Origin of the sequence: Variovorax sp. OV084, assembly GCF_900111625.1 — a bacterium.
Taxonomy (GTDB): domain Bacteria; phylum Pseudomonadota; class Gammaproteobacteria; order Burkholderiales; family Burkholderiaceae_C; genus Variovorax.
In genome coordinates this window covers 276589-332638 of the sequence record NZ_FOII01000003.1, presented here as the reverse complement: position 1 = coordinate 332638, position 56050 = coordinate 276589, and the positions used below count along the sequence as shown (strand labels likewise).

The 56050-nt window shown below is 67.8% G+C and carries 53 protein-coding genes (2 of these 53 running past the window's edge); 34 read left to right on the top strand and 19 right to left on the bottom strand.

Annotated features, from left to right (window positions below):
- The 5 genes from pbpC to BMW87_RS11625 all read left to right on the top strand — a co-directional run.
- On the top strand, positions 1-141 hold the 3' portion of the coding sequence (pbpC, locus tag BMW87_RS11645; protein WP_177192759.1) for a penicillin-binding protein 1C. The gene continues 2190 nt to the left of window position 1, outside the view; the window shows 141 of its 2331 coding nt (coding positions 2191-2331); its start codon lies off the left edge, out of view; the stop codon is at positions 139-141.
- A 70-nt stretch (positions 142-211) separates the two neighbouring features.
- Positions 212-1564: an esterase-like activity of phytase family protein gene (locus tag BMW87_RS11640; protein ID WP_093076407.1), complete on the top strand. Its 1353-nt coding sequence runs from the start codon at positions 212-214 to the stop codon at positions 1562-1564.
- A 146-nt stretch (positions 1565-1710) separates the two neighbouring features.
- Complete coding sequence (locus tag BMW87_RS11635; RefSeq protein ID WP_093076406.1) at positions 1711-2019, top strand: DUF3649 domain-containing protein; 309 nt, start codon at positions 1711-1713, stop codon at positions 2017-2019.
- The gene (locus BMW87_RS11630) at positions 2016-3689 is read left to right on the top strand and encodes a PepSY-associated TM helix domain-containing protein (RefSeq protein WP_093076404.1); all 1674 of its coding nucleotides are present in this window, start codon (positions 2016-2018) and stop codon (positions 3687-3689) included. Before BMW87_RS11635 ends, BMW87_RS11630 begins: the two co-directional genes overlap by 4 nt.
- Positions 3686-4045, top strand: coding sequence for a DUF3325 domain-containing protein (locus BMW87_RS11625; protein WP_093076403.1), 360 nt, complete (start codon positions 3686-3688; stop codon positions 4043-4045). Before BMW87_RS11630 ends, BMW87_RS11625 begins: the two co-directional genes overlap by 4 nt.
- An 84-nt stretch (positions 4046-4129) precedes the next feature.
- Here the strand turns inward: BMW87_RS11625 and BMW87_RS11620 are convergent, their stop codons facing one another.
- Positions 4130-5197 (bottom strand): aldo/keto reductase, encoded by a 1068-nt coding sequence (locus BMW87_RS11620; RefSeq protein ID WP_093076401.1) that lies wholly within the window; start codon positions 5195-5197, stop codon positions 4130-4132.
- 115 nt (positions 5198-5312) lie between these two features.
- Here BMW87_RS11620 and BMW87_RS35460 point away from each other — a divergent pair, with 115 nt between their 5' ends.
- Together BMW87_RS35460 and BMW87_RS11615 are read left to right on the top strand one after the other, a co-directional pair.
- Entirely contained in the window at positions 5313-5447 is a 135-nt protein-coding gene (locus BMW87_RS35460; RefSeq protein ID WP_256216733.1) for a hypothetical protein, read from the top strand.
- Positions 5441-5689: an ATP-binding protein gene (locus BMW87_RS11615; protein WP_093076400.1), complete on the top strand. Its 249-nt coding sequence runs from the start codon at positions 5441-5443 to the stop codon at positions 5687-5689. The genes BMW87_RS35460 and BMW87_RS11615 overlap by 7 nt, the downstream gene beginning before the upstream one ends.
- Here the strand turns inward: BMW87_RS11615 and BMW87_RS11610 are convergent, their stop codons facing one another.
- Both BMW87_RS11610 and BMW87_RS11605 read right to left on the bottom strand, forming a co-directional pair.
- Positions 5690-6727: a hypothetical protein gene (locus tag BMW87_RS11610; RefSeq protein WP_143062575.1), complete on the bottom strand. Its 1038-nt coding sequence runs from the start codon at positions 6725-6727 to the stop codon at positions 5690-5692. It lies immediately after the preceding gene.
- A 197-nt stretch (positions 6728-6924) separates the two neighbouring features.
- Positions 6925-7125, bottom strand: a complete 201-nt coding sequence (locus BMW87_RS11605; RefSeq protein WP_093076397.1) for a response regulator transcription factor — start codon at positions 7123-7125, stop codon at positions 6925-6927.
- A 171-nt stretch (positions 7126-7296) separates the two neighbouring features.
- On the opposite strand from BMW87_RS11605, the gene BMW87_RS11600 reads away from it, so the two are divergent.
- Positions 7297-9294, top strand: a complete 1998-nt coding sequence (locus BMW87_RS11600; RefSeq protein WP_093076395.1) for a phosphatase PAP2 family protein — start codon at positions 7297-7299, stop codon at positions 9292-9294.
- Between the two features lie 56 nt (positions 9295-9350).
- Positions 9351-10349 carry a LysR family transcriptional regulator gene (locus BMW87_RS11595; RefSeq protein ID WP_093076653.1) on the top strand — a complete coding sequence of 333 codons (999 nt, stop codon included), beginning with the start codon at positions 9351-9353 and terminating at the stop codon, positions 10347-10349.
- Here BMW87_RS11595 and BMW87_RS11590 read toward each other — a convergent pair.
- From BMW87_RS11590 to speD, 4 genes are read right to left on the bottom strand one after another with little or no spacing between them, the layout of a single operon-like run.
- Positions 10303-10878 carry a hypothetical protein gene (locus tag BMW87_RS11590; RefSeq protein WP_093076394.1) on the bottom strand — a complete coding sequence of 192 codons (576 nt, stop codon included), beginning with the start codon at positions 10876-10878 and terminating at the stop codon, positions 10303-10305. The genes BMW87_RS11595 and BMW87_RS11590 overlap by 47 nt on opposite strands.
- Positions 10879-10890: 12 nt before the next feature.
- A complete protein-coding gene (locus tag BMW87_RS11585; protein WP_093076392.1) occupies positions 10891-12294 on the bottom strand; it encodes an aminopeptidase P N-terminal domain-containing protein in 1404 nt (467 codons plus the stop codon).
- On the bottom strand, positions 12291-13004 hold the full coding sequence (locus BMW87_RS11580; RefSeq protein ID WP_093076651.1) for a nucleotidyltransferase family protein: 714 nt from the start codon (positions 13002-13004) through the stop codon (positions 12291-12293). The genes BMW87_RS11585 and BMW87_RS11580 overlap by 4 nt, the downstream gene beginning before the upstream one ends.
- Before the next feature lie 14 nt (positions 13005-13018).
- Complete coding sequence (speD, locus tag BMW87_RS11575; RefSeq protein ID WP_093076391.1) at positions 13019-13399, bottom strand: adenosylmethionine decarboxylase; 381 nt, start codon at positions 13397-13399, stop codon at positions 13019-13021.
- A 145-nt stretch (positions 13400-13544) separates the two neighbouring features.
- Between speD and tkt the strand changes: the two genes are divergently transcribed.
- Both tkt and gap read left to right on the top strand, forming a co-directional pair.
- Positions 13545-15599, top strand: a complete 2055-nt coding sequence (gene tkt, locus BMW87_RS11570; protein WP_093076389.1) for a transketolase — start codon at positions 13545-13547, stop codon at positions 15597-15599.
- 49 nt (positions 15600-15648) lie between these two features.
- A complete protein-coding gene (gene gap / locus BMW87_RS11565; protein WP_093076388.1) occupies positions 15649-16650 on the top strand; it encodes a type I glyceraldehyde-3-phosphate dehydrogenase in 1002 nt (333 codons plus the stop codon).
- A 64-nt stretch (positions 16651-16714) separates the two neighbouring features.
- Here the strand turns inward: gap and BMW87_RS11560 are convergent, their stop codons facing one another.
- From BMW87_RS11560 to BMW87_RS11550, 3 genes are all read right to left on the bottom strand, one after another.
- Positions 16715-17308, bottom strand: coding sequence for a hypothetical protein (locus tag BMW87_RS11560; RefSeq protein ID WP_256216732.1), 594 nt, complete (start codon positions 17306-17308; stop codon positions 16715-16717).
- A 48-nt stretch (positions 17309-17356) separates the two neighbouring features.
- A complete protein-coding gene (locus tag BMW87_RS11555) occupies positions 17357-17950 on the bottom strand; it encodes a YajG family lipoprotein (RefSeq protein ID WP_093076386.1) in 594 nt (197 codons plus the stop codon).
- 123 nt (positions 17951-18073) lie between these two features.
- Positions 18074-18382 (bottom strand): putative quinol monooxygenase, encoded by a 309-nt coding sequence (locus BMW87_RS11550; RefSeq protein WP_093055072.1) that lies wholly within the window; start codon positions 18380-18382, stop codon positions 18074-18076.
- A 113-nt stretch (positions 18383-18495) separates the two neighbouring features.
- Here BMW87_RS11550 and BMW87_RS11545 point away from each other — a divergent pair, with 113 nt between their 5' ends.
- Positions 18496-19821 (top strand): Nramp family divalent metal transporter, encoded by a 1326-nt coding sequence (locus BMW87_RS11545; protein WP_093076384.1) that lies wholly within the window; start codon positions 18496-18498, stop codon positions 19819-19821.
- Here the strand turns inward: BMW87_RS11545 and BMW87_RS11540 are convergent.
- The 3 genes from BMW87_RS11540 to BMW87_RS11530 form a co-directional block, all read right to left on the bottom strand.
- A complete protein-coding gene (locus tag BMW87_RS11540; protein ID WP_093055076.1) occupies positions 19818-20156 on the bottom strand; it encodes a protealysin inhibitor emfourin in 339 nt (112 codons plus the stop codon). The two genes, BMW87_RS11545 and BMW87_RS11540, sit on opposite strands and share 4 nt — an antisense overlap.
- On the bottom strand, positions 20153-21238 hold the full coding sequence (locus tag BMW87_RS11535; RefSeq protein ID WP_093076382.1) for a M4 family metallopeptidase: 1086 nt from the start codon (positions 21236-21238) through the stop codon (positions 20153-20155). The genes BMW87_RS11540 and BMW87_RS11535 overlap by 4 nt, the downstream gene beginning before the upstream one ends.
- Positions 21239-21316: 78 nt before the next feature.
- Positions 21317-22246, bottom strand: coding sequence for a LysR family transcriptional regulator (locus tag BMW87_RS11530; protein ID WP_093055080.1), 930 nt, complete (start codon positions 22244-22246; stop codon positions 21317-21319).
- A gap of 114 nt (positions 22247-22360) precedes the next feature.
- Between BMW87_RS11530 and BMW87_RS11525 the strand changes: the two genes are divergently transcribed.
- The 3 genes from BMW87_RS11525 (at position 22361) to BMW87_RS11515 (ending at position 24920) form a co-directional block, all read left to right on the top strand.
- Positions 22361-23452, top strand: coding sequence for a tartrate dehydrogenase (locus BMW87_RS11525; protein ID WP_093055082.1), 1092 nt, complete (start codon positions 22361-22363; stop codon positions 23450-23452).
- A gap of 72 nt (positions 23453-23524) precedes the next feature.
- Positions 23525-24535 (top strand): tripartite tricarboxylate transporter substrate binding protein, encoded by a 1011-nt coding sequence (locus tag BMW87_RS11520; RefSeq protein WP_093076380.1) that lies wholly within the window; start codon positions 23525-23527, stop codon positions 24533-24535.
- Positions 24536-24629: 94 nt separating this feature from the next.
- Complete coding sequence (locus BMW87_RS11515) at positions 24630-24920, top strand: YciI family protein (protein ID WP_093055086.1); 291 nt, start codon at positions 24630-24632, stop codon at positions 24918-24920.
- A 20-nt stretch (positions 24921-24940) separates the two neighbouring features.
- Here BMW87_RS11515 and BMW87_RS11510 read toward each other — a convergent pair whose 3' ends face one another.
- The 4 genes from BMW87_RS11510 to BMW87_RS11495 form a co-directional block, all read right to left on the bottom strand.
- A complete protein-coding gene (locus BMW87_RS11510; RefSeq protein ID WP_218132224.1) occupies positions 24941-25999 on the bottom strand; it encodes a pirin family protein in 1059 nt (352 codons plus the stop codon).
- A gap of 160 nt (positions 26000-26159) precedes the next feature.
- A complete protein-coding gene (locus BMW87_RS11505) occupies positions 26160-26582 on the bottom strand; it encodes a VOC family protein (RefSeq protein ID WP_093055090.1) in 423 nt (140 codons plus the stop codon).
- Positions 26583-26704: 122 nt separating this feature from the next.
- Positions 26705-28372: a ShlB/FhaC/HecB family hemolysin secretion/activation protein gene (locus BMW87_RS11500; RefSeq protein ID WP_093076378.1), complete on the bottom strand. Its 1668-nt coding sequence runs from the start codon at positions 28370-28372 to the stop codon at positions 26705-26707.
- Positions 28345-33792, bottom strand: coding sequence for a beta strand repeat-containing protein (locus BMW87_RS11495; RefSeq protein ID WP_177192758.1), 5448 nt, complete (start codon positions 33790-33792; stop codon positions 28345-28347). The genes BMW87_RS11500 and BMW87_RS11495 overlap by 28 nt, the downstream gene beginning before the upstream one ends.
- A gap of 127 nt (positions 33793-33919) precedes the next feature.
- Between BMW87_RS11495 and BMW87_RS11490 the strand changes: the two genes are divergently transcribed.
- From BMW87_RS11490 to BMW87_RS11480, 3 genes are all read left to right on the top strand, one after another.
- Positions 33920-34519: a response regulator transcription factor gene (locus tag BMW87_RS11490; RefSeq protein WP_256216731.1), complete on the top strand. Its 600-nt coding sequence runs from the start codon at positions 33920-33922 to the stop codon at positions 34517-34519.
- 111 nt (positions 34520-34630) lie between these two features.
- On the top strand, positions 34631-36394 hold the full coding sequence (locus tag BMW87_RS11485) for an ATP-binding response regulator (RefSeq protein ID WP_256216728.1): 1764 nt from the start codon (positions 34631-34633) through the stop codon (positions 36392-36394).
- Positions 36395-36506: 112 nt separating this feature from the next.
- Positions 36507-38087: a CYTH and CHAD domain-containing protein gene (locus tag BMW87_RS11480; RefSeq protein ID WP_093076372.1), complete on the top strand. Its 1581-nt coding sequence runs from the start codon at positions 36507-36509 to the stop codon at positions 38085-38087.
- Positions 38088-38115: 28 nt separating this feature from the next.
- Here the strand turns inward: BMW87_RS11480 and BMW87_RS11475 are convergent, their stop codons facing one another.
- Both BMW87_RS11475 and BMW87_RS11470 read right to left on the bottom strand, forming a co-directional pair.
- A complete protein-coding gene (locus BMW87_RS11475) occupies positions 38116-38592 on the bottom strand; it encodes an FKBP-type peptidyl-prolyl cis-trans isomerase (RefSeq protein WP_093055094.1) in 477 nt (158 codons plus the stop codon).
- Positions 38589-39551 (bottom strand): LysR family transcriptional regulator, encoded by a 963-nt coding sequence (locus tag BMW87_RS11470; protein ID WP_093076370.1) that lies wholly within the window; start codon positions 39549-39551, stop codon positions 38589-38591. The genes BMW87_RS11475 and BMW87_RS11470 overlap by 4 nt, the downstream gene beginning before the upstream one ends.
- A gap of 87 nt (positions 39552-39638) precedes the next feature.
- Between BMW87_RS11470 and BMW87_RS11465 the strand changes: the two genes are divergently transcribed.
- From BMW87_RS11465 to BMW87_RS11390, 16 genes are all read left to right on the top strand, one after another.
- The gene (locus BMW87_RS11465; protein ID WP_093055498.1) at positions 39639-40025 is read left to right on the top strand and encodes a DoxX family protein; all 387 of its coding nucleotides are present in this window, start codon (positions 39639-39641) and stop codon (positions 40023-40025) included.
- A gap of 31 nt (positions 40026-40056) precedes the next feature.
- Positions 40057-40641, top strand: a complete 585-nt coding sequence (locus tag BMW87_RS11460; RefSeq protein WP_093076368.1) for an NADPH-dependent FMN reductase — start codon at positions 40057-40059, stop codon at positions 40639-40641.
- The gene (locus BMW87_RS11455; RefSeq protein WP_093076367.1) at positions 40638-41495 is read left to right on the top strand and encodes a pirin family protein; all 858 of its coding nucleotides are present in this window, start codon (positions 40638-40640) and stop codon (positions 41493-41495) included. Before BMW87_RS11460 ends, BMW87_RS11455 begins: the two co-directional genes overlap by 4 nt.
- Before the next feature lie 266 nt (positions 41496-41761).
- A complete protein-coding gene (locus BMW87_RS11450; RefSeq protein ID WP_093076365.1) occupies positions 41762-42553 on the top strand; it encodes a class II aldolase/adducin family protein in 792 nt (263 codons plus the stop codon).
- Positions 42554-42631: 78 nt separating this feature from the next.
- Positions 42632-44200 carry an ABC transporter substrate-binding protein gene (locus tag BMW87_RS11445; RefSeq protein ID WP_093076363.1) on the top strand — a complete coding sequence of 523 codons (1569 nt, stop codon included), beginning with the start codon at positions 42632-42634 and terminating at the stop codon, positions 44198-44200.
- Positions 44201-44219: 19 nt separating this feature from the next.
- Positions 44220-45194, top strand: a complete 975-nt coding sequence (locus BMW87_RS11440) for an ABC transporter permease (protein WP_093076361.1) — start codon at positions 44220-44222, stop codon at positions 45192-45194.
- A complete protein-coding gene (locus BMW87_RS11435; RefSeq protein WP_093076359.1) occupies positions 45191-46045 on the top strand; it encodes an ABC transporter permease in 855 nt (284 codons plus the stop codon). The genes BMW87_RS11440 and BMW87_RS11435 overlap by 4 nt, the downstream gene beginning before the upstream one ends.
- A 3-nt stretch (positions 46046-46048) precedes the next feature.
- Entirely contained in the window at positions 46049-47701 is a 1653-nt protein-coding gene (locus BMW87_RS11430) for an ABC transporter ATP-binding protein (protein ID WP_093076357.1), read from the top strand.
- A complete protein-coding gene (locus tag BMW87_RS11425; protein ID WP_093076355.1) occupies positions 47701-48639 on the top strand; it encodes a 2-hydroxyacid dehydrogenase in 939 nt (312 codons plus the stop codon). Before BMW87_RS11430 ends, BMW87_RS11425 begins: the two co-directional genes overlap by 1 nt.
- Positions 48640-48694: 55 nt before the next feature.
- Entirely contained in the window at positions 48695-50089 is a 1395-nt protein-coding gene (locus BMW87_RS11420) for an aspartate aminotransferase family protein (protein ID WP_093076353.1), read from the top strand.
- Positions 50086-51000, top strand: coding sequence for a DMT family transporter (locus tag BMW87_RS11415; RefSeq protein ID WP_093076351.1), 915 nt, complete (start codon positions 50086-50088; stop codon positions 50998-51000). Before BMW87_RS11420 ends, BMW87_RS11415 begins: the two co-directional genes overlap by 4 nt.
- Before the next feature lie 13 nt (positions 51001-51013).
- On the top strand, positions 51014-51754 hold the full coding sequence (locus tag BMW87_RS11410) for a GntR family transcriptional regulator (RefSeq protein ID WP_093076349.1): 741 nt from the start codon (positions 51014-51016) through the stop codon (positions 51752-51754).
- Entirely contained in the window at positions 51751-52779 is a 1029-nt protein-coding gene (locus tag BMW87_RS11405; RefSeq protein WP_093076348.1) for a histone deacetylase family protein, read from the top strand. The genes BMW87_RS11410 and BMW87_RS11405 overlap by 4 nt, the downstream gene beginning before the upstream one ends.
- Positions 52776-53855: a phosphotransferase gene (locus tag BMW87_RS11400; RefSeq protein WP_093076347.1), complete on the top strand. Its 1080-nt coding sequence runs from the start codon at positions 52776-52778 to the stop codon at positions 53853-53855. The genes BMW87_RS11405 and BMW87_RS11400 overlap by 4 nt, the downstream gene beginning before the upstream one ends.
- The gene (locus BMW87_RS11395; RefSeq protein ID WP_093076346.1) at positions 53848-55119 is read left to right on the top strand and encodes an aspartate aminotransferase family protein; all 1272 of its coding nucleotides are present in this window, start codon (positions 53848-53850) and stop codon (positions 55117-55119) included. Before BMW87_RS11400 ends, BMW87_RS11395 begins: the two co-directional genes overlap by 8 nt.
- Positions 55120-55190: 71 nt before the next feature.
- A protein-coding gene (locus tag BMW87_RS11390) for a M20 aminoacylase family protein (protein ID WP_093076344.1) crosses the window boundary here: on the top strand, positions 55191-56050 show its 5' portion. Its footprint extends 346 nt past the window's final position; 860 of the gene's 1206 nt are visible here — the first part of the coding sequence; its start codon is at positions 55191-55193; its stop codon lies off the right edge, out of view.

The window sequence follows — 56050 nt, the reverse complement described above, 5'->3', positions numbered from 1 at the left end:
CTCATCGGCCGCGCCGCGCCCGGCGAAGGCATCACGTGGATGCCTGACCTCGCGGCGTCGGGTCGGCGTTATGTGCTGCGTGCGGTCGACGACCAGGGGCGCGCCGAGTCGCGCGAAGTGACGGTCGACATCGCTCCCTGAAGGGATGTCATGGCGGCGTCACGCCCCCTCGGCATGGTCACGCGTTTTCGACTTGAACACTTTCCCGCTCATGACACGTCTTGCCTCCCTGTCCTTCGTTGCCCTTGCCGCTGCACTCGCATGCGGCGCCGCGGCTGCACAGACCGCCTTCCCCGCCACGCTCTCCGGCCACGCCGTGCTGCCTGCGCAAAGCTTTGTGGCCGCGCCCAAGGACGCGCCGGCCGACCTGCAGGTCAGCGGCAAGTTCACGACCGGCAAGCGCGTCGAGGCGGTCGGCACGGTCGAAGGCCTGTCGGGCGGCCGCGGCACGGGCGTGTCGGTACCCTTCAAGGGCCAGCCCCTGCAGGGCCACTCGGGCATCAAGAAGATGGACGACGGCAGCTTCTGGATCCTCACTGACAACGGTGCGGGCGCCAAGGCCAACTCGCCCGACTTCATGCTCTACCTGAACCACTACAAGGTGGACTTCAAGGGCGGCAAGCTCAATCGCATCAACACCATCTTCCTGCACGACCCCGACAAGAAGGTGCCCTTCCGCATCGTCCACGAAGGCACCAAGCAGCGCTACCTGACCGGTTCCGACTTCGACCCCGAGAGCTTTCAGTTCGCCGGTGGCGCGCTGTGGATCGGCGAAGAATTCGGCCCCTTCCTCATCAAGGCCGACCTGAAGGGCAAGGTGCTCGCGGTGTTCGACACGCAGGTCGACGGCAAGGCCGTGCGCTCGCCCGACCATCCGGCCGTGACCACGCCGGGCGCCCCGGGTGGCGCGGTCGACTTCCAGATCAAACGCTCCAAGGGTTTCGAAGGCATGGCCTCGTCGAAAGATGGCAGCAAGCTCTATGCGCTGCTCGAAGGCCCGGTGTGGAACGCCGAGGCCAAGGACTACGAAAAGGTCGAAGGCAAGGAAGCGCTGCGCGTGCTGGAGTTCGACGTGGCCACCGAGAAGTGGACCGGCCGTCACTGGAAGTACGTGCTCGAAGCCAATGGCAACGCCATCGGCGACTTCAACATGATCGACGGCACCATGGGCCTCATCATCGAGCGCGACAACGGCGAAGGCACGAGCGACAAGGCCTGCCCCGAAGGCCAGAAGCGCACCGACTGCTTCCACGACATCGCCAAGTTCAAGCGCGTCTACAAGGTCGAGCTGAACGACGCGAACGTGGGCGGCCCGGTGCGCAAGATCGGCTACATCGACCTGCTGAACATCGCCGACCCCGACAAGCTCGCGCGCAAGCCGCTGAACGACGGCGTGCTCAAGTTCCCGTTCTTCACGATCGAGAACGTCGACGTGGTCGATGCCACGCACATCGTGGTCGGCAACGACAACAACCTGCCCTTCTCGAGCAGCCGCGAGCCGAACAAGGCGGATGACAACGAGCTGGTGCTGCTGGAAGTCGGGGCGCTGCTGCAGGCGAAGTAAGTTGCCATAGCCGGAGCGAAAGCCCCGGCTCGCAGGTTGGGTGGCAGGGGAAAGTTTTCTTCAGATGAGTATCATTCTCATCTTCGCCAGTCCTTTTCCCTCTTCATGAATCTCCGAACGACCCCGCCCGCCGTCCGGCGCGCGCCGTGACCATCGGCGTTCGTTATCGCCTAGGCGTGGCCTCTCGCGCAGTAGCAGCCATCTTCGGCGGCTATGGCATCGCCGCCCTGTCCGCCGCCGTGCTCGCGCTCTGCCTGCCCGCCGCCTTCGGCATGGCCCGCAGCGAAGCCGCGATGACCGGCACGCTCGCTTCCTTCGCCATCTTCGCGTTCGCAGTGATGTGGGTTTTTGCCGCGCGCACTGCGCTGCGGGCCTGGTCCGGCCTCGTCATCGTCGCGGCGCCGCTGGCCGCGCTGTTGCTGCTGCTCATGCGCACCACCGGAGGCGCCGCATGAAAGAGGGCTTCCGCCAGTCGATGGCATGGCTGCACACCTGGTCGGGCCTGCTGGTCGGCTGGGTGCTGTTCATGGTGTTCGCGGCCGGCACGGCTTCGTATTTCAAGGACGAGATCACGTTCTGGATGAAGCCGGAGCTGCATGCAGTCGCTCAGAACGCAGTGCCGCCGGTCAAGGCCGTCGAGAGCGCCGTGGCCTATCTGCAGCAACGCGCCGCGGACAGCCCGCGCTGGTTCATCAACCTGCCGAATGAGCGCCAGCCGTCGACCGACGTGCTGTACCTCGCGCCGCCCGCACCGGCCGGCGCAGCAGCAGCTACTGGTGCCAAGCCCGGCGAGAAGCCCCGCCGACGCTTCGACCGCGCCTCGCTCGACCCCGCCACCGGCGAAGCCGTCAGCGCACCGCGCGTCACGCGCGGCGGCGAATTCTTCTACCGGCTGCACTTCGACCTGCACTACATGCCCGCGCTGTGGGCACGCTGGATCGTCGGCTTCTGCGCGATGTTCATGCTGGTGGCGATCTTCAGCGGCATCGTCACGCACAAGCGCATCTTCAAGGATTTCTTCACCTTCCGCCCGAAGAAGGGCCAGCGCTCGTGGCTCGATGCGCACAACGTGACAGCGGTGCTCGCGTTGCCCTATCACCTGATGATCACGTACACGGGCCTCGTCACACTGATGTTCATGTACATGCCTTGGGGCCCGCAGGTGGCCTACAAGGACCGCGGCGGCGAGCAGGCCTTTTTCTCCGAGGCCTTCCCGGGCGGTGGCCGCGACCAGATCAAGGCCTCGGGCAACAGGGTGCCGCTCGCGCCCATCGCGCCGATGATGGCGCAGGCCTCCGCGCACTGGGGCGGCGCGGCGGTGGGCCGTGTCACGGTGCATCAGCCCAACGACGCCAACGCGGTGGTCTCGCTCACGCGCGCCGAGGGGCCGCAGCTGTCGTACGACCAGCCGTCGATGCAGTTCAACGGCGCGACCGGCGCGCTGATCGGCGCGTTCGGCGACGTGCCCAAGCCGGCGGCCGAGACGCGCGGCGTGCTCTACGGCCTGCACATCGGCCGCTTTGGCGATCCGCTGCTGCGCGCGCTGTTCTTCCTCTCGGGGCTTGCGGGCTGCCTGATGGTTGCGACGGGGCTTCTGATGTGGGCCGTGAAGGAGCGGCAGAAGTTCGCGAAGACGCTCAAGCAGGGCGGGCGCATCAGCTTCGGGCTGCGGCTGGTCGACGGACTGAATCTCGGCGCCATCGCCGGCCTGCCCGTCGCGATGGCCGCCTTCTTCTGGGCCAACCGCCTGCTGCCGGTCGACGTGGCCGAGCGTGGCGAGGCGGAGATCCGCTGGTTCTTCATCGTCTGGGGCGCGACTGCCGTGCTGGGCCTGCTGCGTCCCACCTTGCGCATGTGGCAGGCGCAGCTTGCGCTGGGCGCGCTGCTGTTCGCGGGGCTGCCGGTGCTCAATGCGTTCACCGGCCCCGCGCCGCTGACCGTGAGCCTGCGCAGCGGCCCGACCTCGGTGGCGGGCTTCGACCTGGTCGTGATCGCGCTGGGCCTGGGGCTCGCGGGCGCGGCATGGATCGTGGAGCGCAAGCGGCGCAAGTCGATTGCGAAGCAGGCGGCAGCGAAGACGCAACCACCACCATCGACGCTCGCCACTTCGGGCCAAGGCTCATGACGACGGACTCGCTGCTCCTCGGCCTCGTGTTCGCCGCATCGCTCGCGGGCTTCTGCGCGCTGAGCCTCGCGATGGACCGCCACAGCGAAGACGTCTTCGGCCGCGGCAGCACGCCGGGCCCGTGGCGGCGCTGGCTGCAACTGGGTGGCGCCGCGCTGCTGTGCCTGTCGCTGGTCGCAAGCCTGCGGGCGGCGGGCAGCACGATCGGCTGGGTGCTCTGGCTGGGCGCGCTCACGGCAGCCGCGCTGGCCACGGTGGGGCTGCTCAGCTATGCGCCGCGGCGCTTTCACTGGATCGCATTTGCCGCTGCGTCGGTCACGCTGTGCAGCTTGCTGCTGGCGGCGTCGGTCACGTGATGCGCAGCGCGCCGTGGCGCGAGGCCGGGATCACCTCATGCCGACCGCCCGGCGTCGCCACCACCGCGACCTTCAGCCGCTGCTTCATGCTGCGCGCCGCATCGAGCTGCCGCCCGAGAGCACGCCCTGCGTCATCGGCAACGCCATGAAGTCGTGCGGGAAGCCCATCGCCACGGCGCTGGCCGCATCGAGGCGCTGCAGCACGGAGCCGTCGAGCTCCACATCGAGGGCGCCGAGGTTGTCTTCGAACTGCGCGAAGGTGCGCGCGCCGATGATCGGCATCACCGTCGGCGCGCTACGGTGCAGCAGCCACGCCAGCGCGATCTGCGCGGGCGAGCGGCCCTGCTCCTTCGCAATCTGCGCGACCACGCCGGCGATATCGAGCGAGCGGGCGTTCAGCGCGCCGTTGCCAGCGGCCACGTCCTTGCGCGAGCCCGTCACGCCTGAATCGGGGTCCTTGCGATAGTCCAGGTCGGCGCGCGTGTACTTGCCCGACAGCACACCGCTGCCCAGCGGCGACCACGCCATCACGCCCAGCCCGAGTTCGTGTGCCATCGGCAGCAGTTCGCGCTCCACGGTGCGCTCGATCAGGCTGTATTCGATCTGCAGCGCCACCAGCGGCGCCCAGCCGCGCAGCTCGGCCAGCGTCTGCATGCGCGCGACCTGCCAGGCCGGCGTGTCGGAGATGCCCGCGTACAGCACCTTGCCCGAGCGCACGAGGTCGTCGAAGGCGCGCATCACTTCGTCGAAGGGCGTCAGGTTGTCCCAGATGTGCAGGTACAGCAGGTCGATGTAGTCGGTGCCCAGGCGCTTCAGGCTGGCCTCCACCGAGCGGACCATGTTGCGGCGATGGTTGCCACCCGCGTTCGGGTTGCCCGGCTGCATGTTGAGCGAGTATTTGGTGGCCACGACCACCGACTCGCGCCTGTCGGCGATGAACTGGCCCAGCAGCCGTTCCGAGCTGCCGTTGGTATAGAAGTTGGCGGTGTCGATGAAGTTGCCGCCGCGGTCCACGTACGCATCGAACATGCGGCGCGATTCGCCCGCGTCCGCCCCCCAGCCCCATTCCTGGCCGAAGGTCATCGTGCCCAGCGACATGGGGCTGACGCGCAGGCCGGAGCGGCCGAGGGTGAGGTAGTTGTCGAGCTTCATGGCGAATGTCCTTTCGAGGTGAGATGGCAGCGTTGGCCTGGCGACAAAGTTACCTGCCGGGCGTCGTGTAACAAAGCCGTGCCACCTTCAAGCTTTATGAAGCGCTGCTTCAAGAATGGCCGCACTGCGGCGCAATCTGCCCTTTGCATTGCTCGGCGTCATGCTCACAGTGGCGCTGGTCATCGCAGCGCTGTACCGCGTTGTGCCGCATGCGCAGCTGGCCGCTAGGCCGCAGCCAACGCAGTGCTGACTGCCGCTCGTGGCTGGGGTGCGTGGCGCTACCGCGTCGCAGAAGACGGCGCGGCCCTGCATCGCTGGCGCCGCTGCACGCTGGCAGGCACGGTGCTGCTCGACCGCATCCTGCGCAACCTGGTCGACAACGCCATCCGTCACACGAAGCACGGTGGCGTGCTGGTCGGCTGCCGGCGCGCGGGGAATGCCCTTCGCGTCGAGGTGTGGGACACCGGCCCCGGCATTCCTCCCGAGGCCTGATCAGCGGACCCAGGGCCGCGGTGGCACCGGTGGCGGGATGCGCGGCGGCTGCCCGCCGATGGGCGCCACGGCATTGCCGAGTGAACGGCCGACAGGCACGGCGGGATTGGAAGAAGACACCAGCGTGGGCGTCGAAATTTCGAAGGCGTCGTAGTTGCCCAGCGCCAGCGCATAGGCGACCAGGTTGGCCAGCTGCGTGGCGCCGCCCTCGTTCGCCGACGGCGGCTTGAGCACCGGCTTGCTGACGGGCTGGTACGGCTTGCCCTTGGGGTTCATGCCTGTCAGCACCTGTCGCGCATCCGCGCGGGCCGTGTGATACGCATTGAACACCACGTCCTTGGCGATATCGACCATGCGTTCCGAGATCTGGTCGGTGTCCTTGTGCATCAGCTCGGCAACGCGCTCGGCACGCACCTGCATGCCTTCCACGTAGGCGTTGATCTTGATGAGCTGCTGGCGCAGGTCGGACGCGGCCATGCGCACCTTGGCCGCCACGCCCGGATAGAGCACGGCGTCGTTCAGGCCGGTGATCTGGTCCGGCATGGAATTGATCAGATTGGCGATGTGCTTGTACTGCGACATGGCCGCTTCCGCGGCGGCCATCGCATCACGGTCGTCGCGAAAGAGCGCTGCGGCGTCCTCATTGCCGCGCTTTGCGATCACGCCGTCGGCCTCACGGATGCTCTTGCCGTGCAGGTAGCGGTCGAGGCCGCCTTCGGCCTCGCCGACGATCAGGCCACCGAGCTTGACGGTGCCAGTCACCACCTGCTTGAGGTACTTGGCGCCGGGCACCGGAATGGCGCCCAGCCCCGCCTTGGCCACGGCGGCAACGCCCTTGAGCACCAGCTTCTGCATGTCGGCGGTGTTGCCGCAGTACTCGCCCAGCAGCATGGTGAGCTTCTTCTTGAACGGCACGCTGAAGCTGTCGTTCGACTTGGCGCGGAAGGCATCCCAGGTCCGCTCGACCAGGTCGGTCTTCTGGACGACGGCCGCGCTCACCACGCCCCAGTCCTTGGTGCGCATCCGGTCAAGGAGCATGCGCACACCTGCCGACATTTCTTTCTCGTAGTACTCGGAGAGGCTCTTTCCGAGCTCATCGAATCTGGTTTGCGGAATATCAAGCATGTAGAAATCTGGGTGTGTGTTGTGGTGGTGGAACGATCGGCCTCGATGCTAGGCCGGGCTCTTGTGCGGCGCATTGGACCAAAGGCCAATGGCAAGCGCCATAACACAAACTAGCGAGGGCGGCCCAGGAGCCCGGCACGGCGGGCCACGATCACGGCCTGGGTGCGGCTGTTCACCTCGAGCCCGGCGAAGATGGCCGAGATATGCGCCTTCGCGGTTCGCTCGGTGGTGCTCAGCCGCTGCGCGATGTCGGCGTTGCGCAGGCCCTCGCGGAACATGGCGTGATCGTCGATCAGCAGGATGGTGGGCATGGGCTGGGAAATGACCCGGGCGGGCTCTTGTTAACTGGCTCAGGACCCTACCTGTGCCCTCGGCCAGATGATTATTAATAAAAACGACTTGTTGCGTGGATAGATTGCGCGGGCTGCATCGGACGACCGGTCCGGTTCGCTTGCGTTTTCAATCTTTCCATCCATTTCGCCATGTCGCCCCTTTCGTCTTTCAGCCGGCCCTTCGCCATCACCCTCGTCGCGGCCCTGTGCCTCTCGGCATGCGGAGGAGGCAGCGACGGCGGCGCCTCGTTCCCCATCACCGGCACACCGCCGGCAACCACGAATCCGCCCGCCGTCGTGGTGGCTGGCCCGCCAAAGGACCTGGGCTTCACCGACACCGCGCCCGTGCCCGATGCGGTCGCCATACCGCCCTTCGTCGACAACGTCGCGACCAACCAGCGCGGCGATGCGCGCTACGCGACCAAGGAAACCAATGCCGGCGTGCGCGTGGTGGCCGGCTTCCTCGACTTCTGGCAGCCCAGCACACTGCTGGTCGATGCAGGCGTGTCGGCCCCTGCGCAGGGCAGCTTTCCGGCAGTCGTTGCATCCACGTGGAGCGGCATTCCGGGCGACGCCACCGACGGCAAGATCCTCAACAGCGGGGTGCTGAACAGCAATATCCAGTACGTCGTCGACGTCACCAATGCGCGCACCAGCGCGCAGGAGCTGGCCGCCTACCTGGACGACCGCCGCGGCAAGGGCTACAGCATCAGTGACGGCATGGGCCCGCTCACGAACGCCTGGCGCGCGGCCACGCAGCAGGTCACCACCATCACCGGCATCGCACCGGACGCCACCACGGTGCTCTATAACGACGGCGGCAACGATGTGGGCGTGGCCGGTGCCGCGAACCCGGCCTTCGGCACGGTGGTCGACCTGCTCAAGAACATCGGCGAGAACGGCTCCACCGAGCCTGCCAAGCGCTTCTACAAATACGCGCGTCCCTGGCGCTGGAGCAGCAGCGTGAAGGTGGTGCCCGCGCTGGAGCCCGCCAAGAGCGGCACGCCCGCCACCGACGGCGGCTTCGTGAGCGGCCACACGGCCGAGGCGGTGCGCGATGCCGTCGCCTCCGCCTACGTCGTGCCGCAGCGCTTCCAGGAAATGGTGGCGCGCGGCCTCGAACTCGGAGAGAACCGGATTCTTGCGGGCATGCATTCGCCGCTGGACGTGGTCGGTGGGCGACTGCACGGGCAGGCCGTGGCGACAGCGAGTCTTTCCACCGGCGCCAACGCCGCGCGCAAGAGCGCGGCCTACACGCAGGCGCAGTCCGTGCTGATGGCCGCCGTGGGCGCGAGCGATGCAACCGCCTTCAACAGCTTTGCCCATTCGCAAGGCACCGCGGCCGATCGCTTTGCCGACCATGCCGCGAGCAAGGCCGATTACCTGCGCCGCCTGACCTTCGGTTTCAAGCAGGTGGCCGATGCGACCAAGCCGGCCGTGGTGCCCAAGGGCGCCGAAGTGCTGCTCGAAACGCGCCTGCCCTACCTCGACGCCACCCAGCGCCGCGTGGTGCTCAAGACCACGGCGGTGGCTTCGGGCTACCCGGTGATGGACGACCCCGAAGGCTGGGGCCGCCTCAACCTGTTCGACGCAGCCGACGGCTATGGCGTCTTCAACGGCGACGTGGTCGTGACCATGGACGCCAGCCTCGGCGGCTTCAATGCGCTGGACAGCTGGCGCAACAACATCTCCGGCGCCGGCAAGCTCACCAAGAAGGGCAGCGGCACGCTCGCGCTCGGCGGCAGCAACAGCTACACGGGCGGCACGCAACTCGCAGAAGGCACGCTGCAGGCGGATGCCGCAGCGGCCTTCGGCAAGGGCAATGTCTACGTCGGTGGCGGCACGCTGGTCTGCAATGCGCCTTCGGCGGTCACGATGGCGGGCGCCTACACGCAGCTGGCAGGCACGACGCTGCAGCTGAATCTCGGCGGCAATGGTGCCGGCCGCCTGAGCGTGGCCGGCGTGGCCGCGCTGGACGGAACGCTGACCCTGAGCTTCAAGCCCGGCTTTGCGCCCAGCGCAGGCGACACGCTCACGGTCATCAGCAGCGGCGCGCTGACCGGCCGCTTTTCAGCCATCAACGCGCCGGGCTTCAAGGTCACGCCGACCTATACGGGAACGCAGCTCGTCGTGCGCTTCGACGCATGAGCTAGCAGCGCGGCGGCCATGGCTTCTTTGTGAAGCCCGTCTTCATAATGGCCGCCATGTCCCCCGAGCTCCTGCCCGCCATTGCCGCCTTCGCCCGCGTGGCGCACCACGCCAGCTTCACGCGCGCCGCGCAGGAGCTGGGCGTGTCGCCCTCGGCCCTCTCGCAGACCATGCGCACGCTCGAACAGAAGCTCGGCGTGCGCCTGCTCGACCGCACCACGCGCCGCGTCGGCGTGACCGAGCTGGGCCAGCAGTTTCTCGAAGGTGCACAGCCCGCGCTGGCCGCGCTCGCGCAGGCGGTCGAAGGCATCGACGAGGCGCGCGACAAGCCGGCCGGCCTGCTGCGCCTGAATGTCTCGCGCGTGGCGGCCGAGCTGCTCTTCTTTCCGCACTTCGGCGCGTTCGCCGCCGCCTACCCGGACATCACGCTCGAGTTCGTCTGCGACAACCGCATGGTCGATCTCGTGGAAGGTGGCTTCGATGCCGGCATCCGCCTCGGCGAAAGCCTGGCGCAGGACGTGATCGCCGTGCCGGTGGGCGGGCCGGTGCGCATGGTCACCTACGCGGCGCCCAGCTACCTGAAGGGACGCAAGCTGCCGCGCACGCCCGAAGACCTGCGCGAGCACCAGTGCCTGAACTACCGCCTGACCACGGGCGGCATCTATCGCTGGGAATACGCGCAGGACGGGCGCGTGCTGGACGTCGAACTCGCCGGCCCGCTGGTCAGCAACGACAGCGACCTGCTGCTGGCGGCCGCGCGCTCGGGCGCGGGCATTGCAACGTCTTTCGAGGGCGCGGTGCGCGACGACTTTGCAAGCGGCAAGCTGGTGCCGCTGCTGGAGCCCTGGTGGCCGACCTTTCCGGGCTTCTACCTTTACTACCCCAGCCGTGCGCAGATGCCGCGCAAGCTGCGGGTGTTCATCGACTTCCTGCAGGCGCGGCATGCGCCGCCGCCGGTGTCGCAGCGGGCCGTCAAGAACGCGTCGGCACCGCGATCGCGCCGGCCCGCTACAGCTCGCGCACAGCGCGCGGCAACCGCTCGGCCAAAATCGTGACCAGCGAACGGGCTTCGGCCTCGTCGAGCGAAGGCGCGATCCTGAAGGTGCGCTGTCCGTAGTCGAACGCGATCGGTCCCATGCCCGCGCCGAACAGCGGCGGCATCGCGGCGCGTTGATTGCGGAAGATATCGAACGAGAACTCGACGACCCGCAGGCGCGAAATCGCATGGACCGCATAGGCGCGCGTGCGCCCCAGGCCCCAGATTTCGACGCGATGAACCAGCGACCCTTCTTCGACCGAAATCAGTTCGCGGCCGAAGACCTGCCACAGCACGCAGAAGAATGCCCATGCACCACCGAGGGTCCAACCCGTGAGCCAGAGCGTGAGGAACCACCGGTCGGTGTCGTGGCGGCTCGGGTGCAGCAGCTGGTTCGCGGCCGTGAACTCGCCGAAGCACCAGCCAGTCAGCCACACGCACATGAAGAGCAGAAGCAGCCAGTGCTTGCGCGCGGGCACCACGGCCCGAAGCCCGCCGCCGGGCGTCGTTTCGATGGCGTAGCGGGCGGCCAGCGGCTGGACGTTCATGGCGTCCGGGCGTCAGGCCCGCATCAGCGCCTCGATCTCGTCCGCCTTCACGGGCACGCCGCGCGAAATGAGCTCGCAGCCGGTGGCCGTGACGATCGCGTCGTCCTCGATGCGGATGCCGATGTTGTGGAACTGCTCCGGCACGCCGTCGGCGGGCCGCACGTAGATGCCGGGTTCCAGCGTCAGCACCATGCCGGGATGCAGGATGCGGCTGGGCCGGTTCTTGATGACCTCGTTCGACAGCGGATCTTTCCGCTCGCTTACCTCGCCGACCTGGGTGGGCTCGACGTAGCTGCCGCAGTCGTGCACGTCCATGCCGAGCCAGTGGCCGGTGCGGTGCATGTAGAACTGGAAGTAGGCGCGCGAGTCGATCACGTCCTGCACGCCGCCGACCTTGTTGGCATCGAGCAGGCCGAAGTCGAGCATGCCCTGCGCCAGCACCTTCACCGCGGCGTCATGCGGGTCGGTGAAGCGGTTGCCGGCCTTGGTGGCGGCGGCCGCGGCGTCCTGGCTGGCCAGCACCAGGTCGTACAGCGCGCGCTGCGGGCCGCTGAACTTGCCGTCGCCCGGAAAGGTGCGCGTGATGTCGCTGGCGTAGCCGTCGAGTTCGCAGCCCGCGTCGATCAGCACCAGCTCGCCCTTGCGCACCGGCGCCGCGTCGGCGCGGTAGTGCAGCACGCAGGCATTGGCGCCGGCCGCGACGATGGAGTAGTAGGCCGGGTACTGCGAGCCTCCGAGGCGAAATTCATGCAGCAGCTCGGCGTCGAGGTGGTACTCGCGCGCATCCTTGCCCTCGCGCAGCATGCGGGCCGACAGCTGCATCGCGCGGACGTGCGCGCGGGCGCTGATCTGCGCGGCGCGGCGCATGATGTCCTGCTCGTGCGCGTCCTTGATCAGGCGCATTTCGTCGAGCGGGCCGCACAGGTCGCGCTGTTCCTCGGGGCACAGCGCGCCGTAGCGCACGCGGGCGCGCACCGACTGAAGCCAGCCGTCGATGCGGGTCTCCAGGCCCTTGTGGATTGCGAACGGGAACCACACGGTCGAGCGGTTCTCGAGCAGCTTGGGCAGCTTCGCGTCGAGGTCGCTAACCGAGAAGGCCTCGTCGACGCCGAGTGCCGCGGGCGCCGCGTCGGGGCCGAGGCGGTAGCCGTCCCAGATCTCGCGCTCCAGGTCCTTCGGCGCGCAGAACAGCGTGGCGCGGCCGTCGCCCGCCAGCACCAGCCAGGCGTTGGGCTCGGTGAAGCCGGTCAGGTAATAGAAGTAGCTGTCGTGGCGATACAGGAAGTCGGTGTCGCGGTTGCGCGGACGCTCGGGCGCGGTCGGGATGATCGCGATGCCGTCCTTGCCCAGTTGCGAGGCGAGGCGCGCGCGGCGCTCTGCGTAGATCGTCGTCGTGGAGGCTGCTGCTGAAGTCATCTTGGCGTGGTGTTCAGTTGGGCGAGTCGTTCGGGGGTGCCCACATCGGTCCAGGGGCCGGTGTAGAGCTCGGCGCTCACGAGTTCATTGTCCATCGCGGCGCGCAGGATCGGCGCCAATGGGGCTTTGCGGCCGGCCGGGTTGCCGGGGGGGATGTCGCAGTACGGCGGTGCGAAGAGTGCGGCGCGGTAGAGGCCGATGGTCGAGAAGGTGAACTTCTGGTCGGCCGTGTTGAGCGCGAGGCCGTCCGCCGAGAGGCCGAAATCGCCCTTCAGGTTGTGCACCGGGTTCGGCACCAGCCACAGGTGCGCGAGCTTGCCGCTGGCGATGAAACGGTCGACCGAGGCCTGCGAGAAGGCGAAATCCGGCGCGAACACGTCGCCGGCCGCGACCCAGAACACGTCGCCGAGCAGAGGCAGCGCACGGATGATGCCGCCGGCCGTTTCGAGTGCGCCGCCGAAGTCGCGGCCCTCGTCGGAGTATGAAATTGATAGCGCAACACGCCCATCCAGCAAGGGAGTCAGGCCGAATCGGTCAGAAATCTGCGCGCCGAGCCAGTCGGTGTTGACCACCAGCTCGGTGAAGCCGCCGGTGGCCAGCGCCTCCATCGGCCACTGCATCAGGGGCTTGCCGCGCACTTCGAGCAGGGGCTTGGGCGTGGCGTCGGTCAGCGGCCGCATCCGCTCGCCGCGCCCGGCGGCCAGGATCATGGCTCGCACGGCGCTCACGCTGCGATCTGCCCGCGCCGCAGTTCGTTGCGCTCGCTATGACGGGGCTGGAACACCGAAATCAGGCACTCCATCAGCGCATGTGCCTTGGCCGAATGGTCGCCGCCGAAGTTGCAGACGTACACGTCGAGCGTCACGCCGCGCTGCTCGGGCCAGGTATGGATGCACAGGTGCGATTCGGCCAGCAGCACTGTGGCCGTGACCCCGCCCGGCCCCTGCGGCGTGGCGGGAAAGGAGTGAACTATCTTGCCCACCGCCTGCAGCCCCGCGGCCGATACCGCCTTGATGCAGACCGCCCCCAAGGCGGGGCCGTCGATGAGCCATTGGGGACCGCATTGGCAGTCGTGAAGGTCGGCGGTGAGGTGCAGCCCATGCATGGGTGGCAACTCTAGCAGTCCGCCCGCCGCACAAGAACATCGGAAGGGTGTTCAGGCTGTATCGGGGGCGGTTGGGGCTCGCCCGGTAAAATCACGGGTTCTCCCGACCCCAATCCTCCCTTTTCCCTCCGAAAGTCCACCGCACATGGCAAACCACGCCCTGATGGCCAACGCAATCCGCGCTCTGGCTATGGATGCCGTCCAACAAGCAAATTCCGGACATCCGGGCGCACCGATGGGCATGGCCGACATGGCCGTCGCACTCTGGGGCGAACACCTGCGCTACAACCCCGCCAACCCGCACTGGTTCGACCGCGACCGCTTCGTGCTCTCGAACGGCCACGCCTCGATGCTGCTGTACTCGGTGCTGCATCTCACCGGCTACGACCTGCCCATCGGCGAGCTCAAGAACTTCCGCCAGCTGCACAGCAAGACCGCCGGCCACCCCGAAGTCGATGTGACCCCGGGCGTGGAAACCACCACCGGCCCGCTGGGCCAGGGCATCACCAACGCCGTGGGCTTCGCGCTGGCCGAGAAGCTGCTCGCCGCCGAGTTCAATCGCAAGGACCACGACGTGGTCGACCATCACACCTACGCCTTCCTGGGCGACGGCTGCATGATGGAAGGCATCAGCCATGAAGCCTGCGCGCTCGCCGGCGCCTGGCACCTGAACAAGCTGATCGCGCTGTACGACGACAACGGCATCAGCATCGACGGCCAGGTCAAGCCCTGGTACATCGACAATGTCGCCGAACGCTTCCACGCCTATGGCTGGCACGTGATCGGCCCGATCGACGGCAACGACGCCGCCGAAGTGTCCAAGGCCATCGCCAAGGCCAAGCAGTCGACCGACAAGCCCACGCTGATCAACTGCAAGACCGTCATCGGCAAGGGCAGCCCGAACCGCGCCGGCACCGCCAAGGCGCACGGCGAGGCGCTCGGCGCCGAAGAAATCAAGCTCACGCGCGACGCCATCGACTGGCACTACCCGGCCTTCGAGATCCCGGCCGAGGTGTACGCCGACTGGGACCACAAGGAAGCCGGCGCCAAGACCGAAGCTGCGTGGAATGACAAGTTCGCCGCCTACGCCGCCGCGTTCCCCGAATTGGCCGCCGAGTTCACCCGCCGCATGAAGGGCGAGCTGCCCAAGGACTTCCACCAGGTCGCCTTCGACACCGTGGTCGCCGCCCACACCAAGGCAGAGACCGTGGCCAGCCGCAAGGCCAGCCAGCTCGCGCTCGAAGCCTTCACGGCCGCGCTGCCCGAAATGCTCGGCGGCAGCGCCGACCTGACCGGCTCGAACCTCACCAACACCAAGAGCACCGCCGCTCTGCGCTTCGATTCGAAGACCGGCGCCGTGGTCCGCACCGAGCCCACCGAACAGCACCCCGAAGGCCAGATCGGCCGCCACATCAACTACGGCGTGCGCGAATTCGGCATGGCCGCCATCATGAACGGCGTGTCGCTGCACGGCGGCTACATCCCCTACGGCGGCACCTTCCTCACCTTCAGCGACTACAGCCGCAACGCCATCCGCATGGCCGCGCTGATGAAGCGCCGCGTGGTGCACGTGTTCACGCACGACTCCATCGGCCTGGGCGAAGACGGCCCGACGCACCAGTCGATCGAGCACGCCGCCTCGCTGCGCCTCATTCCGAACCTCGACGTCTGGCGTCCGGGCGACACGGCGGAAACGGCCGTGGCCTGGGCCGTGGCGCTGCAGAACCAGTCGCGCCCCACGGCGCTGCTGCTGAGCCGCCAGAACATCGCCTACGCGGCGAAGTCGGAGCTGGGCGACATCAGCCGTGGCGCCTACGTGCTGTCCGAGCCGGAAGCCGTCGGCCTGAAGAACAAGAAGACCGTGGCCGTGATCATCGCCACCGGTTCGGAAGTGCAGCTCGCGATTGCCGCGCAGAAGCTGCTGGCCGACAAGAAGATCGCCGTGCGCGTGGTGTCGATGCCCTCGACCACCACCTTCGACCGCCAGGACCTCGCCTACAAGAAGGCCGTGCTGCCGAAGAAGTTGCCGCGCATCGCCGTCGAAATGGGCTGCACCGGCGGCTGGTGGAAGTACGGCTGCGCCGCTGTCGTCGGCATCGACACGTACGGTGAATCGGCGCCCGCGCCGGAGCTGTTCAAGCACTTCGGATTCACGGCGGAGAACGTGGCCGCTACGGTGGAAGCCGCATTGCGCGACTGATCGCGCCGGTTCACGACAAACAAGTTTTTCAACCTTAGGAGCAAGTCAGATGGCTATCAAACTCGGTATCAACGGCTTCGGCCGCATCGGTCGCAACGTGCTGCGCGCAGCAGTGCAGAACTTCAAGAACGACATCGAGATCGTTGCCATCAACGACTTGCTCGAGCCCGACTACCTCGCCTACATGCTCCAGTACGACTCGGTGCATGGCCGCTTCAAGGGCGAAGTCACGGTTGAAGGCAACACGCTGATCGTGAACGGCAAGAAGATCCGCCTGACGCAGGAGCGCGACCCTGCGCAACTGAAGTGGAACGAAGTCGGCGCCGACGTCGTGCTCGAATCGACTGGCCTCTTCCTCACCAAGGAAACGGCGCAGAAGCACATCGATGCGGGCGCGAAGAAGGTCATTCTGTCGGCACCGTCGAAGGACGACACCCCCATGTTCGTCTACGGCGTGAACGACAAGAAGTACGCCGGCGAAGCCATCGTCAGCAACGCCAGCTGCACCACCAACTGCCTGGCCCCGCTGGCCAAGGTGCTGAACGACAAGTGGGGCATCAAGCGCGGCCTGATGACCACCGTGCACGCAGCCACCGCCACGCAGAAGACCGTGGACGGCCCGAGCAACAAGGACTGGCGCGGCGGCCGCGGCATCCTGGAAAACATCATTCCTTCGAGCACCGGCGCAGCCAAGGCCGTGGGCGTGGTGATCCCCGAGCTCAACAAGAAGCTCACGGGCATGAGCTTCCGCGTGCCGACCTCCGACGTGTCGGTGGTCGACCTCACGGTCGAGCTGGTGAAGGAAGCCACGTACAAGGAAATCTGCGCCGAGATGAAGGCACAGAGCGAAGGCGCGCTCAAGGGCGTGCTGGGCTACACCGAAGACAAGGTGGTGGCCACCGACTTCCGCGGCGACCCGCGCACCTCGATCTTCGACGCCGAAGCCGGCATCGCGCTCGACGGCACCTTCGTGAAGCTCGTGAGCTGGTACGACAACGAATGGGGCTACTCGAACAAGTGCCTGGAGATGGTGAAGGTCGTTTCGAAGTAAGGCTTCGCGGCTTCAGCAAAAAACGCGCCTTCGGGCGCGTTTTTTATTGGGCTCTTGCCCACCGTTATCGCAGCTTCTCGTTCCTGCGAATTTCGCTGCTCAGCTGCGAGGTCAATCGCGTTGCAGCCCTTCGAGCCGCCAATCCGAAGTCGCCCTTGAACTCGCCGAACTCCGCAGTGCCGTTGCCCGTCGCACGCACGTGCGTGACCTCGGCGCCGGCAGCGTCGGTCACCACGCACGACACCTCGGCCGTGAACGAGGTCGGCGGCCAGCTGATGAAGGACGATGAACTGGAGTCGGTCTTGATGCGCGGCGCGAACACCAGCGACACGCCGGCCGCCTCGTTCGCCTTCGCGTCACCGGCGGTGCGCAGCACCACCACGTCGCGGTACACCGCGCGCAGCGCATCGCGGATCGACTTCTCCAGGTCGCGGTACGGGTAGTAGCTCACGCGGTCGCCGCTGCCGCCGGGGGTGATGACTTCCAGGTCGCGATCGGCATCGGTCATCACGTAGGCGACCTTCTTTTGAATCAGGTGCGCCTGCGAACGCTGCGGCGCGGTCTCGGTGATCATCGTGATCGGATGCACGCAGCCAGCGAGCATGGATGACACCAGGGCCACGAGTGCCGCGCCCGCGACACGTCGAATCGCGGTCATCGGAAGTAAGAAGAACATCATCATCGAAGCGCCTCCAGGCCTGTGACGTCAGCGGCCGATGGCGGCCACGAACTGCGGATCGGCATACACCTGCCGCAGCAAGGCGCGCACGAGGCGCGGGTACGCGGCCTGTCCGGCCGGCACGGCGACGATGCTCGCGTAGCTCGAATCGAAGGCGGTCTCTGCGCGGTAGGTCTTGCGCAGGCGTTGCGCGCCCTCGCGCGTGACGGTGACTTCGACGTCCATGCGGCCGGTGCCGTTGATCACGCCGAGGTCGATCTCGTTGACCAGGATGCGTGCCGCGATGCGCGTGGGCGCCTTCGGGTCGTAGACGGAGATTTCGCTGAGGTCGCGCATCAGCGCGTCCTGCAGGTACTGCGCGAAGCTGCCGCTGGGCGACAGCAGCCTGGCGCTGCGAAGGCGCACGGTGTTGACCTTTTCTTCCGGCTCGGTCGGTTGCGCTTTCACGAGCGCCACGGGGCCGGGGCGCGTGGCCTCGAGGCGGTCGAGCGTCTCGTAGTCGGCCGCGTAGGGCGGCGCCAGCAACGGCGCGCAGCCGGTCGTCAGAACCAGGGCGGCCAGTAGTGTGCCGGGCGCGAGCCAGGCGCGCAAGCGGAAACCTCGCGAACGAAAGATCGCCATGCCTGCAGTCCCTCTCTCCATGCGGCCGTGCGATGCATACATGGTGCATCCGCGATGCCTGCTCCCCGGCGCGACGGTAGCACGCATCGCGCGGCGCGCGAAGGCGGGAAACTCAGGCCGGCTTCAGACCGGTTCGAGCACGTGGATCAGCTTGCTCTCGGTGAACTCTTTCGTCTTCTCGCTGTGGGCCTTCATGTGCGGTGCAACCGCATGCGCCTGCAGATGTGCCAGCGTTTGCCATTTCTCGACGACCACGAAAGTGTCTGGGCCGAAGCTGGCCTTCGAAGTCGGGATGCCCTGCGCATCGACCGTGGCGCCGTATTCGATGCAGCCCTCTTCGGCCAGCACGGCCGCGCGGTTGGCGGCAAAGGCTTCGAGCAACTTGGCGCGCTGGCCTGGCTTGGCGGTGATGACGGCGACGACGTGAATCATTGAAAGAGTCTCCAGTAGCTAAGGTAGTAGGACGGTCGAATCTAAGAGATTCGGCGCCGTCGCGCTGGTCCGGTCCGCGACAACACCACGGCCTTGTCCCTATCATCGCCCGCATGTTCTTCCCGCTGCCCCGCACGGCCACTGCGCCCTTTTGCCCTTCCGAAGTGAAAGGCAGCGTGGCCGTCCCGCAAGACCTGCCTTTCTTCAAGAAGCTGATGCGCTACGCGGGCCCCGGCCTGCTGGTGTCGGTCGGCTACATGGACCCGGGCAACTGGGCGACCGACATCGAGGCCGGCTCTCGCTTCGGCTACGGCCTGCTGTTCGTGGTGCTGCTCGCGAGCCTCGCGGCGATGCTGCTGCAGACGCTGTGCGTGCGGCTGGGGCTCGTGGCGCAGAAGGACCTGGCGCGTGCCTGCCGCGAGCACTACTCGCCGCGTGTCAATCGCCTGCTGTGGCTCGGCGCCGAGCTGGCCATCGTGGCCTGCGACCTCGCCGAGGTGCTGGGCAGTGCGCTCGCGCTGCACCTGCTGTTCGGCGTGTCGATTCCGGTGGGCATCGCCATCACGGCCTTCGACACGCTGCTGGTGCTGGGCCTGCAGGGCGCGGGCTTCCGCCGTGTCGAGGCCATCGTGCTCGGGCTGGTCGGCACCATCGCGGGCTGCTTCGTCGTCGAGCTGGCGATGTCGCCGCCCAACTGGCTCGGCGTGGCGATGGGCTTCGGCCCGAGCCTGGAGCGGCTGCACCAGCCGGGCGCGCTGTACCTGGCCATCGGCGTCGTCGGCGCGACGGTGATGCCGCACAACCTGTACCTGCATTCGTCCATCGTGCAGACCCGGCTGATTGCCGACACCGATTCGGCGCGCCGCGAGGCGGTGCGCTTCTGCACGCTCGACGCGGTGGTGTCGCTGTCGCTCGCGCTGCTGGTCAACGCGGCCATCATGGTGCTCGCGGCCAGCGCCTTCCATGCCACGGGCCATCGCGAAGTGACCGAGATCGACGACGCCTACCGGCTGCTCGAACCCATCGTCGGCAGCGCTTTCGCGGCCACGTTGTTCGGCATTGCGCTGCTGGCGTCGGGGCAGAGCTCGACCTTCACCGGCACCATCGCGGGCCAGATCATCATGGAAGGTTTTCTCGACCTGAAGATCCCGTGCTGGCAGCGCCGGCTGATCACGCGCGGGCTGGCGTTGGGCCCGGCCTGGCTTGGCGTCTGGTGGTTCGGCGATGGTGGCGTGGGCAAGATGCTGGTGCTCAGCCAGGTGGTGCTGAGCTTCCAGCTGCCCTTTGCGATGTGGCCGCTGATCCGCTTCACGAGCAGCCGCGCGATGATGGGCGGCTTTGCCAACGGCCCGGTGGTGAAGTCGTTGGCCTGGCTCTTGTTCGGCGTGATCAGCGCGGCCAACGTGTGGCTGGTCGCCACGGTGGTCTCGGGCAACTAGCGCTTGCCCGCGTCCTTCCACAGGTGCACCAGCGCCTCGGGCGCCTCGGCTTCCGGCACCTCGAAGCTCACGGAAATCTTCTGGTCTTCTCCGGCGCTTTCAACGAGCACCTCGACACGGTAGTAGCGCTGGTCGCCGCTGGACAACGTGGCACCGGCCTGCCCCGCATGCGGCACCGCGCTTTGCAGCGCGTCGCCTATCTGCTGGCGCAGTTCGGCAGTGCAGTCGCCGAGCTGGAAGCTGCGCGGCTGCGACAGGCCGGGCATGTAGGCCAGCCCGCCCTCGCGCGTCACGCGCACGATGGTCGCTTTGTCCAGTGGCGGCAGGCGGATCATGGTGAGATCACTCCCACGGCCAGCCACGCGTCGGCCACCGCCTTGTGCACCACGCTGCCAGCGCCGAAGCGCTGCGAGGCGACGTCGGTGCTGAGCGTTGCGAAGGCCTCGAAATCGGCATCCTGGCGCAGGCGCTTGTCGCATACCGCGTCGTACCAGACACGGCCTGCGGTTTCCCACGCCTGCCCGCCGATGGCCATGGCCGCCAGATAGAAGGCGCGGTTCGGAATGCCCGAGTTGATGTGCACGCCCCCGTTGTCCTGCGAGGTGGTGACGAAGTCCTTCATGTGCGCCGGCTGCGGGTCCTTGCCGATCACCGGGTCGTCGTAGGCGGTGCCGGGCTCGGCCATCGAACGCAGGGCCTTGGCCTTCACGCTCGGCATGAAGAGGCCCGCACCGATCAGCCAGTCGGCCTGCTGCGCCGTCTGCCGCAGCGAGTGCTGCTTGACGAGCACGCCGAACACGTCGCAGATCGATTCGTTGAGCGCGCCGGGCTGCCCCTGGTAGATGAGCCCGGCCTCGTGGTCGATCACGCCGTGCGTGAGCTCGTGGCCGATGATGTCCACCGCGATGGTGAAGCGGTTCATGACCTCGCCGTCGCCATCGCCGAACACCATCTGCTCGCCGTTCCAGAAGGCGTTGTCGTAGTCCTTGCCGTAGTGCACGCTGCCGGTCAGCGGCATGCTCGCGCCGTCGATGGAGTCGCGCTCGTACACGTCGTGGTACAGCCGCCAGGTTGCGCCCAGGTAGTCGTAGGCCTCGTCGGCCGCGACGTCGCCGGTGGCGGGCTTGCCCTCGGTGCGCACCAGCTTTCCCGGCAGCGTGGTTGTGTGGCCTGCGTCGTGGATGGCGCGTTCCGGTGAATTCGGCCGCGCCGGGCGTGGCCGCGCGGCTGTCGTGCTCGCTGTGCCCGAGGCAAGCTTTGGCGGCACGAAGCCGCGCAGCGCGCGGTGCTCGCGATCGATCGTCAGCGTGTTCACTGCACGCGCGCTGATGGACGCGCTGGCGTGCTCGGCAAGGCGGCTCAGCAGGTACGGCGGTATGAAGCCGGGCGGCAGGATCTGCAGCGTGCGCGACGGCATGGGCGGGCCTTTCGTCGGGTGTCGATTGATTCAAAACACCGTAGCAGAAACACCCGTCCGCGCTTGTCGGATCGAAGCTCAAGCCCTCGGCGGCATGTCGTCTTTTCCGAGCGCGGCGGCCATGAAGTCGACGAAAGTTCGCACGCGTGCCGACAGCTGGTGGCGCTGCGGGTACACGGCGTAGATGTCGGCGTCGGGCGTGCGGTAGTTAGCCAGCACCTGCACCAGCCGGCCGCTGCGCAGGTAGCGCGCGATGTCCCACTCGGCGCGCATCAGGATGCCGTGGCCGTCCAGGGCCCAGTTGACCGCGATTTCGCCGTCGTTGGTGCTGAGCGCACCGCGCGTCTTCACGGCCTCGGTGCGCTGCGCCGTGCCGCGCCCGGTGCTCAGCCGCCAGATGCCATAGGCCTCGTCGCCCTGGCGGATGCCGATGCAGCGGTGGTGCGTGAGGTCGTTGGGCACCTTGGGCTGCCCGGCGCGCGCCAGGTAGGCGGGCGAAGCGCACAGCAGCCGCCGGTTCGACGCGATGCGCCGCGCGATCACGCGGGCCTCGGGCGGCGCGCCGAAGCGGATGCAGACGTCGAAGGCGTCGTCGGTCAGCGGCGGTGGATTGACCGAGAGCTGCAGCTGCACCTCCACCTGCGGATGCCTGCGTGCGAACTTCGAGATCAGCGGCGCCACGTGGCTGCGGCCGAAACCCAGCGTGGCGTTCACGCGCAGCAGGCCCTGCGCCTCGCCCTTCGCGCCGCCCAGCAGCTGCGCCATGTCGTCGATCTCGCCGAGGATGCGGCGCGCGTGCGCCACGTAGAGCTCGCCCTCGGGCGTGAGGCTCATGCGCCGCGTGGTGCGGTTCACCAGCGTGACGCCCAGGCGCGTCTCCATCTGCGCGAGCCGCTTGCTCACCGCGGGCGTGCTGATGCCGAGTTCGCGCGCCGCCGCGCTCAGGCTGCCGCAGGCCGCGAGCGAGGAGAAAAAGCCGAGGTCGGCGGGCTGGACCGGAGCAACCATGAGCGATCCGATTGTTGAACTGAGGTTAATGATGGATTCACTTTTGGCATGAATCGTTCGGCACATCGGATCCTACAGTGGGCCACCACCACTACAGCGCACACAAGGACATCGATGAGCAGCTACAGCATTGCCACCATCCCCGGCGACGGCATCGGCAAGGAAGTGATCCCGGCGGGGCGCCAGGTGATGGAGGCGTTGGCCGCGGCCTCCGGCGGCGCCCTGCATTTCAGCTTCGAAGACTTCGGCTGGGGCGGCGACTGGTACCGCGCGCACGGCGAGATGATGCCGGCCGACGGCCTCGACGCGCTGCGCAAGAAAGACGCGATTCTTTTCGGCTCCGCGGGCGATCCGCACATTCCCGACCACATCACGCTGTGGGGCCTGCGCCTGAAGATCTGCCAGGGCTTCGACCAGTACGCCAACGTGCGGCCCACGCGCATCCTGCCGGGCATCGACGGGCCGCTCAAGCGATGCGCGCCGGGCCAGCTCGACTGGGTGATCGTGCGCGAGAACTCCGAGGGCGAGTACGCCGGCGTCGGCGGCCGCGTGCACCAGGGCCACCCCATCGAAGCCGCCACCGACGTGAGCATGATGACCCGCGCGGGCGTCGAACGCATCATGCGTTTCGCTTTCAAGCTCGCTCGTTCGCGGCCGCGCAAGCTGCTCACCGTGGTCACCAAGAGCAACGCGCAGCGCCACGCGATGGTGATGTGGGACGAGATCGCGCTGCAGATCTCGAAGGAGTTCCCCGACGTGAGCTGGGACAAGGAACTGGTCGACGCCTGCACCGCGCGCATGGTCAACCGCCCGGCCTCGCTCGACACCATCGTCGCCACCAACCTGCACGCCGACATCCTCAGCGACCTCGCGGCGGCGCTGGCGGGCAGCCTGGGCATTGCTCCCACCGGCAACATCGACCCGGAGCGGCGCTATCCGTCGATGTTCGAGCCCATCCACGGTTCGGCCTTCGACATCATGGGCAAGGGGCTGGCCAACCCGGTCGGCACCTTCTGGTCGGTGGTGATGCTGCTCGAGCACCTGGGCGAGGCCGAGGCCGCGCGCCGCGTGATGGCTGCGGTGGAGCACGTCACGGCCAACCCGTCGCTGCATACGCGCGACCTGGGCGGCAGCGCGACCACCGAGCAGGTGACGCGCGCGGTGTGCGCGCACATTGCCGGCGAGCCCGTGCGGCTTGCGGCCTGACCGATTCGAGCGACACGACGGTATCCGCGCGCCTCGATGCGCGCATCACAACAACGAGCCGGAGACAACACCATGACAGCAGCTTTCTTCCCCCAGCGCCACCGGCGCACGGTGCTTCGGGCCGCGGCGCTCGCGCTCGGCCTCGGCGCCTCTGCGCTGGCGCTTGCGCAGCAGGCACCAGCCAACTGGCCGACGCGGCCCATCAGCCTCGTCGTGCCCTTCCCCGCCGGCGGCACCACCGACGTGCTGGCCCGCGCGCTGGCCGACAAGCTTTCGCAGTCACTCGGCCAGCCGGTGGTGGTCGAGAGCAAGCCCGGCGCCGGCGCCACGCTCGGCGCCGACTACGTGGCCAAGGCCAAGCCCGACGGCTACACGCTGCTCATGGGCGCGGTGCACCACACCATCGCCACCAGCGTCTACAAGAAGCTGCCCTACGACTTCCAGAAAGACCTGGCGCCGATCACCGTCGTGGCCATGGTGCCCAACGTGCTGGTCATCAACGCCGCGAACACGCCCGCGAAGAACGTGGCCGAACTGGTTGCGCTCGCCAAGGCCGAGCCCGGCAAGCTGGCCTACGGCTCCAATGGCAACGGCACGGCGCAGCACTTGATCGGCACGCAGTTCCAGTCCAGTACCGGCACCACGCTGCTGCACGTGCCCTACAAGGGCAGCGGCCCGCTCACCACCGACCTGCTCGGCGGCCAGGTGGCGATGTCCTTCGACACCATCACGCCGGTGCTTCAGCACATCAAGAGCGGCAAGCTGCGCGCGCTTGCCGTGACCACGGCGCGCCGCTCGTCGGTGCTGCCCGACGTGCCGACGCTGGAGGAAGCGGGGCTCAAGGGCTTCGACATCGGCACCTGGTTCGGCGTGCTTGCGCCGGCCGCCACGCCGAAGGAGATCGTCGCGCGCCTCAACGCCGAGATGGTGAAGATCATCCACTCGCCCGATTTCGCGCAGCGCATGCAGGCCATCGGCGCCGAGCCGCTGGGCGGCACGCAGGAAGAGATGGCGCGGCAGATCCGGGAAGAGACAGCCCGATTCGCGAAACTCGTCAAAGAGGGCGGAGTGGCGATCGACTAGCGAGCAGTCTGTTACGGGTGTGCACACCTCGCCCGGGCGGGCGTCTTGCCAAGGTCATAGGATCGGGGCTTCCGAATTCACCGCAGCCCTGCCCATGTTCATCGTCACCCTCACCTACATCCGCCCGCTCGAAGAAGTCGACGCGCTGATGGACCCGCACATGGTCTGGTTGAGGAAGCACTACGAAAGCGGGCTGTTCGTGGCTTCGGGCCGCCAGGTGCCGCGCACGGGTGGCGTGATCCTCGCCCGGTCGGGCGACCGTGAAGGGCTGGAGGCCGTGCTGGCGCGCGATCCGTTCGTGCAGGGCGGCGTGGCGCGCGCCGACGTGACCGAGTTCGTGCCCAGCATGACGGCCCCCAGCATCGAGGTGATCAAGACGTTCTGACGAAGAACGTCTTTTTTCGCTCAGGCTCCCGGCACTTCTTCGTGGCCGCCGGGGTGCCGCGCAAAGCGCGCGGCCTCGCGGTCGTGCACCGGCGCCGGATCGTCCCACGGCCAGCCCCCGAACTGCGTGCGGCGATAGTCGGCCATGGTCTGGCTGATCTCGGCCTGCGTGTTCATCACGAAGGGGCCGTACTGCGCCACCGGCTCGGCGATCGGGCGGCCCTGCAACACCAGGAACTCGCTCGTCTCGTCGTTGCCGTTGACGATCTCGACGGCCGCATCCGCGCGCAGCTCGACAGCGGCCGGGCCTTCCACGCGCTCGCCGGCAATGTGCGCCACCGCCCCCTTGAAGAAGTACAGCATGCGTCGCGTGCCTTCGCCCGTAGCGGCGGGCAGCGTCCATTGCGCGCCGGGCGTCATCTTCAGCGTCCAGATCGCCACGTCGGCATCGGCCTGGGCAGCCCATGAATCGGGCGGCGGCGCCAGCGGCTGGATCGGGTCCTGTCCGCTGGCGGCGTCGCCGAGCCGGCCCGCGATGACTGCAACCTCGGTGCGGCCGCCCTTCGCATCGTCGGAGGCGAAACGCGGAATGGCGTCGGACCAGAACATCGTGAAGTGCGGCTCGGCCATCTTGCTCCTGGCTGGCAGGTTGAGCCAGATCTGGAACAGCTCCAGCGGGTTCGGCGCGCCGGCGTCGAGCAGCGGGAACATTTCAGAGTGCACGATGCCCTTGCCGGCCGTGAGCCACTGCACGTCGCCGCCGCCGAAGCGCGCGGTGGCGCCCAGCGAGTCGGAATGATCGACGAGGCCCTTGCGCACGATGGTCACGGTTTCGAAGCCGCGGTGCGGGTGCGAGGGAAAGCCCGGCACCGTGTCGCCGTGGTACATGCTCCAGCCGTCCTTGCGGCTGAAGTCCTGGCCGATCTGGCGGCCGGCCAGCGAGGCCTCGGGGCCCATCTGGCCGTTGGCCTTCGGGTAGGCGTCGTCGTGGTAGACGCAGAACAGGAACGGGTCGATCGTCTGCCACGGGAAGCCGAGTGGCTTGACCTGGACGACGGGGCCCTTGTTGTTGTCGGACATTTCGATATTCCTTTCCATGTGGGGCGCGGCCGATGATGCCGTGCCAGTGGATGGAATGTCGGGGCGCCGCCGCCTTCCGGTAGAGGCCTTCCGTGCAACAGTGAAGAGCGCGTATGGAACGATGGGCATCGCTCTGGTTCTTCAGCGGCGTGGCGTTACATCACGGGTTCTGGTGCGCCACGGCGGCGTTCGGGTCCATGTACACCAGCTCCCACAGGTGGCCGTCGATGTCCTGGAAGCCATGGCCGTACATGAAGCCGTAGTCCTTCGGCTCGCCCGGGATGGTGCCTCCGGCCGCCTTTGCCTTGGCCACCAGCTCGTCGACTTCGGCGCGGCTCTCGCACGAGAGGCACAGCAGCACTTCGGTGCTCTTCGACGTGTCGGTGAGGCTCTTGGTGGTGAAGGTCTTGAAGAACTCCTCGACCAGCAGCATGACGTGGATGCTGTCCTTCTGGACGACCATGCACGCGGCGTTGGCGTCGGTGAACTGCGCGTTGAAGGTATAGCCCAGCGCGGCGAAGAAGGTCTTGGTCTTCTCGAGGTTCTTGACGGGGAGGTTCACGAAGATCTGCTTGGTGGCCATGGTGTCGTCCTGTATCGGTGGATGGATGGATGTGGAGGTGTTTCGCGGTGTCTTGTGTACACCGTCCACAAAAGATATCAAAGAAAATGGACGGCGTCCACATCTTTTTTCCAGGCGAGCATTCAGAACGCCACGGTCGCCTGCGCCCACAGCCGCGCGCCGCGGCGGCCATCGCTGGCCCGGCCCTCGGTGGCCCAGGCAGAGGTGAGCGAGAACGCCAACTTGTCCGTCGCCCAGCCCACGCCCAGACCGGCGCCGGCCAGATGCGCACGGTTGCTGGTGCTGCCGGTCCGGTTCCAGGCACGGTGGTTGAGCTGCACGCCTCCCGCGTCGTAGAAAGCTTGCAGTTGCCAGCCCGGCGCGGGCTGCCAGCGCAGGGCCGCACTGGCCAGCCAGCCTGCGTCGCCAAGGGCCTCGCCTTGCGCATAGGCCCGCACTCCGTTGTTGCCGCCCAGGCTGAATTTCTCCGCCGAAGCCAGGTTCCTGTCGGCCATCTGGCCGCCGAGGTTGAGTACCAGCGACCAGTTGGGGCGCAAGGCCTGCACGCGTTGCAACTGGTAGTTCAGCTTGCTGAAGTGCCCGGCGCTTTGGGTGCTGGCCGCGTCTTGCGCCAGGCTGTCATTGTCCAGCCGCAGTTGGCCGGTGGTCAGGTTCACGGCCAGGCTGTTGCCGGCAGCACCACCCAGCGTATCCTGCCAGTCGCCGTGCAGCCCCAGCACGACATTGCGCAGCTGGTGCACCGACGTGGTGGCGGTGCTGCCCACGGTGTCGCGCAGATTCTTGGCGTCCACCTGGAGCTGGGCATACCAGTTGTTCTCCAGGCTGCGCAGCAAGGGCTGGCGCACATACAGGCTGACGGTATCGGCCTTGCCGTCGGCATCCAGTGCCGCAAAGTCCTTGCCCAGGCGATAGTCGAGGTGCGACACGGCCACGCCCACGCGCGTGCCGCTGGCGCCCAGCGGCAGCTGGTAGCCCAGGCGCGCGTAGTGCATGCTGGTGTTGCTGGCCTGCAGCCGCAAGCTCATCTGGTCGCCCCGGTCCAGCGGATTGTTCCAGTACAGGCTGGTGCCCACGCGGTACTGCCCGGTGTAGGTGCTGCCGAAGTTGTCGATATCGGCAATGCCCTGGATGGCGCGGGTCTTGTCCACCTCCACCAGCAGGTCCGATGCCCCCACGGTCGTGCCCGGGCGCAGAGTGGACTGCACGCGGGTGCCCGGCAGGTCCGACAGTGTGAGCAGGGTGCGGTCCAGGCTTTGGGCTTGCACCGGGGCGTTCAGCGGCAGGGCGCTCAAGGGAGCAAGGGCCGAGTCCTTGAGGCCGGCGTTGTTGGTGATGCTGACCTGGCCCAGGTTGCCCTCCAGCACGGCGATGTCGAGCACGCCGTTCTTGAGCTCTTGCGCCGGCAGGTAGGCCCGGGCGACAAGATAGCCCGCCTCCCGGTAATGCCGCGTCACGCGCGCGGCCAGGCGGCTGAGGTCGGCAAAGGTCTGTTCCTTGCCGATGGCGTCGGCCAGCAGGCTTTCCAGGGCGGCGCTGCCGAAGGCGGTGTTGCCGCTGAAGTGGATGGCCACCACGCGAACCTGGGCACCGCCCTCGGCCACGCTACCGGCGCCGGGCTTGTCGATGGTCAGGGCCGGAGCTCCGGTGCTGGGGATCGGCTGCGGAGCACGGGGTTCCTGCAGGATCTGGCCGGCATCGGGGAGCGTGCGGACCTGGCCGACGGCGATGGTGGGAACCAGAGCCAGGGCGGTAGAAAGCAGGCTCAGCGGGATTCGAGGCGTGACATGCATGAAAGCTTGTTCTCGTTGCGGGTGAAGAAGTCGGTCGCGGGTTGGTCCATGTTCAGACCGCAATACTCGATGCGCAGCGGCTCGTGCGGATTGGCCGGCGGCTTCGGCCAGTCGGCCAGGCTGGCCACTGCGCGCTGCTGCGCATCGCCAAGCGACGGGTTGGCGCTCGACGGCACGGGGCTCAACGGCACGGGGCTGGATGGCACGGGGCTCGACGGAGCGGGGCTGGGCGCCGCCGCGCTGATCACCAGCGCACCGTCGACATAGCTCAGCGTGTAATTGCCCGAGCTCAGCCCGCCGGCCGCGATGCTGTAGCTGCCGGCCGCGGTGGCGCCCTGGGCGCTGCCGCCATAGACCAGCCTGCCGTTGAGCACGCTTGCGGTCTCGCCATTGACGAAGCCGCTGTAGCTGACGCCATTGCCGCCGCTGTAGGCACTGCCGTCGGCGACGCGGCTGTCGTTGTTGGCGGTGACCGTCAACGCGGCGGCGGTGATGCTGGCCGTGGTGGTGGCGCTGTTGCTGGCCAGCACGTAGTTGCCGGCATCGCTGCCGCTGATGGCGAAAGTCTCGGTGACAGTCTTGCCGGTGCCGGCGTTCTTGTCGCTGAAGCTGCCGCTCTGGCTCAGCGCCACGGTGTCGCCGCCGACCAGGCCGCTCAAACTGCCGCCGCTGACCGTGGCGGCAGTCGTGCCGTCATAGGTCTTGTCGGCCGCAGTCGCGCCGCTGACGGTCAGCGTGGCGGCATTGATGTTTGCCGTGGTCGCGCCGCTGCTGCTGGCCAGCACGTAGTTGCCGGCATCGCTGCCGCTGATGGCGAAAGTCTCGGTGACGGTCTTGCCGGTGCCGGCGTTCTTGTCGCTGAAGCTGCCGCTCTGGCTCAGCGCCACGGTGTCGCCGCCGACCAGGCCGCTCAAACTGCCGCCGCTGACCGTGGCGGCAGTCGTGCCGTCATAGGTCTTGTCGGCCGCAGTCGCGCCGCTGACGGTCAGCGTGGCGGCGGTGATGCTGGCCGTACCCGCTGAAATCAGGTCGTAGCCCTGCTGGCTGGAATACAGGCCGCCGACGGTGATGGCGTAACTGCCCACATTCTTGCTGCTGGTGTCGTAGCTCGCGGTCCCCAAGATGAGGCCGGTGTTGGCACCTGGATCGCTGAGGGTGTAGCTGCTGCTGAAGCTGGTCGTGCCGTCATAGGTCTTGCTGACGTTGCCGGCCGTGACGGTCAGCGCGGTCAGGAAGCTGCGCAGCAAGGGCATGGTGTTGCCCTCGTAGATGCGCCACACCGTGCTGGTGCCGCCGGTGGTGGCGATGTCCCAGCCGGCGGCGCTGTAGATGCTGGCGCTGGTGGCTTCGCTGCCGCTCAGGCCGCGCGTCAGCGCATCGACCGACCCCGCTTGGGTGCCAACGCCAGTGTTGCCCGCACCGAGCCAGAACGATGCCGTGATGCTGCCGGCGTTGTGGCCCACCAGGCTGCCCAGAACGCCGGAGCTGCTGACGGCGCCGGTGGCGTAGGTGTTGAGGACGCTCCCGGCATTCCAGCCCATCAGGCCGCCTGCATAGGCATTGGACGCACTGACGGCCCCGGTGGCGTAGGCATTGCTGATGCTGCCAGCGCCGCTTCGGCCCACCAGACCGCCGGCATAGTCATTGGATGCACTGACGGCGCCCATGGCGTAGACATTGTTGATGCTGTTGGTGCCGCTGAAGTTGAAGCCCACCAGCCCGCCCACGTCGTCCGTGCCCGTGGCGGTGCCGATGGCGTAGGAACTGCCGATGCTGCCGCTGTTGCGGCCCACCAAGCCGCCCACCGCGGTGGTCCCGCTGACGGCCCCCGTGGCGTGGGCGGCGCCGATGCTGCCGTCGTTGAGGCCCACGAGGCCACCGACATTGATGCCGGAACCACTGACGTTACCCGTGGCGTAGGCATCGCTGATGCTGCCGCTGTAGTTGTAGCCCACCAGGCCGCCCAGGGAGGCGACACCGCTGACAGCTCCCGTGGCATGGGCGTTGCCGATGCTGCCGAGGGAGTTGTAGCCCACCAGGCCGCCCACGACCCCAGCTGCGTTGGAACTGCTGACAGCGCCCGTGGCGTATGCATTGCTGATGCTGCCAAGGTCGAGAAGGCCCGTCAGTCCACCGACATGGTTGCCCGCGCTGGTGACGGCACCAGTGGCGTATGAATTGCTGATGCTGCCGCGGTTGTAGCCCACCAGGCCACCGACATCGTTGCCGGTGCCATTGACGGCGCCGGTGGCGTAGGCATCGCTGATGCTGCCGCCACTGCCGGCGCTGTGGCCCACCAGGCCGCCGACATCGTTGCCGGAGCCATCGACGGCACCCGTGGCGTGGGCACCACTGATGCTGCCGGCGTAGCTGAATCCCAGCAGGCCACCAACGCTGTCGCCGGCGCCATTGACATCGCCCGTGGCAAAGGAATTGCTGATGTTGCCGCCGAAGTTGAAGCCCACCAGGCCGCCCACACTGTTGGCCCCGCTGACGGTTCCCGTGGCGTAAGCATTGCTGATGCCGCCTTCGTTGTGGCCCACCAGACTGCCCACCTCGTCGCGGCCGGTGACTCTGCCGCCCAGCAGGCCGACGCCTTGGATCACGCTGCTGCTGCCGGCCTGGCCGAACAGCCCGACCTTCGACGTCGTGCCGCGGTTGATCACCAGGTCAGTGATGGTGTGGCTTTGGCCGTCCAGGCTGCCGCTGAACGCCACCGTGTCATTGCCCACCGGCGAGAAGCCGGCCGTGGTCCACATGCCGCTGGGGTTGGCGCCGGCGGTTTCGCTGGCGTCGACATCGGCGGCCAGGCTGTAGCTGGCGGAGAGGTTGTAGGCCATCAGCTGCAGCTGGTGGGCGTTGCGGATGCTGGTGGAGTACTCGCTGTACAGGAACGGGCGGGTCGCGCCTTCGACCATCACCCACTGCGGGTTGCCGCTGCCGTCCTTGGCCACCCACACGCCGGAGCCCGAAACCGTTTCGGTCCAGGTGCCGAGGTTGGTATAGCTGCCGTGGCTGTAGGCGGTGCCGCTGGTGACAGCGTTGACGCTGGTGACCGTGCCGCTGTTCGTACCCACCGCGGCGCCTTGGCCCGTGGTGCTGCTGTCCCAGTAGGCGTTGCCGATGCTGCCGTCGTTCAAGCCCACCAGCCCGCCAACGTTGGCGCCCCCCGAGACGCTGCCGGTGGCATAGGCGTTGCTGATGCTGCCAAGGTTCCAGCCCACCACCCCACCGACGTAGCTGGTTCCCGAGGCGCTGCCGGCGGCATAGGCGTTGCTGATGCTGCCAGCGTTCACGCCCGCCAGCCCGCCGACGGCGGTGTCTCCTGAAACGCTGCCGGTAGCATAGGCGTCGTTGATGCTGCCGCCGTTCGTGCCTGTCAGCCCGCCGGCGGAGCCGGCAGTTGCCAAAACGCTGCCGGTGGCATAGGCGTTGCTGATCGTGCCGCCGTCGTTCCAGCCCACCAGCCCGCCGGCGTTGAAGCCGGCCGCCGAAACGCTGGCCGTGGCATAAGCGTCGCTGATGCTGCCGCTGTTCCAGCCCGCCAGCCCGCCGACGTTGTCGCTGGTTCCGGCAACGCTGCCGGTGGCATGAGAGCTGCTGATCGTGCCGTAGTTCCGGCCCACCAGCCCGCCGACGTCGTCGCCAGTTGCCGAAACACTGCCGGCGACATAGGCGTTGCTGATGCTGCCGCTGACGCCGCTGTAGCCTGCCAGGCCGCCGACGCGGTCGCCGCCCGACACACTGCCGCCGACCAGGCCCAGATCACGGAGGGTGCCGAAGTTTTGCGCGAACAGGCCCACGTAGTCGGCGCTGCCGGCGCTGATGGTCAGGTTCGAGATGGCATGGCCCAGGCCTGCAAAGCGGCCGCTGAAGGGGGTGCTGGCCGAGCCCACCAGCGCACTGGTGTAGGTGATGCCGCCGGCATCGAGGTCCTGCGCGAGCGCGTAGTTGCCGCCCAGGCCGGTGCTGTCAATGGCATCGAGCTGCGCCATGCTGTGGATCAGCGTGTAGCTGGTGCCATTGATGCCCAGCGTGGCGTTGGCACCGCTCAAGGTGATGGGCGCCTTCACGTTGTAGTCGGTGCCGCTGGTGACCGTTCCTGTGCTGGCGTAGTTGCCGTGGTTGAGCACCAACCCGGCGCTGGTGCCCGTGGCAGTGATGGCTGCATTGATGTTGATGTCGTGGTACGCATTCAGCGTCAGCGTGGTGTTGGCCCCCCAGCTCACCGCCGCGTTGACGTTGATGTCGCCGCTGTCCGTGCCCGTGCTGTTGTCGGTGGCCAGCGTGACGTTGGTCGTTGCCAGGTTGGCCGACAGCGTGTCGGCGCCGATGCCGCTCGTGGTGCCGGCCGCGCTGCCGGCGCTGACGGTGAAGTCGGTCGGGTCGACCAGCCAGGTGCCGGTCTTGCCTGTCTCCGACAGCGTGCTGACCTTCGCCCCACCGGCCACCTGCACATGCGCGCCGCTGGTCTCGATGAAGCCGCCGTCGTGGGCGCCGCTGGCCGAGGCGTCCAGCGTGCCCGCCACCTTGACGGTGCCGCCGGTGAGGCCGCCCAGCAAGAGGATGGTGCCGCCCGCGGCATCGATGCCCTTGGCTTCGATCACGCCCTCGTTGTTGACCACCGTGTTCAGCAGCGCATCCTTGGCGCTGGCCGTGAGGATCACCTTGCCGTTGTCGGCGCGGATCAGTCCCTTGTTCTCGGCCAGGGCGTTCAGGGTGCCTTCGTCCACCTGCACCGACAGCAGCCTGCTGCCGCTGAAGTCCAGCGTGATCTTGTCGCCCGCGGCCAGTGCCGCCGTGCCGTTGGCGGTGGTGATGGTGCCGCTGTTGCCGGCCTGCTTGCCCAAGAGGGCCACGTAGCCGCCGGTCAGGCTGCCCTGGTTGACCACCGTGCCCTGGCCTCCATTCGCGCTGAAACTGCGTTTGCCGGCCAGGAAGTCGGCATCGCTCAGGCTCAGCGTGGAGGCCACCAGGCCACCGACGTTGACGCTGGCCGTGCTGCCGAACAGCACGCCGTTGGGGTTGAGGATCCACACCTGACCGTTGGCGCTCAGGCTGCCGTTGATGACCGAGGACTCGGAGCCAACGACCCGGTTCAGCGCAATGGCGCTGGCACCGGGCTGCACGAAGTTGACGCGTTCTCCGGCGGCAATGCCGAAGCTGGCCCAGTTGATGGACAGGTTCTGGCTGGCCTGGGTGATGGTGGTGGTGGCGCCGCTCTGGCTGATGCTGCCGCTACCGGCGCTCACGCTGCCACCGCTGGGGCCAGCCCACGCGCCGCTGGCCAGCAGCGCCACACAGAGCGCCACGACGGCAGCGCCACGGCCTGACGACTTGCCGCGCCCCTTGGCGGTCTCGGGGGCAGGCACGAAGCGTGCGGCGGCGTCGCTCCAGACGAGGCGGTAGGCGTGGTTCATGGAGAAATAGCCCCTGTTTTTTGCATGAAAAAATTGCATGCTGCCCAGGGCGCACCGGCCCGCATATAGTCAATATTGACTGATTGAAACTCTTTGCAACCAATGTTTTAATTTGCGCATGTCGCTCATGCATTTGCTGCTCATCGACGACCACGCGCTTTTCCGCTCGGGTCTGCGTCTGGTTTTGCTGCAGGGCATGGCCGACGTCGAGGTATTGGAGGCGGCATCCCTGGAGCAAGCCGTGCGCACGACGGACGAGCCCCCCGCGCTGGTGCTGCTCGACATCCAGCTGCAGGGTGTCAACGGACTGGAGGGGCTGGGGCTGCTTCGGCAGCGCTGGCCACAGGTGCCGGTGGTGATGCTGTCCTCCATCGCGACGCCCGACACCATCGCCCAGGCCCTGGCACGCGGCGCGGCGGCTTTCGTCTCCAAGGGCGATACCCCGGACAAGATCATCTCAGTGATTCGCCAAACCCTGGCGCATCTGCAGCAGCCGCCCCTCGCCGGCACCGCCCCGGCAAAGCCCACCGTGCCCCGGCTGACCCCCCGCCAATGCGAGGTGCTGGACCTGCTGTGCGAGGGTCTGCCCAACAAGCTCATTGCCCGGCGCCTGCAGGTGTCGGAGTTCACCGTGCGCGGACATGTGCAAGCGGTCCTGGGCTTGCTGGGGGTCAACAGCCGCTCGCAGGCCACGTTTGCGGCACGCCAAAACGGGCTGATTGGTTAACCGGACTTGCGCAACGCCCCCTGTCCGCCCGAGGGCGGACAGGGGGCGTTGCGTAAGCAAATCCTCAACGTGAAACAGCGCAGGCCCTGGTAGTTTCCGAAGGTTGCCTAGATGAACCCGTCTCCCGCTCCTTCGCCCCTGTCTTCCAAGGCCGAATCCCAGATCCAGTTGCATCAGTTCATCACGTTGCAGAGCAACGTGCCCTTCATCGTCCTTGGCAGCCTGTTGGTGGCCACTGCACTGCTGTGGGTGATGAACGAGGTTATTCCTCTGGCCGTGCTGCTGGTGTGGAGCGGGTTGCTGGTTGGGCACGCGTTGGTGCGCCTGGCATGCTGGTGGTGGCTGCGGCACCAGAGCGTTACGGAAGCGGAGGTGGGCCGCCGGATTCATCTGCACACGGTCCTGTCGCTCGCCTCGGGATTGCTGTGGGCTGGTGGTGCTCTGTGCTTGCTCCAGTACGGCGACATTGAGCACCGCTTGCTGGTCACCCTCATGCTGGCCGGCATGGTCTCGAGCTCCCTGATTTCGCAGACGATCCATCTGCCGACCTTCCATGCCTTTTTCCTGCCCTGCGCGGTGAGTGCCGTCGCGGGCAACCTGATGCTTGGCAATCGCTTGTACCAGGCCGTCGCCCTGACGATTTTTGCCTATTCGCTGCTGGCGGTGCGCTTTGCCCGGACGCTCAACGACAAGCTGACCGAATCGTTGCGGGCTCGCTTCCAGATTGCTGACCTGGCCGAACGCCTGCATGTCCAGAAAGAAGCGGCCGAACAGGCAAACCTGGCCAAGTCGCGTTTCCTGGCCGCCGCAAGCCACGACTTGCGCCAGCCGATCCACGCCCAAGGCATGTTTCTGGACGTGCTGTCGCGTACCCCGCTGTCACCGTATCAAAGCGAGGTGTTGGTCAGCACCCAGTCGGCCTGGCGCGCCTCCAGCGACATGCTCAACACCCTGCTGGACTTTTCGCGCATCGAAGCCAGTGTCGTGCAGCCCCAGATACAACCCTTTCTCCTGCAAGACCTGCTCTACCAGATCGAGAACGACTTCGCTCCGCTGGCCGATGCCAAGGGGCTGGTCTACCGCTCGCGGGAAACCCGGCTTGCCGTGCAATCCGATGCCATCCTGGTCGGCATGGTGGTGCGCAACCTGGTCTCCAACGCCATCCGCTATACCCAGCGCGGCGGCCTGCTGGTTGGCTGCCGAAAACGCCGGCACACCGTGAGCGTCGAGGTGTGGGACACCGGCATAGGCATCGCGCCAGCCGACCAGCAAGCCATCTTTCGGGAGTTTCACCAACTGGGCAACCCCGAGCGCGACCGGCACAAAGGCCTGGGGCTCGGCCTGGCCATTGCCGACGGACTGGCGAGATCAATGGGCCATGGGCTGACCTTGTCATCCAAGCCTGAGCGGGGCAGCGTGTTCCGGCTGGAGCTACCCCTGTCGGTAGCACCCGTGCCGCCTCCGCGACAAAAAGGGCCGCAGTTGCAACCCATGCGGGTACTGGTGATCGACGACGATGCCGCTGTGCGCAGCGCCATGGCGCACCTGCTGCAAAGTTGGGGCTGCCCCTGCGACAACGCCGAATCCCTGGAGGAAGCACTGCCGCTGGCCCTGCAAAACCCCCCTGCATGCATCATCAGCGACTATCGACTGCGCGGGCCACGCACCGGGGCTCACGCCATCACTGAATTGCGTCAGCAATTGCATCGGCAGGGGGGGCGTCATACACCCGCCCTCATCATCACCGGCGACACTGCCTCGGAGCGCCTGCGCGAAGCCCTGGCCAGCGGTATTCCACTGCTGCACAAGCCGATCTCAGCCGAGCAACTGTACCGGGCGCTGGTGGAGTTGCAGACCGATGAGCAACCACGCTAAACCGGTTGTTCGCAATCGAGGAAGCCATCCCCGTGCTCGCAACGGTTGGCAAGGGCGGCGTGCCCCAGAGTACCCGATGCGACGTTGCGCATGAGAAAAAAGACGGGGCATCATGGCCGCCATGGAAATCGAGTTCAAGTTCTGCATTCCCGCCGGCCGCCTGAAGGCCGTCGAAGCCGCCCTGAAGCGTGGCGCCGTCGTGCGCACGCGCCTGCAGGCCCGCTACTTCGACACCGCCGACCAGCGGCTCGCCGCCGACGGCATGGTGCTGCGGCTGCGCAAGGAAGGCCGGCGCTGGGTGCAGACCGTGAAGGCCACCGGCGACAACGCGCTGCACCGGCTGGAGCACAACGTCGACCTGGGTACGGCTGCTGCGGCGCCGCAGATCGATCCGCAGCGCCATCAGGGCACGCCCGTGGGCGACCGGCTTTCGAAGCTGCTGGCCGAAGGGGGCGACGTGCCGCTGGTAGAGCGGCAATCGACCGACATCGTGCGGCTCACACGCGACGTGCGCGTCACCGGGCCCGGCGGCGCGGTGGTGGAGATGGCGCTCGACATCGGCAAGGTCGTCGCGCACGCGGGCACGCCCGAGCAGCGCGAATCGCCGGTGTGCGAGCTGGAGCTGGAACTTAAGCGCGGCGACGTGCAGGGCCTTGTGTCGCTCGCGCGGCGCTGGTCGCAGCAGCATGGGCTGTGGTTCAGCACCGTGTCGAAGGCGGAGCGCGGCGCGCGCCTGCTCGCGGCGCAGGAGACCGTCGAAGCGGCGAAGGCCGAAGCGCCACGCTTCGCCACGCAGCACCCCGACGGGCGAGCCGTGCAGCAGGCCGTGGTGGCATCGTGCCTGGCGCAGATGCTGCCCAATGCCAGCGAGATCGCCGCGGGGAGTGCCGATGAAGAGCAGATCCACCAGCTGCGCATCGGCATCCGCCGGCTACGCACGGCGTTGCGCGAGCTGCCGGAGCTGGGCCAGTTCGACACGGCCGAATGGGAGCCGCCGCTGGTCGACGCCTTCCGCGCGCTGGGCGCATTGCGTGATCGCGAACAGGTCGTGAAGCTCGCGCAGCCCCGGCTGCGCGAGGCGGGTGCGCCGGACTTCGATCCGCTGGCCGGCGGCGATACAGCGGCCAGCACGCTATCGCCCGGTGACATCGTGCGCGCCCCGGCGTTCCAGAACGTGCTCGTTTCGCTGATTGGCTTTACCGCTGCGAAGCCTGTGGAAGCCGCACCGGCGACCGTCGCCACCGAAGACAGCCCGGCAGTTCCTTCGGCACCCGCGCCCATCAACGCCAATGCCGTGCGCCGCCTGCTGCGCAAACGCCTGCAGCGCCTGCACAAACAGGTGCTGCGCGACGGTGAGCGCTTCGAGTCGCTCGATACCGAAAGCCAGCACCGCGTGCGCAAGCGACTCAAGCGCCTGCGCTACCTCGCCGAGTTCGTGGCGCCGCTGTTCGAGAAGGAAGACGGCAGCGCCGCCGCGCGCTACCTGAAGGCGCTGCGCCCCGCGCAGGATGCGCTGGGCGAGTTCAACGACGAGGCCGTCGCGCTCGCGCTGTACCGAGAGGCCACCGCGCGCGATGCGCGTGCGTGGTTTGCGGTGGGATGGTTCACCGCGCGGCATGCAGCCGGCGCGAAGGCCTGCCACAAGGCGCTGGCGAAGATCGAGGATGCGCCGCGGTTCTGGAAGAAGAACTGACCGGGCGGCCTAACGAACCGCCATCGCCTCAGTGATGGTGCCCGTGCGCCCCATGCACATGCCGGTGCTCGATCTCCACCGGCAGCGCCGCACGCACATCCGTCACCTGCAGGCTGAAGCGCAGCGCCTTGCCGGCCCATGGATGGTTGCCGTCGAGCAGCACGACCGGGCCCTTGATCTTCATGACGGTGAAGACATGCTCGGTGCCGTCGTCGAGCCGGCCCTGCAACTGGCCGCCGACCTTCACGCCCGGCGGAAAGTCGGTCTTGGGAATGCTTCGCACCAGCGTCTCGTCGCGCTGGCCGAAAGCGTCTTCGGGCGCGAGGTTCAGCACGGTCTGGTAGCCCTTTTCCTTGCCATCGAGGGCTTCCTCGATCTTGGGCAGCGTGTTCTCGTAGCCGCCATGCAGGTAGGCCATCGGCTCGGGGCTCGCTTCGATGAGCTTGCCCTGGGCGTCGGAGACCTTGTACTTGATGGTGACGACGGTGTCTTTTTCGATTTTCATGGGGTGGCATTTTCAGTGGAAACGAAAAGGCCCTGAGCCTTCCCGGAAGACGGCAGCTCCTGCAGCATGTCCATGTGGTCGAGCTTGCTCATCACCAGGTCGATGAAGGCCGACACCGCCAGCGGCAGGTGCTTGCGGCTCGGGTAGACCACGCTGAGCCCCCGGTCGGTGTACTCGTACTGCGGCAGCACCCGCACCAGCCGCCCTTCCTGTTCGTCGCGCGTCGCCATCGCCGGCGGCAGCTGCGCAATGCCCAGCCCGGCCAGCGCCGCCTTGCGCAGTGCCTGGGCGGTGTTGCCGGTGAACCGGCCGGTGACCTGCACTTCTTCTTCCACCCCCTCGGGACCCGTGAGGCGCCAGATCGTGTGGCCGCTGGGGTGCGGTGGCGTCACGCAGTCGTGGTCCGCCAGCTCCTGCAATGTTGTGGGCTCCCCGCGTTGCGCGATGTAGGCGGGGCTTGCCAGCAGGCCGCCGCTGCGGGTGGCCAGCCGCCGGCCGATGTACCCCGAATCGCGCAGCACACCGCCGCGGAAGGCCACGTCGATCTGCTCCGCGATGAGGTCGGCGGCCGCGTCGCTGAGCACGAAGTCGAGCTTCACCAGCGGATGCGCGGCCAGGAAGTCGGACACCCATTCCATCGGGAAGAAATCGAAAAAATCCGCCGGCGCCGCCACTCGTACGAGGCCGCTGGGCTCCTGGCCTCCGGCCACCAGCGCCTGCCCGGCCGCAGCCAGCCCGTCGACCAGCCCCGCGCACCGGTCATGAAAATCCTGCCCGGCGCTGGTCAGCGTCAGCTTGCGTGTCGAGCGCTGCATCAGCCGCGTGCCCAGTTGCGATTCGAGCTGCTGGATGCGCCGGCTCACGGTGTTGGGCGGCAAGCCCAGCCGCCGGGCCGCCTCGGCAAAGCTGCCGTGGCGCACCACCTGCACGAACATGGCGACGTCGTTGAGGTCGAACATGGCGGGTTGATTCCTTTAATTTTTGGATGAGTGCAATCCGACTCTACCGTCTAGTCGATCAATGGGTGCGTGCCTAACCTTATGCCCATGACTTCTTCATCTACTTCCTCTCCCATGCAGCGCCGCATCGTCTGGGGCGTTCGCATCCTGCTTGCGCTGGCTTTCGGCGCCGCCGGTGCTTCCAAGCTGGCTGGCGTGCCGCAGATGGTCCAGGTGTTCGACGCGATCGGCTTCGGCCAATGGTTCCGCTACGTGACGGGCCTGGTCGAGGTCGGCGGTGCGCTGCTGCTGCTCGTGCCTGCAACCGGCTTCTTCGGTGGCCTGTTGCTGGCCGCGACCATGGTCTGCGGCGTGGCCACGCACCTGGTGCTGATCGGCGGCAACCCTGCGCCGGCAATGGTGCTGGCGCTGCTGTCGGGCTTTGTCGCCTGGCGCCTGCGGCCCGTGTCCCGGCCGGCCGTCACAGCGGCCTGAACTCTTTCTTCAACTTTATTTGGAGTACCCCATGACCCAGCAACAACCCCGCGTCGGCATCATCCTCGGCTCGACCCGCGAAGGCCGCTTCGGAGAGAAGCCCGCGCAATGGATCCACGAGATCGCCAAGCAGCGCACCGACCTCGCCTTCGAGCTGGTCGACCTGCGTGACCATCCGCTGCCCTTCTTCAACGAGGCGGGCGCGCCGGCCTGGGGGCCGGTGAAGAATGAGGCCGCGCAGCGCTGGCAGGCCAAGCTGGCCACCTTCGACGGCCTGGTCGTCGTCACGCCCGAATACAACCACGGCCCGAGCGCGGTGCTGAAGAACGCGATCGACTGGGCCTACAAGGAATTCATCCGCAAGCCGATCGGCTTCGTAGGCTACGGCGGCGTGGGCGCGGCGCGGGCCGTGGAGCAACTGCGGCTGGTGGCGGTCGAGATGCAGATGGCGCCGGTGCGCAACGCCGTGCACATCGGCATGGTCGAGTTCCTCGGCATCTGGCAGCAGGGCAAGAGCTTCGACGACTTCCCGCACCTCGCGCAGTCGGCCACCGGCATGCTCGACGACATCGCCTGGTGGGCCCAGGCGCTGAAGACGGCGAGGGAGGCTGTATGACCACCGCTGCTGTCGAAACGCTGGCCCGCGCCATCGTCTACCGCACGCGCGGTTCGCAGCACGGCGGCATCGTGCGGCTGATGAGCCCCGGCGACCTGGGCGAGTTTCTCAAGCCCTTCGTGTTCCTCGACCTCTTCGGCTTCGACACCACGGGCGGCCACAAGGGCTTCGGCCTGCACCCGCACTCAGGCATTGCCACGCTCACTTACCTGATCGAGGGCGACACGCTCTACGAGGACACGACCGGCGAGCAAGGCACGCTGCTCGGCGGCGGCGTGGAGTGGATGCGCGCCGGCAACGGCGTGTGGCACACCGGCGGACCCGCGCCGGACGTGAAGCGCGTGCGCGGCTTCCAGCTGTGGGTGGCGCTGCCGGCTTCGGAAGAGAACGCGCCGGCGCAAAGCATGTACCTCGCGCCCTCGCAGGTGCCGCAGGAGGGCCCGGCGCGTGTGCTGCTCGGGCGCTACGGCGCGGCGCAGAGCGCCATCGCGGCACCGGCTCCGATCAACTACTTGGCCGTGCAGCTGAAAGACGGCGAACGCTGGAGCTACGTGCCGCCCGCCGGTCACACGGTGGGCTGGGTCGCGGTCAACGAAGGCGCGCTCGAGACGGGAGATGACAGGGGCGGCCCGATCGGCAGCGGCGAGCTCGCGGTGTTCGAGGAGTCGAGCGCGGTCATCGACTTCGTGGCCCGTGGCGACACGTCCTTCGTGCTGGGCTCGGCGGCGAAGCACCCGCACGAGCTGGTGATGGGCCACTACTCGGTGCACACCAGCCGGGCGACGCTCGACCAGGGCGAGGCCGAAATCCGGCGCATCGGCGCACGGCTGCGCCAGGAAGGGCGCCTGCCCTAGCACTCCATCGGTGCGCTTGGGCGCACGAACGACAGCCTCCAACCACGCCGGCGGCGCGCATTTTCGGGTGCGCGCCGCCGGCTTTTTTGTGTTCCGCCCTCTGAGCGGCACCGGTCTGGAGGGCCACCCAAGGGCTTACCCCATCACGCGGGCCCGCATATTGCTTAAGACTGTCGCTGGTTGACTGTCGACAGCTCGCAGTCAATCCGACGAACCCATCAACAAGGCAAGGCCCGCCCGGCCGGGCCTGTGGAAAGGAACGCGATATGCAACTGCACGCAGTGGACCGCAAGGCCCCGCCCGTCTCAGACGCCGAGCGCCAGGTCCGACAAGACCTGGCCGCGGCCTACCGGCTGGTGGCGCACTACGGCATGGACGACAGCATCTACACGCACATCTCCGCGCGTGTGCCGGGAACCGAAGACCAGTTCCTGATCAACCCCTTCGGGATGCTGTTCCGCGACATCACCGCCTCGTCGCTGGTCAAGATCGACCTGGAAGGCCGCATCCTCGACGACTCGCCCTACGACGTGAACCCGGCCGGCTTCACCATTCACAGCGCGGTGCACGCGGCGCGCCACGACGCGGCCTGCGTGCTGCACACCCACACGGTGGCGGGCGTGGCGGTGTCGTCGCTGGCCGGCGGGCTGCAGCCTTGCAACCAGTGGGCGCTGCAGTTCTATCAGCGCGTGGTCTATCACGACTTCGAGGGCATCGCGCTCGACCCCGAGGAGCGCGAACGCCTCGTAGCCGACCTGGGCCCCACGGCGCGCGCGCTCATCCTGCGCAACCACGGCTTGGTGACGCTGGGCCGCACGGTGTCGGAAGCCTTCATCCTGATGCTGAACCTGGAGCGTGCCTGCCGCGTGCAGGTGGCCATCCAGTCGAGCGGCCTGCCGGTGTACCCGGTGCCGGCCGAGGTCTGCGAAAAGACCGCGCAGCAGTACGAGGCCGGCGGCGGCAGCCACCTGCCCGGCCAATCCGACCCGAACGCGCGCGAATGGCGCGCGATGCTGCAGCGCATCGAGCCCGCACCGGCCACGTCGTTCCGCGACTGAGCCGCTACCCCCCGCTTTCCCCTCCCGTCCCCCTGACCCTGTCCACCACCTCGAAAGAGCCAGAAGGAGTTCGCCCTCATGAAACGTCGCAACCTCATCCAGATGGGTGCCGCTGCCACCGCCGGCCTGACGCTGGCCGGCGTTCCCCTGCATCTTCTGGCCGCGGGCAGGAAGGGCGGCGTGATCAACGCCGTCGTCCAGCCGGAGCCGCCGGGGCTGATGCTGGGCATCACGCAGAACGGCCCCACGCAGATGATCTCCGGCAACATCTACGAAGGCCTGCTGCGCTACGACGAGAAGATCACCCCGCTGCCCTCGCTGGCCACCGCGTGGACCGTCAACAAGGAAGGCACGCTCTACACCTTCAAGCTCAAGCCCGGCGTCACCTGGCATGACGGCAAGCCCTTCACCTCGGCCGACGTGGTGTTCTCGGCCGACGTGTTCCTGCGCAAGACGCATGCGCGCCTGCGGGCCAATCTGGCTGCGGTGGAAAGCATCCGCGCGGTCGATCCGCTCACCGTCGAGTTCAAGCTCAAGTACCCCTTCGGCCCCTTCATCGGCATCTTCGAGGTCGGCAGCATGCCGATGATCCCGAAGCACATCTACGAAGGCACCGACTTCGCGACCAACCCCGCCAACGCCACGCCCATCGGCACCGGGCCGTTCAAGTTCAAGGAGTGGGTCAAGGGCTCGTACATCCAGCTCGTGGCCAACGACAAGTACCACGTGAAAGACGTGCCGCTGGTCGACAGCGTCTACTTCCACGTCATTCCCGACGCGGCCTCGCGCGCCGCGGCCTTCGAATCGGGCAAGGTCGACCTGGTGCCCGGCGGCGCGGTCGAGTACTTCGACGTGCAGCGCCTGTCCAAGCTGCCGGGCGTCGCGGTCACCACCAAGGGCTGGGAGTTCTTCGCGCCGCATTCGTGGCTGTGGCTGAACAACCGCAAGGCGCCGATGGACAACGTCAAGTTCCGCCAGGCCGTGATGTTCGCCATCGACCGCGAGGCCATGGCCAAGATCGCATGGCAGGGCTTCGCCAAGCCCGCCACCGGCCCCTTCAACAGCAACATCAAGTTCTACAGCACCGACGTCGCCAAGTACCCGCGCAACGTGGAAACGGCCAAGAAGCTGCTGGCCGAATCGGGCTACAAGGGCGAGACGCTGCGGCTGCTGCCGCTGCCCTACGGCGAGACCTGGTCGCGGCAGGCCGAGATCCTGAAGCAGAACCTGGCACAGGCCGGCATCAAGGTCGAGATGACCGCCACCGACGTGGCCGGCTGGAACCAGCGCCTGAACGACTGGGACTACGACCTCGCCTTCACCTACGTCTACCAGTACGGCGACCCGGCGCTGGGCGTGGCGCGCAACTACACCACCGCCAACATCGCCAAGGGCTCGCCCTTCAACAACGTCGAGGGCTACTCCAACCCGAAGATCGACGAGCTGTTCGATTCCGGTGCGCGCGAGACCGACCCGGAAAAGCGCAAGGCCATCTACCTGCAGGCGCAAAAAATCCTGCTCGACGAGGTGCCCGTGGCCTGGCTGCTGGAGCTCAACTTCCCCACGCTCTACCGCACCAAGCTCAGCAACATCGTGAGCTCGGGCATCGGCCTCAACGACAGCCTCGGCAACGCAAGCGTCGGCTGACGCGCGGAGTGACGACCGAATGAAACGTACGCAGTTCATGTTGACCCGCGTGCTGCAGGGCCTGGTGGCGATCCTGCTGATTGCGACGGTCAACTTCATGCTGGTGCGCGCCGCGCCGGGCGATCCGGTGTCGGTGCTGGCCGGCGAGGCCGGCGCGTCCGACCCGCAGTTCGTGGCGCAGCTGCGCGCGCAGTTCGGGCTCGACCAGCCGCTGTCGACGCAGCTCGCCACCTACGTCGGCAAGGTGGTGCGGCTCGACCTCGGCTACTCGTACCGCCAGCAGCAGCCGGTGCTGAAGCTCATCATGGACCGGCTGCCCGCCACGCTGCTGCTCACCGGCACGGCCTTCGCGCTCTCGCTGCTCTTCGGCATCACGCTGGGGGCGCTGTCGGCGCGGCGCGCGGGCACGTGGGTCGACAGCGCCATCACCGTGGTGGCGCTGCTGTTCTATGCCACGCCGCTGTACTGGCTCGCGCTGATGGCGGTGCTGGTGTTCACGGTGCAGCTCGAATGGCTGCCGGGCTTCGGCCTCATGACCGTGGGCTCGGGCCACACCGGCTTCGCGCTGGCGCTCGACGTCGCCAAGCACCTGGTGCTGCCGGCACTCACGCTCGCGCTGTTCTACATGGCCGTCTACGCACGCATGACGCGCGCTGCGATGCTCGAGGTGGCGCAGATGGACTTCGTGAAGACCGCGCGCGCCAAGGGCGTGAAGCCCGGCCGCATCCTGCGCGCGCACGTGCTGCGCAACGCGCTGCTGCCGGTGGTCACGCTGGCGGGCATCCAGGCCGGCGGGATGATCGGCGGCGCCGTGCTCACCGAGACCGTGTTCGCCTGGCCCGGCATCGGCCGCCTGATGTTCGACGCGCTGCTGCAGCGCGACTACAGCCTGCTGCTCGGCGCCTTCCTGGTGACGGCGGCGATGGCAGTGCTCTTCAATCTCATCACCGACCTGGTCTACACCCTGGTCGATCCGCGGATCGAGCTGACATGACGACGACGATGCAAAGCGATTTCTGGCGGCGCTTTCGCCGCAACAAGGGCGCCGTGGCCGGCATGGTCGTGCTGCTGATCGTGGCAGCCGTTGCACTGCTCGGGCCGTGGCTCGCCACCAACGACCCGTGGGCCATGGTCGAGCAACCCTTCGTGCGCCCCTGGACCGAGCCCGGCTTCCTGCTGGGCACAGACACGCTCGGTCGCGACATCCTCGCGGGCCTGGTCTACGGCGCGCGCATTTCGCTGTTGATCGGCGTGGTGTCGACCATCGTGGCGCTGCTGATCGGCGTTACCTTCGGCGCAATCGCGGGCTACTTCGGCGGCTGGATCGATGCCGCGCTGATGCGCTTCACCGAGCTGTTCCAGGCGGTGCCGAGCTTCGCGCTGGCCATCGTGCTGGTGGCGATCTTCGAGCCTTCGATCAAGTCCATCGTCGTGGCCATTGCCATCGTTTCGTGGCCGCCGGTGGCGCGCCTCGTGCGAAGCGAGTTCCTCACGCTGCGCCAGCGTGACTTCGTGCAGGCCGCGCTGCTCGCGGGCCAGTCGACGCCGCGCATCATCCTCACGCAGATATTGCCCAACGCCATGTCGCCCATCATCGTGATGGCCTCGCTGATGGTGGCCACGGCCATCCTGCTCGAAAGCAGCCTCAGCTTTCTGGGCCTGGGCGATCCGAACCAGATGAGCTGGGGCTACATGGTCGGCGCCGCGCGCACCGTGCTGCGCCAGGCCTGGTGGATGGCGCTGTTCCCGGGGCTGGCCATCGTGCTGACCGTGCTCGCGCTCAACCTCGTGGGTGAAGGCCTGAGCGACGGCCTCAACACGCGGCTGCACGGAAGGGGCAAGTAAGAAATGAACGCCACCGTGACGCCCATGAAACCCCTGCACCCCGTGCTCGACATCGTCGACCTGAGCATCTCGCTGCCCTCGGGCGCCGACCGCGCGCTGGCCGTCGAGGGCGCCACGCTCTCCGTGCTGCCGGGCCAGACGCTGTGCGTGGTCGGCGAGTCCGGCTCGGGCAAGTCGATGATCGCCAACGCCGTCATGGGCCTGCTGCCGCGCCCGCACGTGGCGCCGGTGGCGGGCCGCATCATGTTCGAGGGCCACGACCTGCTGCAGCTCACCGAGCCGCAGATGCGCGAGCTGCGCGGCCGGCGCATCGGCATGGTGTTCCAGGAGCCGATGACCGCGCTGAACCCGGTGATGCGCATCGGCGAGCAGATCGGCGAGGTGTTCGACGCGCACGGCAGTGTGCCCGCGGCCGAGAAGCGACGCCGCATCCTTGCGGCGCTGGCCGACGTGGGCCTGCCCGACCCCGAACTGCTGATCGACGCCTACCCCTTCCGCCTCTCGGGCGGCCAGCGCCAGCGCGTGATGATCGCCTGCGCGCTGGTGCTGGAGCCCGTGTTGCTGATCGCCGACGAGCCCACCACCGCGCTCGACGTGACCACCCAGGCGCAGATCCTCGCGCTGATACGCGAGCTGCAGCAGCGCCGCGGCACGGCAGTGCTCTTCATCACGCACGACTTCGGCGTGGTCAGCGAAATCGCCGACCACGTGGTGGTCATGCAGACCGGCCACGTGGTCGAGAGCGGCCCGGCCGCGCAGGTGCTCGGCGCGCCGCAGCACCCCTACACGCGCAAGCTCATCGCCGCCATCCCCGACGGCCAGGCGCAGACCGTGCCGCACGACGACCTCACGCGCGTGCTGCAGGTGCAGGACTTGTGCAAGACCTACCGTTCGAGTGGCGGCCTGTTCAAGCGCGGCCGCGCGGTGCAGGCGGCAAAGGACATCAGCTTCGAGCTGCACCGCGGCGAAACCTTGGGTCTCGTGGGTGAGTCGGGCTCGGGCAAGTCGAGCGTCGGGCGCTGCCTGGTGGGGCTCGCGCCTTTCGACAGCGGCCGCATCATCTTCAAGGGCCGTAATCTCGCGCAGGGCCGCAACTTCCGCAGCGCGGCGGCCGGCAAGATCCAGATGGTGTTCCAGGATCCGTACGCATCGCTCAACCCGCGCCACCGCGTGGGCGCAGCCATTGCGGGCGGGCCCATCGCGCAGGGCGTGGGCAAGGCCGAGGCAATGGCGCGGGCCATGGAGCTGCTGCAGCTCGTGGGCCTGGGCGCCGATGCGGCGCAGCGCTATCCGCACGAGTTCTCGGGCGGGCAGCGCCAGCGCATCGGCATTGCCCGCGCGCTCGCGATGCAGCCCGAGCTGCTGGTGGCCGACGAACCCGTGTCGGCGCTCGACGTGTCGGTGCAGGCGCAGGTGCTGGAGCTCTTCGCGCAGGTGCGCGCGCAGTTCCAGCTCGCGATGGTCTTCATCACGCACGACCTGCGCGTGGCCGGGCAGATGTGCGACCGCATCGCGGTGATGCAGCGCGGCGAGGTGGTGGAGTACGGCGAGACGCAGAAGGTGCTCAACGATCCGCAGCACGCCTACACGCGCAAGCTGATCGACGCCGTGCCGCGCCTTGCGCCGCAGGCCGACATGTCCGCGAAGGTGGCCTGATGCCTTGCGTTGCGCTCCTGAGCGATGTGCTCGACATGCACTACCTGGCGCCCGCTTTTCGCGAGCATTGCCCCGACATCGATTTGCGCCTTGGGTCCGACCTCGGCCCGCTCGACCAGATCGATGCGGCCGTCTGCTGGTTTCCGCCGCATGGCCTGCTGGCGAGCCTGCCGCAGCTGCAGCTGGTGCAGTCGCTGGCAGCGGGCGTCGACCACATCACGGCCGACCCCCGGCTGCCGCGCGCGCTGCCGCTGTGCCGCATCGTCGATCCGGAGATGGCCACGGGCATGAAGGCATACGTGTGCTGGGCCGTGATCCAGCACCAGCGGCAGATGCCCGCGTACCTTGCGAGCGCGGCCCGGCGCGTGTGGGAAGAGCAACCGATGAGCCCGCCCGGGCGCCATCGTGTCGGGATCGCGGGGCTCGGCACCCTGGGGCTGGCCTGTGCCGAGGCGCTGGCCGCCATCGGCTATGCGGTGCGTGGCTGGAGCCGCAGCGCCAAGGCCGAACTGCCGGCCGGTGTCACGGGCTTTCACGGCGATGCGCAGCTCGACGAATTCCTCTCGGGCTGCGACACGCTGGTGTGCCTGCTGCCGCTCACGCCGCAGACGCAGGGCTTCCTGGACGCCGACCTGTTCGCGCGGCTGCCGCGTGGCGCGCACCTGGTCAACGTAGGGCGTGGCGCGCATCTGGTCGAAGCCGACCTGCTGCGCGCGCTGGACCTCGGCCAGCTCTCTGCCGCCACGCTCGACGCCTTCACGCAGGAGCCGCTGCCGGCCGACCACCCCTTCTGGGGCGACCCGCGCATCCTGGTCACGCCGCACATCGCCACCCGCACCGACACCTCTGTGATCGCGCGGCAGACACTTCACAACCTCGCGCTCGTGCAGCGCGGCGAGCGGCCCCACACGGCCGTCGACCTCGACCGGGGCTACTGAGCCGCGAGGTTTTCTTCTCTATCGCAATTCAAGCAAGAAAAACGGAGCAGGCCCCATGAACGCATCGATTCCCAACGCCGCCCTGCAATCGGCACACGCCGAGCGCGCGGCGAACGACATCGCGGCCCATCTGCACCCCTTCACCAACCTCGCGGCGCATCCGCAGGTCGACCCGCTCGTGATCGAGCGCGGCGACGGCATCTACGTGCAGGACGACCAGGGCCGCCGCTACCTGGAGGCCATGTCGGGCCTGTGGTGCGTCTCGCTGGGCTTCAGCAACGAGCGCCTGGCCAAGGCCGGCAGCGAGGCGCTGCACACGCTGCCCTGCTATCACACCTTCAACCACCGCTCGAACGCAGCCGCCATCGCGCTGGCCGAGAAGCTGATTGCGATGGCGCCGGTGCCCATGTCCAAGGTGTTCTTCGCCAACTCGGGTTCGGAGGCGAACGACACGGCCGTCAAGCTCGTTTGGTACTACCACAACGCCATCGGCAAGCCGGCCAAGAAGAAGATCATCGCGCGCCGCAATGCGTACCACGGCGTCACCGTGGCGGCGGCCAGTCTGAGCGGGCTTGTTCCCAACCACCGCGACTTCGACCTGCCGATCGACCGCATCCTGCATGTCGACTGCCCGCACCACTACCGCTATGCCGAGCCCGGCGAAACCGAAGAAGCCTTCGCCACGCGGCTGGCCGATGCGCTGGAGCAGCGCATCCTGGCCGAAGGGCCCGACACCGTGGGCGCCTTCATCGCGGAGCCGGTGATGGGCGCGGGCGGCGTGCTGGTGCCGCCGGCCACCTACTTCGAGAAGGTGCAGGCCGTGCTGCGCAAGTACGAGGTGCTGCTGATCGCCGACGAGGTGATCTGCGGCTTCTGCCGCACCGGCGAGATGTTCGGCTCCACCACCTTCGGCCTGCGGCCCGACATCCTCACGGCCGCCAAGGCGCTGTCGTCGGGCTATGTGCCGATCTCGGCCGTCATGGTGTCCGAGCAGGTGCATGCGGCCGTGGCCGCCAACAGCGGAAAGATCGGCACCTTCGGCCACGGCTTCACCTACTCGGGCCATCCGGTGACCGCCGCGGTGGCGCTCGAAACACTGCGCATCTACGAAGAGGAAAAGGTGCTCGCGCATGTGCAGTCGCTGGCGCCACAGTTCCAGGCTGGCCTGCGCCGCTACGCCGGCCATCCGCATGTGGGCGAGGTGCGCGGCGTGGGGCTGATCGGCGCGATCGAACTCGCAGCTGAGCCGGCTACCCGCACGCCGTTCGATCCGGCGATGAAGGCCGGCGCGCGGCTGGCCGAGCTTGCGTTGCAGGAAGGCCTGATCGTGCGCGCCATGGGCGATGCCGTGGCCTTCTGCCCGCCGCTGATCATCACGCCCGCGCAGATCGACGAGATGTTCGAACGCTTCGACCGCGCGATGGCCCGCTTCGAGGCTTCGCTGGCGTGAACACAGCGAACGCCGCAGTGCTGTTGCGACCGCCTGGCTCCAGGAGCACCGGCGTTGCGCTGTTCTTCTGCGCGCTGATGGCCTTTGCGAGCTACGACGCCTTCTGCAAGCACATGCTGCAGTTCTACCCGGCGCCGTTCATCAACCTGATGCGCTACCTGTCGGTGATCTGCATTGCCTTTGCCATGCTGCTGCGCCATGGTGACCTGCGCATCTGGCGGGCGCCGCAGAAAAAGCTGCTGCTGCTGCGCGGCACGATGCTCGCGACGGTGGCCACCTGCTTCATGACGGCGCTGATCTGGATGCCGCTGGCCGAGGCCACCGCGATCTACTTCACCGCGCCGCTGCTCATGGTGGCGCTGTCGCCCTGGCTGGTCGGCGAACAGGTGCAGCGCAGCCGCTGGGTGGCGGTGAGCGTGGGCTTTGCCGGCATGCTGCTGATCGTGCGGCCCGGCGGCAACCTGCCCTGGGTGGGCACGGTGCTGATGGCGGTGTCGGCCGTCTGCTATGCGATCTTCCAGCTGCTCACGCGCCGCCTCGCGGGGCTCGTTGAAAGCCCGGTGCAGTACGCGTACACGGCGATCGTGTGCCTGGTGGTGACGGCCGTGCCGGCACCCTTCTTCCTGCCGGCCGAGCGGCCCGCCGCCGGTGCGGTGTTGCTGCTGCTTGCGGGCGGCGCGTGCAGCGGGCTCGCGCAATGGCTGCTGCTGGCCGCCTTCGAGCGCGTCGAGGCCGCGACGCTGGCGCCGCTCAACTACTTTCAGCTGCTGCTGGCGGTGGCCTTCAGCACCTTCTGGTTCCACAGGCCACCCGATGCGCTGGCGATGGCGGGCATTGCGCTGATCATGGCGGCGGGCGTGTACCTGGCGCGGCGGCCGATCAAGAATAAGAACCCGATCCCTCTCACATGACGAGACAAACACCATGGCTTTTTCTTCTTCCACTGCCGACAGCGCCGGCTTCGAGTCCGTCGAGGCGCAAGACCTCGTCGGGCTGGTCGAAGCGCAGCTGACGCGCGCGATCGTCGAAGGGCGCCTGGCGCCCGGCAGCCGCATCGTCGAGGCCGAGATCGCACGCCGCATGGGCGTGAGCCGCGCCCCGGTGCGCGAGGCCGCGCGCCGGCTCGAACGGCAGGGCGTGCTGGTCGCGCGGCCGCGCCACGGCTTCGCGGTGCGCACCATCAGCGTCCAGGAGATCGACGACCTGTTCGAAGTGCGCCTGAGCCTCGAGATGACATCCGTCGAACTGGCCTGCCGCAAGGCCGACGACGCCGGGCTGCAGCGCCTGCGCACGCTGGTCGACGGCATGGTGCGCGAGGCGCCCACGCAGCCGCAGCACGTGCGCATCGCGACCGACCTGGCTTTTCACACGCTGATCTGCGAGCTCTCGGGCAACGCGCACCTGCACCGCATCTTCTCGAACACGCAGACCGAGATGCAGATGATCATCGCGCTGATCGACGCGGTCTACCACGACCCCGAGACCATGGCCAACACGCACTACCCGATCGTCGATGCGCTGATGAGCCGCGACGTCGATGCCTCGCGCCTGGCCATGCGCGAGCACCTCGACGACGCATGGCAGCAGGTGCGCGCGCTGTTCGTGAAGCAGCACGGCACGGTTTCTCCATCTACCCCGACTCCGACGCAAGGACCCGCGCGATGAAGATCGTCTACAGCGACGCCCACAAGGACCACGACCCGCAGCTCTTCATGGTGCGTGGCCGCCTGAAGCGCAGCAACGAGCAGCCCGAGCGCGCCTTCCGCCTGCTGTCGGCGGTCGAGCATGACGGCCACGAGGTCATCGCGGGCGAAGACTTCGGCGCCGGCCCGCGCGCCGCGATCCACACGCCCGAGTACCTGCGGTTCCTCGAGACGGCCTATGCGCGCTGGCGCCTGCTCGACGACCCCTCCGACGAGGTCATGCCCAACATCCATCCCTTTCCGGGAGAGCCCTGCACCTACCCGGAGAGCGTGGTCGGGCAGGCCGGCTACCACATGGGCGACAACGCCTGCTCCATCGGCCCGCACACCTGGGCAGCGGCCGTGGGCTCGGCCCACGTGGCCACGCATGCGGCACAGCTGGTGCTGCAGGGCGAGCGCGCGGCCTATGCGCTGTGCCGCCCGCCGGGCCACCACGCGTACGCGGACCGGGCCAACGGCTTCTGCTACCTGAACAACACGGCCATCGCCGCGCAGCAGCTGCGCGCGGCGCACGAGCGCGTGGCGATCCTCGACATCGACGTGCACCATGGCAACGGCACGCAGGGCATCTTCTACCGCCGCGCCGACGTGCTGACGATCTCGCTGCACGGCGATCCACGCAACTTCACGCCCTTCTTCACCGGTTACGCGCACGAGCGCGGCGAGGGCGCGGGCCTGGGCTACAACATCAACAAGCCGCTAGCGCTGGGCACCGACATCGATGGCTACCTGCCTGCGTTGCGCGATGCCTGCGAGAGCATTCGCGCCTTCGCGCCCGGCGCGCTGGTGGTGGCACTCGGACTGGACACGCACGAGCGCGATCCCTACAAGGGCATGAAGATCACCACGCCGGGCTTCGCGCAGCTGCTCGCCGAGATCGCGCGTCTGGGCTTGCCGACCGTGCTGGTGCAGGAGGGCGGCTACCTCTGCGACGACCTGGGCCCCAACCTCGCCAGCGCGCTGCGCGGCTTCGCGGGCGCCGCATGACGGCAGCGGACGGGTTCGACGATGCGGAAGTCTTGAGCGAAGGCTCGCCCGAACTCGACGCCGAATGGGTGCGCGCGTTCGCGCTGCGCCATTACGGCATCGAGGGCGAGATGCGGCCGCTGACCGGCGAGCGCGACCGCAACTACCGCCTCGAATCGGCGCTGACCGGCGAGCGCTTCATGCTGAAGATCTCGCACCCGAGCGAAACACCGCTGGTGGCGGACTTCCAGACCCAGGCGCTGCTGCACATCGCGGCGGCCGACGCGGGGTTGCCGGTGCAGCGCATCGTGCCCACGCGCGAGGGCCAGCCCTCGCTGCTGTGCGATCCGGGCGACGGTCTGCCGCGCGTGGCTCGGCTCTTCAGCTATCTGCCGGGCCTGCCCTTGCCCGAAGCGCCGCGCACAGCCGCGCAGCAACTGAACCTGGCGCGAACGCTGGCCCGGCTCGACCTCGCGCTGCGCGACTTCGACCATCCGGCCGGCGCGCTCGCGCTGCCCTGGGACATCCAGCGCGCCGACAGCGTGCGCGGCCTGCTCGCGCACATCGGCGATCCGCAGCGGCGCGCGCTGGCCGGGCGCTCGCTCGACCGCTTCGAGCGCGATGCAAAGCCCGTGTTGGCGGGCCTGCGCACGCAGCCCATTCACAACGACTTCAACATCTACAACGTGCTGGTCGACCCCGCCGACACCGACCGCATTGCCGGCATCCTCGATTTCGGTGACATGGTGCGCGCGCCGCTGATCGACGACCTGGCAGTGGCCGCGGCCTACCAGCTCGATCCGGCGGGCGATGCGCTGGCCGGCATCGTGCCCTTCATTGCCGCGTACCACGCCGTGCTGCCGCTGACGCGCGAGGAGGTCGACGTGCTGTTCACGCTGATCACCGCGCGGCTCGTGATGGTGGTGGCCATCAGCGGCTGGCGCGCCGCGCGCCACCCCGACAACGCGGCCTACCTGCTGCGCAACAACGCGCTTTCGTGGGCCCGCCTGCAGGCCTGCGACCGCATCGGCAACGAAGCCGCAAGCACCGCCTTCCGGCGCGCCTGCGGCATGAACCAGAGTCACGCAAATGCCTGAAGAATCGCTCCTGGAGCGCCGCGCGCGGCTGCTCGGCCCGGCCTACCGCCTGTTCTACGAAGCGCCGCTGCATCCGGTGCGCGGCGAGGGCGTATGGCTCGACGACGCCGACGGCAAGCGCTATCTCGATGCGTACAACAACGTCGCGTCGGTGGGGCATTGCCATCCGCACGTGGTGGAGGCCATCGCGCGGCAGGCCGGCGTGCTCAACACCCACACGCGCTACCTGCACGAGGGCGTGCTCGACTACGCCGAGCGGCTGCTCGCCACCATGCCGCGCGAGCTCGGCCATGCGATGTTCACCTGCACCGGCAGCGAGGCCAACGACCTCGCGATGCGCATCGCCAAGGCCCACACCAAGGCCGAAGGGCTGATCGTCACGCGCTTCGCGTACCACGGCGTGACCGAGTCGATCGCGCAGGCCTCTCCCTCGCTCGGGCGCTTCGTACAGCTTGGCCGTGCGGTGCGCACCGTGCCGGCGCCGGACAGCTATCGCGTGCCGGCCGGGGAGCAGGGCGCGGCGTTTGCGGCCGGTGTGCGTGCAGCGATTGCCGACCTGCAGGCTCATGGCATTCGGCCTGCCGCGTTGATGGTCGACACGGTGTTCTCGAGCGACGGCATCTTCACCGACCCGGCGGGCTTTCTCACTGAGGCGGTGGCGGCGATCCGCGAAGCCGGCGGCATCTTCATCGCCGACGAAGTGCAGCCGGGCCTGGGCCGCACCGGCGATGCCTTCTGGGGCTTCATGCGCCACGAGGGCCTGATGCCCGACATCGTGACCATGGGCAAGCCGCTGGGCAACGGCCACCCGCTGGCCGGGCTGGCGGTGCGCCCTGATGTGCTGGCCGCGTTCGGCCGCGAGTGCCGCTACTTCAACACCTTCGGCGGCAATCCGGTGTCGATGGCCGCCGGCATGGCCGTGCTCGACGTGATCGAGCGCGAAGGCCTGATGGCCAATGCGCAGCGCGTCGGCCGCCATCTGCGCGCGGGGCTCTCGAAGCTTGCCGAGCGCCACGAGTTGATCGGCGACGTACGCGGCGCGGGCCTGTTCGTGGGCCTGGAGCTCGTGACGGACCGTCGCGCGCGCACGCCTGCCACAGCCGAGACCGTGCGCGTCGTCAACGGCCTGCGCGAGCGGCAGGTGCTGCTGAGCGCTACCGGTGAACATGCCAACACGCTGAAGATCCGCCCGCCGCTGGTTTTCTCCGAAGCCAATGCCGACCTGCTGATCGGCACGCTGGACGAAGTGCTGGCCGGGCTTTGACCCGCTGCCATGGCGGCAAACGCCGCCTTGCGCCAGAATCGTCCGCCTCCCACGACAGCGCCCTTGCCGCCATGAACATCGCCGACTCCTTCCTCGCCAACGCCGCCCGTTTCGTCGAGATCCGACGCGACATCCACGCCCACCCCGAACTCGGTTTCGAGGAGCACCGCACTTCCGAGAAGGTCGCGAACCTGCTGACCGGATGGGGCATCGAGGTGCATCGCGGCATCGCCGGCACGGGACTCGTCGGCGTGCTGCGCAAGGGCACGGGCTCGCGCACCATCGGCCTGCGCGCCGACATGGACGCGCTGCCATTGCACGAAGCCAACGAATTCGCCCACAAGTCGACCAACCCCGGCCGCATGCACGCCTGCGGCCACGACGGCCACACCACGATGCTGCTGGCCGCCGCGTGGCACCTGTCGCAGCAGGGCCCCGGCGACTTCGACGGCACGGTGCATTTCATCTTCCAGCCCGCCGAGGAGATGGGCAAGGCCGGCGCCAAGAAGATGATCGACGAGGGGCTGTTCGAGCGCTTTCCGTGCGACGCGGTCTTCGGGCTGCACAACTTTCCGGTGGGCGACGTGGGGCGCTTCGCGCTCAATGAGGGCGCGCTGATGGCGTCGAGCAACACATACAAGATCACCGTGCACGGGCGCGGCACGCACGCCTCGATGCCGCACACGGGCATCGACCCGGTGGCGGCGGTGGTCACGCTCGCGCAGCAGCTGCAGACCATCGTGGCGCGCACCATTCCGAGCACCGAGCGTGCGCTGCTTGCGGTCACGCAGTTGCAGGGCTCCGATGCGCCGAACGTGATTCCCGACATGGCGACGGTGGGTGGCACCATCCGCACCTTCTCCATCGAGGCCATCGACAAGATCGAGGCCCGCTTGCGCGAAGTGGCCGCGGGCGTGGCGGCGGCGCATGG

Excerpts from the sequence above, each read along its gene's own strand:
- BMW87_RS11485 (WP_256216728.1), top strand. The coding sequence starts at position 34,631 with ATGAACCCGTCTCCCGCTCCTTCGCCCCTGTCTTCCAAGGCCGAATCC.
- BMW87_RS11535 (WP_093076382.1), bottom strand. The coding sequence starts at position 21,238 with ATGCCGTCGCGCACGCTGCAGATCCTGCCGCCCGGCTTCATACCGCCG.
- BMW87_RS11550 (WP_093055072.1), bottom strand. The coding sequence starts at position 18,382 with ATGATTCACGTCGTCGCCGTCATCACCGCCAAGCCAGGCCAGCGCGCC.
- BMW87_RS11590 (WP_093076394.1), bottom strand. The coding sequence starts at position 10,878 with ATGAACGTCCAGCCGCTGGCCGCCCGCTACGCCATCGAAACGACGCCC.
- BMW87_RS11585 (WP_093076392.1), bottom strand. The coding sequence starts at position 12,294 with ATGACTTCAGCAGCAGCCTCCACGACGACGATCTACGCAGAGCGCCGC.
- BMW87_RS11480 (WP_093076372.1), top strand. The coding sequence starts at position 36,507 with ATGGCCGCCATGGAAATCGAGTTCAAGTTCTGCATTCCCGCCGGCCGC.
- BMW87_RS11555 (WP_093076386.1), bottom strand. The coding sequence starts at position 17,950 with ATGGCGATCTTTCGTTCGCGAGGTTTCCGCTTGCGCGCCTGGCTCGCG.
- BMW87_RS11460 (WP_093076368.1), top strand. The coding sequence starts at position 40,057 with ATGACCCAGCAACAACCCCGCGTCGGCATCATCCTCGGCTCGACCCGC.
- BMW87_RS11630 (WP_093076404.1), top strand. The coding sequence starts at position 2,016 with ATGAAAGAGGGCTTCCGCCAGTCGATGGCATGGCTGCACACCTGGTCG.
- BMW87_RS11620 (WP_093076401.1), bottom strand. The coding sequence starts at position 5,197 with ATGAAGCTCGACAACTACCTCACCCTCGGCCGCTCCGGCCTGCGCGTC.
- BMW87_RS11395 (WP_093076346.1), top strand. The coding sequence starts at position 53,848 with ATGCCTGAAGAATCGCTCCTGGAGCGCCGCGCGCGGCTGCTCGGCCCG.
- BMW87_RS11425 (WP_093076355.1), top strand. The coding sequence starts at position 47,701 with ATGCCTTGCGTTGCGCTCCTGAGCGATGTGCTCGACATGCACTACCTG.
- BMW87_RS35460 (WP_256216733.1), top strand. The coding sequence starts at position 5,313 with ATGGCCGCACTGCGGCGCAATCTGCCCTTTGCATTGCTCGGCGTCATG.
- BMW87_RS11440 (WP_093076361.1), top strand. The coding sequence starts at position 44,220 with ATGAAACGTACGCAGTTCATGTTGACCCGCGTGCTGCAGGGCCTGGTG.
- BMW87_RS11430 (WP_093076357.1), top strand. The coding sequence starts at position 46,049 with ATGAACGCCACCGTGACGCCCATGAAACCCCTGCACCCCGTGCTCGAC.
- BMW87_RS11595 (WP_093076653.1), top strand. The coding sequence starts at position 9,351 with ATGTCCCCCGAGCTCCTGCCCGCCATTGCCGCCTTCGCCCGCGTGGCG.
- BMW87_RS11410 (WP_093076349.1), top strand. The coding sequence starts at position 51,014 with ATGGCTTTTTCTTCTTCCACTGCCGACAGCGCCGGCTTCGAGTCCGTC.
- BMW87_RS11445 (WP_093076363.1), top strand. The coding sequence starts at position 42,632 with ATGAAACGTCGCAACCTCATCCAGATGGGTGCCGCTGCCACCGCCGGC.
- BMW87_RS11610 (WP_143062575.1), bottom strand. The coding sequence starts at position 6,727 with ATGCTCCTTGACCGGATGCGCACCAAGGACTGGGGCGTGGTGAGCGCG.
- BMW87_RS11405 (WP_093076348.1), top strand. The coding sequence starts at position 51,751 with ATGAAGATCGTCTACAGCGACGCCCACAAGGACCACGACCCGCAGCTC.
- BMW87_RS11540 (WP_093055076.1), bottom strand. The coding sequence starts at position 20,156 with ATGATCCGCCTGCCGCCACTGGACAAAGCGACCATCGTGCGCGTGACG.
- BMW87_RS11545 (WP_093076384.1), top strand. The coding sequence starts at position 18,496 with ATGTTCTTCCCGCTGCCCCGCACGGCCACTGCGCCCTTTTGCCCTTCC.
- BMW87_RS11625 (WP_093076403.1), top strand. The coding sequence starts at position 3,686 with ATGACGACGGACTCGCTGCTCCTCGGCCTCGTGTTCGCCGCATCGCTC.
- BMW87_RS11510 (WP_218132224.1), bottom strand. The coding sequence starts at position 25,999 with ATGTCCGACAACAACAAGGGCCCCGTCGTCCAGGTCAAGCCACTCGGC.
- BMW87_RS11455 (WP_093076367.1), top strand. The coding sequence starts at position 40,638 with ATGACCACCGCTGCTGTCGAAACGCTGGCCCGCGCCATCGTCTACCGC.
- BMW87_RS11500 (WP_093076378.1), bottom strand. The coding sequence starts at position 28,372 with ATGCATGTCACGCCTCGAATCCCGCTGAGCCTGCTTTCTACCGCCCTG.
- BMW87_RS11520 (WP_093076380.1), top strand. The coding sequence starts at position 23,525 with ATGACAGCAGCTTTCTTCCCCCAGCGCCACCGGCGCACGGTGCTTCGG.
- BMW87_RS11580 (WP_093076651.1), bottom strand. The coding sequence starts at position 13,004 with ATGATCCTGGCCGCCGGGCGCGGCGAGCGGATGCGGCCGCTGACCGAC.
- BMW87_RS11470 (WP_093076370.1), bottom strand. The coding sequence starts at position 39,551 with ATGTTCGACCTCAACGACGTCGCCATGTTCGTGCAGGTGGTGCGCCAC.
- BMW87_RS11605 (WP_093076397.1), bottom strand. The coding sequence starts at position 7,125 with ATGCCCACCATCCTGCTGATCGACGATCACGCCATGTTCCGCGAGGGC.
- BMW87_RS11490 (WP_256216731.1), top strand. The coding sequence starts at position 33,920 with ATGCATTTGCTGCTCATCGACGACCACGCGCTTTTCCGCTCGGGTCTG.
- BMW87_RS11640 (WP_093076407.1), top strand. The coding sequence starts at position 212 with ATGACACGTCTTGCCTCCCTGTCCTTCGTTGCCCTTGCCGCTGCACTC.
- BMW87_RS11465 (WP_093055498.1), top strand. The coding sequence starts at position 39,639 with ATGACTTCTTCATCTACTTCCTCTCCCATGCAGCGCCGCATCGTCTGG.
- BMW87_RS11515 (WP_093055086.1), top strand. The coding sequence starts at position 24,630 with ATGTTCATCGTCACCCTCACCTACATCCGCCCGCTCGAAGAAGTCGAC.
- BMW87_RS11435 (WP_093076359.1), top strand. The coding sequence starts at position 45,191 with ATGACGACGACGATGCAAAGCGATTTCTGGCGGCGCTTTCGCCGCAAC.
- BMW87_RS11530 (WP_093055080.1), bottom strand. The coding sequence starts at position 22,246 with ATGGTTGCTCCGGTCCAGCCCGCCGACCTCGGCTTTTTCTCCTCGCTC.
- BMW87_RS11560 (WP_256216732.1), bottom strand. The coding sequence starts at position 17,308 with ATGACCGCGATTCGACGTGTCGCGGGCGCGGCACTCGTGGCCCTGGTG.
- BMW87_RS11505 (WP_093055090.1), bottom strand. The coding sequence starts at position 26,582 with ATGGCCACCAAGCAGATCTTCGTGAACCTCCCCGTCAAGAACCTCGAG.
- speD (WP_093076391.1), bottom strand. The coding sequence starts at position 13,399 with ATGCATGGGCTGCACCTCACCGCCGACCTTCACGACTGCCAATGCGGT.
- BMW87_RS11525 (WP_093055082.1), top strand. The coding sequence starts at position 22,361 with ATGAGCAGCTACAGCATTGCCACCATCCCCGGCGACGGCATCGGCAAG.
- BMW87_RS11495 (WP_177192758.1), bottom strand. The coding sequence starts at position 33,792 with ATGAACCACGCCTACCGCCTCGTCTGGAGCGACGCCGCCGCACGCTTC.
- BMW87_RS11420 (WP_093076353.1), top strand. The coding sequence starts at position 48,695 with ATGAACGCATCGATTCCCAACGCCGCCCTGCAATCGGCACACGCCGAG.
- BMW87_RS11600 (WP_093076395.1), top strand. The coding sequence starts at position 7,297 with ATGTCGCCCCTTTCGTCTTTCAGCCGGCCCTTCGCCATCACCCTCGTC.
- BMW87_RS11400 (WP_093076347.1), top strand. The coding sequence starts at position 52,776 with ATGACGGCAGCGGACGGGTTCGACGATGCGGAAGTCTTGAGCGAAGGC.
- BMW87_RS11450 (WP_093076365.1), top strand. The coding sequence starts at position 41,762 with ATGCAACTGCACGCAGTGGACCGCAAGGCCCCGCCCGTCTCAGACGCC.
- tkt (WP_093076389.1), top strand. The coding sequence starts at position 13,545 with ATGGCAAACCACGCCCTGATGGCCAACGCAATCCGCGCTCTGGCTATG.
- BMW87_RS11475 (WP_093055094.1), bottom strand. The coding sequence starts at position 38,592 with ATGAAAATCGAAAAAGACACCGTCGTCACCATCAAGTACAAGGTCTCC.
- gap (WP_093076388.1), top strand. The coding sequence starts at position 15,649 with ATGGCTATCAAACTCGGTATCAACGGCTTCGGCCGCATCGGTCGCAAC.